Here is a 57,671-nt window from a genome sequence, read left to right as displayed (position 1 = left end):
CGGCGGCGTGATCATCCCGATTTCCATGTTGACCACCATGATGATGCCGAGATGGATCGGATCGACGCCGAGTTCCATCGCAATCGGAAACACCACCGGGGCCACGATCAGCAAAAGGCCGGACGGCTCCATGAACTGGCCGCCGATCAGAAGCAGAATGTTGACCGCGATCAGGAAGGTGAACCAGTTGAACCCGGCATCGACCATGACCGAGGTGATCGCCTGCGGAATGCGCTCCGCCGTCAGCACATGGGCAAAGAGCAGTGCGTTGACGATGATGAACATCAGCATCACCGTGGTCTTGGCAGCTCCCACGGTCGTCCGGCGGGTATCCTCATGCGACAGGCAGAACGGTGTCCTGAGAATATTGGCCTTCAGGTTACGGTACCATATCGGCACGCCGGAGATGAGATAGGCCGGAACCTGGTTCACCCGCGCATTCTCGCCGCGCCAGAGCGTGTAGGCAATAACGACGGCGATGGACAAGACAATGCCGGCAATCAGCCGCGCCGTCGGGCTGGCCCAGGCCGCGTCGACGCCGTCCGTGGCGAAGAAGGCGAGGATCAGGAACACGAACAGGAAGGAAATGCCGTAGACCGACGCCAGAAATCCGGTTTTCGAACGTCTTCCGTCGCTTTCCTCAATCCAGCGCATGCCCTTGAGCGGCCCCATGTCGCGGTAGATATAGATCGACACCAGAAAGGCATAGACGGCCGCCACGGCCGCTGCTTCCGTGGGGGTGAAGACGCCGCCATAGATGCCGCCGAGAATGATGACGATAAGAAACAGGCCCCAGCCGGCATCCTTGCCCGCCTCGACGATTTCGAGAAACCCTTTCCACGGTTCGGCGGGCAATTGCTTGATCCGCGCCATCACATAAATGGCGGCCATCAGCATGAAACCGGCAATCGTGCCGGGAATGATACCGGCGAGGAACATGCGCCCGACGGACACATCGGTCGCCGCCGCATAAACCACCATGACGATGGATGGCGGGATGAGAATGCCGAGCGTGCCCGCATTGGCGATGATGCCGGCGGCGAATTCCTTGGTGTAGCCGACCTGACGCATGCCGGCGATGGCAATCGTGCCGATGGCGACAACGGTTGCCGGCGACGAGCCGGAAAGGGCGGCAAACAGCATGCACGACATGACCGACGCCATGGCCAGACCGCCGCGAAAATGCCCGACGGAGGCAATGGCAAAGCGCACCAGCCGGTGCGCGACGCCCCCCGTCGACATGAATGCGGACGCCAGCACGAAGAAGGGAATGGCAAGCAGCGTGTAGTTCTGCGAGGCGGTGAACAGCTGCAACGCCACCGACGACATGGAATCGCGCGAGAAAAACGCGATGAACAGCACCGATGACAGGCCGAGCGAAATGGCAACCGGCGCGCCGGCAAACAGAAGGCCGAAGACCAGCAGAAACAGAATGGCGATTTCCATGGGCCTAGTCCTTCAGCACATCTTTGTTTTCAGCCACCAGCTCTTCGGCTTCATGGCTGGCGATGACGAGTTCACGCTTGCCGGTCCAGATCTGGATGAATGCCTCAAGCGAGCGATAGGCGAGGAGCGCCAGACCGACGGGCAGAATGATGTAGGCGACCCAGCGCTGAACGCGCTCCTGAAGCCCGAACCAGTCTTGCATGAAAAGCGGGTAACGCAGATCATCGAGGCCGATCCCGGCCCTGAAGAAGCGATGCCAGTAGAACACCGCGCCGCCCTTGGCGTTGGCGCCGAAAATCTGCAGCCAGTCGGACGACAGCAGGATGACGGCATAGAGCAGGCCGGTCAGTGCGCCGAACAGGGCAACGACGCGGAAAGCGCGGTGGGGCAGAGTGCGGATCAGGGCATCGACACCCAGGTGCAGGCCGGTCTTCAGGCCATAGCTCATGCCGAACAGGATCATCCATGCAAACAGAATGCGCGTCAGTTCCAGCGCACCGCCCCAGCCGCTGTTGAAGCCGTAGCGCATGACGACCTGCGCAAACGAGATCACGGTGATGGCGGCAAGCAGTATCGCCAGCACGTTTTCTTCCAGCCGGGTCACGAAAGCGCGGTGGCGACGTTCGACCAGGTAAAGCAGAACAAGAATCGCGATCAGGGCAAAATAGGGCCAGTAGGCGGCCATGGCGGGTCCCCTCCCAATACATCCATCAGGCAGTCATGGGCGGCACAGTTGATACCGCGCCGCCCCGGTCCGCCGCTTAGTTGTTGGATTCAACAGCCGCCTGAATGAGGTCGGCGCCGATGTCATTTTCGAACTCGGCCCAGACCGGCTTCATCACATCCACCCAGGCCTGGCGCTCTTCGGGAGAAAGTTCCCGCACTTCGCTGCCGGCGTCGATGATGTTGGCGCGATTGGCCTGTTCCTTGGCTGCCACGGAGGCATTGGCCTCGGCCGTTACCTCCTCGACAATCGTGAGGAAACGGTCCCGGAAATCCGGGTCGAGGCCATCGAGCCAGTCGGTGGAGGTCACCAGCAGGTAGGCAAGAAGCTGATGGTTGGTCTCGGTAATGCCGTCCTGAACCTCGAAGAACTTCTGGGTATAGATATTCGACCAGGTGTTTTCCTGCCCGTCGACAACGCCGGTCTGCAGCGCGCCATAGACTTCCTTGAAGGCAAGCTTCTGGGCGGAGGCATCAAGCGCGTTGATCATGGCGACCGCCACATCCGAGGTCTGTACCCGGAATTTCAGGCCGGCCGCGTCCGTTGGCAGGATCAGCGGCTTGTTGGCGGAAAACTGTTTCAGGCCCGAAGACCAGTAGCCAAGGCCCATATAGCCCTTGTCTTCCATCGCCGTCAGCATGCCCTTGCCGGCGTCGCTGGTGGTGAAGCGTTCCACCGCATCGAGACTCGAGAACAGGAACGGCAGGTCATAAAGCCGGTATTTCAGCGTATAGGCCTCGAACTTGGCCAGCGAGGGGGCTGCCAGCTGAACATCGCCGAGCAACAGCGCCTCAAGCACCTTGTCGTCGTCAAACAGCGTCGAGTTCGGGAAAACCTCCATGCAGGCTTCGCCATCGAGCTCCTCGTTGACGCGGTCGGCCAGCATGCGCGCGGCATCCCCCTTGGGATGGCCCTGATCGGCGACCACATGGCTGAACTTGATGACCATCTCGTCATCGCTGCAGGCATCATCAGCAGCGGAAACGGCGGAAGCCGCGGCGAAAAGCGCAGCGGCGGAAACAGCTGCAGTCAGAAATGTCTTCATGGTTTACGTCCTCCCGTTAAAACCAGGTCGTGTTGAACTGGGGTCTGGCCCCGGCAGGCCGCTGTCGATTGAGCGAACCGCGGCGCCACCCTCGTCATCAAGGCAGCGACATCTACAAATGTCGGGATATGTTCATCTGAAGCCCTCCCGCGACGTCACCTCTCCGCCGCTGCCTGATATTTTATCTGCAAGCCGCGTGCCAGTTTTTGAGAAACATCAATAAAGACGTCAAAACAAAGACTTATCAATTTTCAAATTTTGGCCGGAAAAGCTTTGGGGCATCAATGTGTCAGCGGTGACACGTCGTCTTGCGCTGCAATGGGTAGGGAATGACACATTGCGATGATCACTCGGCATCGTCGACATAATCGATCCTGAGCCGTTTCATCTTGTCGTAGAGCCCTTTCCGCGAAATCTGCAAGGCTTCATAGGTAGGCTTCAAGGCTCCGTCATTGCGGGCAAGCTCGCCGGCGATCACCTGCCGCTCGAAAGCCTGCATCTGGTCTGCAAGCGGCAGACCGGCGGACGGTGCCAGTGCAGCACCACCTTGCCCGTTGTCCTCAAACCCACGCCAGAGACCGAGCACGAAACGGTCGGCATAATTTCTCAACTCCCGCACATTGCCGGGCCAGTCATGCGCCATCAGATCAGCCTGCAGCATCGGCGAAATCTCCGGTATTTCCCGGCGAAACCGCGCGCGCGCATCACGGGCCAGAAAGAAGAACAGAAGCGGGATATCGTCCCGGCGCTCACGCAGCGACGGGATGTCGAGGGTTACGACATTCAGCCGATAATAAAGATCGGCCCTGAAACGCCCGGCATCGCTTTCGACCTTGAGATCGGATTTGGATGCCGCAACGATGCGGATATTCAGTGCAATCTGTTTGTTCGAGCCGAGCCGCTCGACCGTGCGGGTTTCAATGGCGCGCAGGATCTTGGCCTGAAGATCGAGCGGCATGGATTCGATCTCGTCGAGAAACACTGTGCCGCCATCGGCGTGCTCCAGCTTGCCGATGCGCTGTTTCTGGGCGCCGGTGAACGCGCCGGCTTCATGGCCGAACAGCTCCGCCTCCATCATGTCGGCAGGCAGCGCTGCGCAGTTGATCGCCACGAAATTGCCTGTCGCCCGGTTGCCGGTGTCATGCAGCGCGCGGGCGACGACCTCCTTGCCGGTGCCGGTTTCCCCACGCACCAGAACATCGACATCGGTATCGGCCAGCATGGCAATCTGTTCGCGCAGCCGGACAATTCCCTTCGTGCGGCCGACCAGCCGCAGAGACAGGGCGTCGTGGCCGTCAAGTTCCGACCTCAACGTCCGGTTTTCCAGAACGAGCCGCCGCTTTTCCAGCGCCCTGTCGATCACGGTGTAGAGGCGGGAGGCCTGAAACGGCTTTTCGATGAAATCATAGGCACCGGCCCGCATGGCATCGACCGCCATTTGCACATCGCCGTGCCCGGTAATCAGGATCACCGGAAAGGTCGGGTCTATAGCCAGCGCGGCCTTCAGCAGCGCCATGCCATCCATTTCGGGCATGCGGATATCGGAGACAAGAACGGCATAGGCCTCATGCGTGATCCGCTCCACAGCGCTTGCGGCATTGTCATGCACGGCGACATTGACGCCTTCGAGTTCAAGCCCCTGCGCCAGTGCGTGGCGCAGGTCGTCGTCGTCATCGACAAGATGAACGAGAGGCGTTGCCGTCTGCATTTCCATGATGTGCCCCTATTCCTCCGCAGTTATGGCAGCGCGGATTTCAGCCGCAGTTCGAAAACCGCGCCGCCGTCACCCGGCAGAAGCGTAACGCTGCCGCCAAAATCCTGCATGATGTTGTAGACGATAGATAGTCCGATGCCGTTGCCCTGTCCGGTTCGCGTCGTGAAAAACGGTTCGAACACCTCATTTGCAAGCTCCGGCGCAATTCCCGGCCCGTTGTCGGAAACATGAAGACAGACGGTTTCGCCGGCACTTTTCAGGTCCACCGCTATGCGCCCGTCCGGCCTTCCCGAAAGCGCATCGATGGCATTGCTGAAGAGGTTGACGAACACCTGCGAAAGACGGATGCGGCCGGCATCGACCACCACGCTCTCAAGGGCCGGATCGACATCGATGGCCACGCCGGCCCGGTCGGCTTTCGGCCGGATCAGGATCAGCGCCTCGTGCAGAGCCACCTTCACCGGCACGGGCTCCGTCTTCGTTTCCGGCCTGCGCGAAAAAGCCAGCAGGGTTCCCGAAAGTTCGGATATCCGGGCGACCATGGCCGTGATGCGGTTCAGGTTATCGTCGGCAATCTCGTCTTTCTTGAGCGCCAGCGCCCGTTTGGTGTTGGCGGCATAGGTCTCGATGGCAGCCAGCGGCTGGTTGATCTCATGGCTGAGCGTTGCCGCCATCTGGCCGACGCCGGCCAGCTTTGCCGTCTGGATCAGCTCGCGCTGAACGCGCTTCAGTTCGCGCTCCGCCTCGATCCGCTCGTCGATTTCATGCGACAGGCTTTGGTTTGCAAGGCTGAGTTCTTTCGTCCGGTCGCGCACGGCGCGCTCCAGGCGCAGCGCCAGCGCCCGGTCCCGCCGCCTGAGCATGACACGGCCCTCGATGCGCCCGATCTGGAAAAACACGATCACGGCGACGAGCAGGAAGATCAGCAGCGAAAACCCGATTGCCGCCGATTGCGCGGAAACGACGCGGCTGCGGTCGCCCAGAACGTGAAGCTGCCAGCCCATCAGCGGCAGGTCACGCATCACGTCGATATGTGTCAGCGCATCGGCTGTTTCGGGATTGAATTTGGCGTCGATTTCGGAAACCGGCTTCAAAAGCCAGTCTTGGCGATTGGAGAGGAAGATGATGCCGTCACTGTCGGTTACGAAAATGGGATCGGCCGAAAGTGCCCAGGCGCGCTCGACTGCATCGAAACCGACATAGACAGCAACAACGCCCATCAGCCGGCCATTGCGGCGCACGCCTGCGCCGAAGGCATAAACCCGGTTTTCGCCCTTCAGCAGGGCGACCGTCCGGCCCAGCCGGTTTTCTTTCGCCGCCTTGAGCAGCTCTGCACGGCCTGCGGGTTCGTCACCGAAAATATCGCGTGCGGCGGAAAGCAGTTTCCCGTCGGCAGCAAAGAAAGCCACGTCGCGTGCACCGGAAAGACCGGTAATCTCTTCTGCCAGCGTGCGCGCCCTGTTTTCTATGTAGGCGTCGGATGCAAGGCTTGCGAACAGCAGCGCGATTTCATCCTGCCGGGCGAGAAGGGGCGGAATGAGCCGGTATTTTTCCAGCACTCCGTTTAGAACTTCGGCCTGAACCGCAAGCGTTTCGGCAGCCTGATCCTGCACATATTCGCGGGTGCGGCTGGTTGTCAGCGACCACGCCGCATAAGTGCCGGCAGATGCCAGCACGAGCAGAACCAGCGCTGCGCCTGCGCGCAATCTGACGAAGCGCCGTCTGACGCTCCTTCCGCTAAGCCAGCTATCCATCTCCTCCCCCCGAGAGAAACGTTCTGCCGATGATCCCTGATTCTGTTAAACAGCCAGAGCCGCGAGAAAGCAAACAAACAGGCACGGAAACGCTCATTCGGCTGAAACGTATCGTCGGGAAAGCTGTCTTGCCAATGCGCTTTTTTCGATGAGGGCCTTCGTTTCGGCTTCAAGCTTCGCGTTGCGTTTTCAACGGGCTGCGTGCATGCTCCTGTGATCATTCCTCCAGTAGCGGGCATGCCTCATGACGCAATCCATCGGACCCTTTGTTGAACGTTTCGAACCTCCCATCACGCTCGCAGCGCCGGTTTCCGACCGTCTGGCAGGGTTGACCGTTGCCGTCAAAGACAATTTCGACATCAAGGGCACCGTCACCGGCGGCGGCAATCCCGAATGGGCCGAAGACCAGTCGCCGGCCTATCACAATGCAGCTGCCGTCCAGACCCTTCTCGACAATGGTGCGGCCCTTGTCGGCAAGGTCCATATGGATGAGCTGGCCTATAGTCTGATGGGGATGAATGCCCGTTTCGGCACGCCGGAAAATCCGGCGGCGCCCTCGCGCGTGCCCGGTGGATCGTCTTCGGGCTCGGCCTCTGCCGTTGCATCGGGGCTTGTCGATATCGGTCTGGGTTCGGATACCGGCGGTTCGGTGCGTCTGCCGGCTTCGTTCTGCGGGCTTTTCGGCTGGCGGCCGACCCATGGTCTGGTGTCGGGCGAGGGGCTGCTGCCGCTTGCCGAAAGCTATGACGTGCCGGGGTTTTTGACCCGCGATCTGGAAACGCTCTCGCTGCTCGGTGAAATCTTTGCGGAAGAGCAGACCGCAGATGGCGACGTCCGGCTGGTCTATCCTTCCGATGTCTGGCGGCTGTGCGAGGATGAAGCGGCGGCGGCTTTGAAATCGGCCCTGCCGAAGGGCGACCGCAATGACAGTCCGCTTCTGCCGGGCGGCGACCTGAAGGCGCTCTTGCCGGTCTTTCGCAACCATCAGGGCTATGAGGCCTGGCAGCATTTCGGCGGCTGGATCGAAAAGCGCGCGCCCGAATTCGGTTCCGACGTCGGCAATCGGTTCTCCATCGCCGCGAAGATAACACCGGCCGAATTCGAGGAGGCCCAAGCCAGGCGCGAGGCCTTCCGCACGCATCTGAAACGGGTGCTGCTCCCCGGAACCGTCATGGTCTACCCGACCTCTCCGGGACCCGCGCCGCTGCTGACGGCCGGTGACGATATTTTCGAGACGTTTCGCAGCCATGCCCTGACCATGCTTGCCATTGCCGGTCACGGCGGGTTGCCGCAATTGTCCGTGCCGCTGGTGGCAAGCCAGGGGTCGCCGCTCGGGCTTTCGCTTGTCGGCGCGCCCGGCAGCGACCGGTTGCTGATCGAGGTGGCGAAACGTTTCATCTGAGGGCATCATGCTGCATTCCGCGACAGGTTTTGACGGAGCATTTTCCGCTCCGCACCGTGCAGCCGCGCTGACGGGGCGGGACATTCTGCAGGCCGGCGGCACGGCCATCGAGGCCATGGTGGCCGCCGCTGCGACGATTGCGGTCACCTATCCGCACATGAACGGGATCGGCGGCGACGGTTTCTGGCTGATCCACCGCCCCGGCGAAAAAGTGACCGGGATTTCCGCCTGCGGGCAGGCCGCGCGTCTGGCAACGCCCGAATGGTATGAGGCGCGCGGGTTTTCCACGACCATGCCGACGCGTGGAGGCCTTGCCGTGCTAACGGTGCCGGGCACAATCGGCGGCTGGGAAAAGGCGCTGTCGCTGGTGCCCGCCGACAAGCGCCTGCCACTTGAAACGCTGCTCGCCGCAGCCATCAACTATGCCGAAAACGGGATCGCTGTCACCGGAAACCAGGCGCAGTGCACGGCGGACAAGTTCGACGGGCTCTGCGATGTCCCCGGTTTTGCCGGAACGTTTCTGATCGATGGCAAGGCGCCCGAAGCCGGCGCGCGGCTTTGCCAGAAACCGCTGGCATCGACGTTGCGGCAACTCGTGGCTGAAGGATTATCGTCCTATTATTCGGGCGCGCTGGCGCGCATCCATGCGGGGTTACTGGAAGACAACGGCTCGCCGCTGCGCTTTGATGACTTTGCAGCTTACGAGGCGCGCATGGTTGCCCCGCTTGAGGTCGATACATCGCATGGCAGGCTGATGAACATGACCGCGCCGACGCAGGGCGTGGCGTCGCTGATGATCCTGGCGCTGTTCGACCGGCTCGGGGTCGGGGAGGGGGAGGGATTTGCGCACCTCCACGGACTGGTCGAAGCCACGAAACAGGCCTTCATCCTGCGTAATGCCGGGCTTGGCGATCCCGATTTCATGGCCGAACCGGCTGAGAACTGGCTTTCCGCAGATCGTCTCGATGCGCTTGCGGAAAAGATCGACAGGAAGACCGCTCTGCCATGGCCTTATGAGCCGGCAGAAGGCGATACGATCTGGATGGGCGCGGCGGATCGCTATGGCAATGTCGTGTCTTTCATCCAGAGTGTTTACTGGGAGTTCGGCTCGGGGCTGACCTGTCCCGAGACCGGTGTCTTCTTTCAAAACCGCGGCGCCGGGTTTTCGCTTGTGCCCGGGCCCAACCAGCTTGCGCCGGGCAAGCGCCCGTTCCACACGCTTAACCCCGCTCTGGCTCATCTGAAGGATGGCCGTGTGATGGCGTACGGCACGATGGGCGGCGAGGGGCAGCCGCAGACGCAGGCTGCGGTGTTCTCGCGTTACGTCCAGTTTGGCCAGGAGCTTCAGGCCGCAGTGACCGCGCCGCGCTGGCTGCTTGGACGCACGTGGGGAGAGGAAACCACGACGCTGAAGCTTGAGGACCGGTTCGATCCGGCGTTGGTCTCAGCGTTGAAGGCGGCCGGGCACGACGTCGAAATGCTGCCTGCATTCTCCGACGCGGCGGGCCATGCCGGCGCTGTCGTGCTGCATGAGAGCGGGTTAATGGAGGCGGCATCCGATCCGCGTGCCGACGGCCTCACGCTGGCCGACTGAAAGGCTGAGGCCGGAAAGCGGTTTCGCAAAAAAAAACGCCGACAAAATCAACCTTTATCCTGACGTCGTTGTGGCGGGTGCCTTTCGGAAATCCGCCACAACGACAGGTCCGTTGCCTATCCGGCCAGCAGGCTGGCATTGCCGCCGGATGCCGTTGTGTCGACGCAGAGGTGGCGTTCATGCAGAACATGGGCCTTGTCCGGCATGGCAGTGATCAGCGGCAGAACGGGGCCGGACCGTCGGGCAAGCGCGCCGGCGAAAGCCCGCGCGATCGTCTTGTCGCCCCACCACAAGGCACCGGAAAAGCCCTCGAGTTTCGTCAGGGTCTCCGGTTCGACATGGCCGTCAACGGCAATCGCGCGTCCGCCAAGGGCTTCGACGGCCGCCTTCTGGGCAGCGGCGATTTCCTTGCCGGGGCCGAGGCAGAGAAGCGGCGGACGGGTGTAGAAGGCGAGCCGGTTCAGCTCGCCGGTGACCCCCGGCATTAGTTCCTCATCGCGCTTGATTTCCGCCAGCGCCGAAAGCATCGCCTCGACCGGCTTGATATCGGCATTGCCGCTCCAGTCCTCGCCGCCGTCCTGCCCGGAGGCGGGGGTGAGGAAACGCGGCAGATAATGCGGTCCGCCGGCCTTCGGCCCCGTGCCGGAAAGGCCCTCGCCGCCGAAGGGCTGGGAGCCGACGACGGCGCCGATCTGGTTGCGGTTCACATAGATATTGCCGACATGGATGCTTTCCGACACCGCCTGCACCCGGTCGTCGATGCGGGTGTGCAGGCCGAAGGTCAGGCCGTAGCCGCGGGCGTTGACCGTTTCGACAACCTTTTCCAGATCGCGGGCCTTGTAGGTGGCCACGTGGAGAACCGGGCCGAAAATTTCGCGCTCCAGATCATCGATGCCGTTCACCTTGAGCATGGTCGGCGCAATGAAGGTGCCGGTTTCCGGTGTCTTCAACTGATGCAGGATGCTGCCGGATTTTTCCTTCAGATAGGCGGCGATGCCATCGCGGGCCTCGGCATCGATCACCGGGCCGACATCGGTGGAAAACAGCCACGGATCGCCCACAGCAAGCTCGTCCATCGCGCCCTTGATCATCTTAATCAGGTGGTCGGCGGTATCCTCCTGAATATAGAGGCAGCGCAGGGCCGAGCAGCGCTGGCCGGCCGACTGGAAGGCGGAGGCGACGATGTCGCGCACGGCCTGTTCGGGAAGCGCGGTACTGTCGACGATCATGGCGTTGAGGCCGCCGGTTTCGGCAATCAGCGGCGTGCCGGGCGCAAGGTTTTCGGCAATCGATTTTTCGATCAGCTTGGCCGTGTCGATCGAGCCGGTGAAGACGGCGCCGGAAACGCGTTTGTCGGCTGTCAGCGCCGCGCCGACCGTGGGGCCGTCGCCGGTCAGCAGTTGAAGCGCTGAACGCGGCACGCCAGCCTCATGCAGAAGTTCAACGGCCTTGTGGGCAATCATCTGCGTCTGTTCGGCGGGTTTGCACAGCACCGCATTGCCGGCCATGAGTGCTGCGGAAATCTGGCCGGTGAAGATCGCCAGTGGAAAATTCCACGGGCTGATGGCAGCGATGATGCCGCGCGGGCCCCGCACCGTGTTCTCGCCCTCGCGGGCATAGTAGCGCAGGAAGTCGACGGCCTCGCGCACCTCGCCGATGGCGTCGGCAATGGTCTTGCCTGCTTCCTTCGCCAAAAGCGCGAACAGCACGCCGTAATTTTCCTCGTAGAGGTCGGCGGCCTTGCGCAGCACGGCGGCGCGTTCGCTCGGCGGGGCATCCCAGATTGCGGCATCGTCAAAGGCGCGGGCGACGGTCGCCTCGTCGGCCTCCAGCACAGTGCCGACAGTCTCGCCCGTCGCGGGGTTTTTAACGGTGACGGATGTGCCCGTCGGCTCGGAAACCGTCAGCGGCTTGCCGTCGGGAAGCGGCGTGTTGCGCGCGTTCTCGATCGCCGCCAGCACGTCATCGGCGGTCGTGTCCCATCCGCGCGCCGCAATGCGACCCTCGCCGAAGATATCGGCCGGACGCTTCAGTGCGGCCGGTGGCGTTGCGGTTTTCACCGCCTCGAAGGGGTCGCTGGCAACGGTTTCCGGTGCAATATTGTTGTCGACGATCTGGTGGACGAAGGAGGAGTTTGCGCCGTTTTCCAGCAGGCGGCGCACCAGATAGGCCAGAAGATCGCGGTGGGCGCCGACGGGCGCGTAAATGCGGCAATGGCCGCCGGTTTCCTTCTTCACAATGTCATGCAGGCGCTCGCCCATGCCGTGGAGGCGCTGCAGCTCGTAGGGGCGGCCATCGGCCAGTTCCAGAACGGCGGCAATCGTGTGGGCGTTGTGCGAGGCGAATTGCGGGAAGATGCGGTCGCCCATGGTAAACAGCTTCCGCGCCAGGCAGAGATAGGCGACATCGGTCGCGGCCTTGGTGGAAAACAGCGGAAAATCCGGCATGCCGTTGACCTGGGCAAGCTTCATTTCCGTATCCCAGTAGGCGCCCTTGACGAGGCGGACATTGATCTTGCGGTCATAGCGCGTCGCCATGTCGTAAAGCGCATCGATGGCCGCATCGGCGCGCTTGCCATAGGCCTGCACGACAACGCCGAACCCATCCCAGCCGTCCAGCGCCGGATCGGCCATCACCGCGTCGATGACCTTGAAGGACAGCGCCAGACGGGCCTGCTCCTCCGCATCGATATGCAGCGCGATCCCGGCTTCCCGGGCCTGTGCGGAAAGGCGCTTGACGATCGGCACCAGCTCTTCCATCACGCGCTCTTCCTTGGCCACCTCGTAGCGCGGGTGAAGGGCGGAAAGCTTGATGGATATACCGGGATTGTCGACGATATTCTCGTGAATGGCGGCCTTGCCGATGGCCTTGATCGCGTTTTCATAATGGCGGTCATAGCGCGCGGCGTCATCCGCCGTCATCGCCGCTTCGCCGAGCATGTCGAAGGAATAGGTGAAGCCCTGCTTCATCCGGCCGTCGCCGCGCCTCAGCGCATCCTCGATGGTTTCACCCAGCACGAACTGGCGGCCCATCTCCTTCATGGCGCGGGTCACGGCGGTGCGGATCACCGGTTCGCCCATGCGCTTGACCAGACCGTGGAGCGTGTTGGCGATGCCGGGGTCGGAGCGTTCATCCAGCACCTTGCCGGTCAGCATCAGCGCCCAGGTGGAGGCATTGACCAGCGAGGAGGCGGCGGTGCCGAGATGGCTGTTCCATTCCGATGGCGCGATCTTGTCTTCGATCAGCGCGTCGATGGTGAACCGGTCAGGCACCCGCAACATGGCTTCGGCCAGACACATCAGCGCCACGCCCTCGCGCGTGGAAAGCCCGTATTCGGCCAGAAAATGCTCCATCAGCGTCGGCTTGCTTTCGGAACGGATGCGACGGACGAGGTCGGCCGCGCGTTTGCTGATCGCCGCGCGTTCGTCCGGCGCGATTGCCGCGTTTTCGGCAAGGGCTGCCAGAAGCGGTGCGTCAGGGGCGAATTTCTGCTCGAAACCGAGCGCTGGGAAGGGGATGTCGGCCAAAGTCTGCTCCTCATTTTTTGTCAGACTAACGTCAATTGCGTAGGCGATGCGACTAGCTTTGTTCGTTTATTTGGTCATAAGTAACAAAGAAGAACCGAAAAAACGGATGTTGCAATGGAAATCGATGCCATCAATCGCAAAATTCTCGAAGAACTGGTCGTCGATGCACGCATTTCCATGACCGAACTGGCGCGCAAGGTCGGTCTCTCCAAGACGCCGGTCACGCTGAGAGTCCGGCAGCTGGAGGAAATGGGGCTGATCAAAGGGTACCGCGCGATGCTGTCTCCGATCAAGCTCGGGCTGACCCATGTCACCTATGTCACGGTGAAGGTGAGCGACACCCGGCAGAAAGCGCTGCAGCAATTCAACGACGCGGTGCGGCAGATCCCGGAAGTGGAGGAATGCTATCTGATCGCCGGCGGGTTCGACTATCAGATCAAGGTGCGCACGCGCGACATGGAGCACTTCCGCCGGATCATGGCGGAGAAGATTTCCGAACTGCCCTATGTCAGCTGGACAACAAGCTATGTGGCGATGGAAGCGGTCATCGATCAGAGCTGGGTGGCGCTGTAGCCTACCATTTGGCCGTTAGATTGTCGTCAACACGCTGGAAACGGCCCAGACGACCACGCCGAGGGGAACCAGTGCGAAAAGCGCGAACAGCCCGTCACGGGTCAGCATCGAAAAGGCGATCAGCGTCACCGCCACGCCGATCAGCGATGACGAGAACGGAACGATTTCCATCAGCGGCATCACTGCGCCGAAGATCGTGCAGGCAAGCGGCAGCAGCAGCACCAGCGGCGGGCGGAACAGGAAGGTCATCCGCTTGCGGCTGACACGGTCGACAAGGCGGGTAAAGGGCAGGATCTTTTCCAGCCCCGCATGCAGTTTCGGGGTCTTGATCGTGCGGTGGCGGATCCAGCCGGGCAACCATATCTGCTTGTGGCCAACGAGCCTCTGGGCGGCGATCAGCATGATGATCAGGCCGCAGACGGTCGAAAGGCCCGGCACGCCGCTCAGCGGAGTGATCAGGATCAGTGCGGGCAGGATCAGCAGCGGAATGAAGGAGGCATGGCCGAAGGAGCGCATCAGATGTTCGACGGAAGCCTCGCCGTTTCCGGTTTCCGCAATCGTGCGCTCGACGATTGCAGTCAGCGAACTGAATTCCTGTTCGGCCGTGTTGGTCTGGTCCAAGAAGGGCTCCTGCCGTCATTGATGGATATTCTGTTGCAAACGCCTTGAACCGCCGTCCGGTTCCGGATCGCCAACCGATCATTGATGCTGCCATTGATTTATCATGCGGCCTGTGTCCTGTTTATGAAAACCAAAATTGTGAGGAACGCATGTCGGATGAACGTCTCGAGAGGCTTGAAGCGCAGATGGCGGCGCATCAGGAAGTGTTGATTGCGCTGGCGGCGGCGCTCGGGGAGGGGGAAAGCCAGACGGTGTTCCGCGCCGCACTCGACGGTCTGCTGACCGTCAAGGGGCAGGAGGAGGATCCGGGCCTGGATCCCGATGCATCCTTTGCCTTCCAGTACCGCGTTGCCGATACCATCCGCGCCATCGTCGACGGCGCCGAAGCCCGCGCCAAGAAATAGGCCCAACGCCTGAGCCAAAGCTCTGCCTTACGGAACTTTCCGGCCATTTTCGACGTTTTCAAAAAAAACTTCGAATGGAAGGGCAGGGTTATGGCCACGACGACAGAAAACAATCGTTCATCCATCAAGGATGAGGAGACCTACGAGGCTTTGCGCGCCGACGGCGCCTCGAAAGAGAAGGCCGCGCGCATTGCCAACGCGCAGGCCAATGACCGCATGAACCCCTCGAGAAAGGGCGGAAAATCCGCCTCTTACGTGGCGTGGACGCGCGAAGACCTTTACCGCAAGGCGCAGGAGGTCGGCATCGAGGGCCGCTCGAAGATGGACAAGGGCGAATTGATCGACGCTCTGCGCAACCATTAGGGCGCTACGTTTCAGCGTTTGAGGAAGCCATTCTCCGGCTTTGCCGTTTCTTCCGGATCGAGGAGATCGGCGACCCGCCTGAAAGAGGTGACGATGGAAAACTGCTCGGGCCCGGTGAAGGCGGAAAATTCCGCGGCAAACCCGTCGGCGAAAAGCGATGGCGCGCCGGCAAGGGTTTGCGATCCCGCCCGTGTCAGAACGGCCTGCACCTTGCGCCTGTCGGAAACCGAACGCTTGCGTTCAATCAGCCCCTTGGCTTCCAGCTTGTCGAGAATGGTCACCGTGGTGGCCGGGCTGAGGTCGGCCTGTTTCGAGATTGCCGCCGTGGTCAGCGCGCCCTGGTCGCTCACGGCCTGCAATACGACAATCTGCGGAATGGTCAGCCCGGTCTCCCGGCCGATGCGTTTCGAGCGAATGTCGATGGCATGCGCGATGCGCCGGATGGCCTTCATCACGGCTTCGGCATTTTTCGATGTCAGGTCTTCATCGGCGTCCTTCATGAGTCGAGTCAATTACAGTAGAAATTATTTGAACTCAAACGATTTCTGTTGTAACCAAAAAGCAACCCATAAGCGCGGGCCACGGCCCGCAACGCAATCAAGCCGCGCGGTCTTATCGCAAGCGGCAGAGTGACATTTGAATATGCGCCTTGCTTGTCGGGAGACCTCCCTTTCCTGTCGTCCGGGCGCCAAAGACAGGAGCGATCGTCCAGAACATGTGTGGTATTGCCGGAGAAATCAGATTTGACGGAACCCTTGCGGACGCCGAAGCCGTTGCCCGCATCACCGAGGCACTGGCCCCGCGCGGGCCGGATGGCAGCGGCATTCTCGGTCGGGGCAATTATGCCTTCGGCCATCGCCGCCTGAAGATCATCGACCTCTCCGAGAAAGCCGCACAGCCGATGACCGATCCCGAACTCGGTCTGACGATCGTGTTCAACGGGTGCATCTATAATTACCCGGAACTGCGTAAAAAGCTTGAGGAAAAGGGCTACCGGTTCTTCTCCACCGGCGATACCGAAGTGATCCTCAAGGCCTATCACGCCTGGGGACGGGACTGTGTGCAGCACTTCCACGGCATGTTCGCCTTCGCCATCATCGAGCGTGACAGCGGCAAGGCGATGCTGGCGCGTGACCGTTTCGGCATCAAACCGCTTTATTATGCGACCAGCGGCAAGAATATCCGCTTTGCTTCAACGCTGCCTGCGCTTCTGCGCGGCGGCGGTATCGACAAGACGGTCGATCCGGTGGCGCTGCACCACTACATGTCGTTTCATGCGGTGGTGCCGCCGCCCTATACGATCCTCAAGGGCGTGCGCAAGCTGCCGCCGGCGACGACCCGCTGTTATGAGCCGGATGGCTCTTTCGAGGATATCCGCTACTGGGCGCCGCCGCATCAGCGCGACCCGGCATCGGCGGGGCTGTCGCGCGAGGAATGGCGCGACCGGGTGCTGGATGCGCTGCGCACGGCTGTCCGCCGCCGCATGGTGGCCGATGTTCCCGTCGGCGTGCTGCTGTCGGGCGGCGTCGATTCCTCGATCATTACCGGGCTTCTTGCCGAAGAAGGTCAGAAGGACCTGATGACCTTTTCCATCGGGTTTGAGGAGGCCAACGGCGAAAAGGGCGACGAATTCGGCTATTCTGATCTGATCGCCGAACGGTTCGGCACGGACCACCACAAGATTTTCGTGCCGTCCTCTGACCTGATGAGCGCCTTGCCCGACACCATCAACGCCATGTCGGAGCCGATGGTGTCCTACGACAATATCGGTTTCTTCCTGCTGTCGCGCGAAGTGTCCAAGCACATCAAGGTGGTGCAGTCGGGGCAGGGGGCGGACGAAATCTTTGCCGGTTACCACTGGTATCCGCCGCTTGAAAATTCCAACGATGTCGTCGGCGATTATGCCAAGGGCTTCTTCGACCGCGACCACGCCAAGCTGTCGCGTCACCTCTCGCCGGAATGGCTGGCGGAGGAGGATGTCAGCCGCGCCTTCGTCGAAAGCCACCTGATGGCGCCGGGCGCCGAAGGGCCTGTGGACCGGGCGCTCCGGCTCGACAGCCAGGTCATGCTGGTCGACGATCCGGTCAAGCGGGTGGACAACATGACCATGGCATGGGGGCTTGAGGCCCGCGTGCCCTTCCTCGACCACGAACTGGCCGAGCTTGCAGCCACCATCCCGCCGGAATTCAAGCTCAATGACGGCGGCAAGGGCGTGCTGAAGGACGCCGCACGGCTTGTCGTGCCGCATGAGGTGATCGACCGCAAGAAGGGCTATTTCCCGGTTCCGCAGCTGAAATACATCTCCGGCGAATATCTCGACATGGTTCGTGATACACTGACAAGCCAGGTCTCCAGCGAGCGTGGGCTGTTCAACAAATCCTATCTCGATGACCTGTTCATCGATCCGATCGGCCACATCACGCCGTTGCGCGGATCGGAACTCTGGCAGGTTGCGCTTCTGGAAATGTGGTTGCAGGCTCACGAGATTTGAGGAAAAGCCGATGAACGCGGAAAAGGGTCCGAAGGATCAACCGGAGCACCGCGGCCGCGATGCCTATTCCCATCGCCTGAAGAAGATGCGGACCCAGGGCATGAAGCCACCGATCAATAATGGTGACGACAGCGGCGCCATGAAAGCGGATGTTTCGATCGATTGCGGCTGGGGCCGGATCGTGTTCGGCCAGACCTTTTCCGATACCAAGCTGCTGATCGAGACGCTGCGGGCCGAAGTGCCGGATCACCGCGACATCGCGATCTATGTGCGCGATCCGCATGTGGTGCTCGCCAATGCGCCGCAGGAAGTGTTCCTCGATCCCTCGCACACCTACCGGCTCGATCTTTCGACCTATCATACGGCGGCGTCGAAGCCGCCGCAGGGCTTTTTCATCCGCCGGCTGACATCGGAAATCGATGCCCAGGCCATCAACCGCATCTATGCCGCCCGCGGCATGGTGGTGGTGCGCCCGGACTTCTTCTGGCGTCAGCGCGATGCCCGCTCGATTGTCTATTTCGTCGCCGAAGACGAGCATACCGGCAAGATCCTGGGCACCGTGACCGGCATCGACCATGGCCGTGTGTTCAACGATCCGGAAAAGGGGGCATCGCTTTGGTGTCTGGCCAGCGATCCGCAGGCTCGTCAGCGCGGCATTGGCGAAGCGCTGGTGCGCCGGCTGGCCGAGCATTTCCTTGCCCGCGGCGCCTCGCATCTCGATCTCTCGGTGCTGCACGACAATGTGCCGGCGATCAAGCTTTATGAAAAGCTCGGTTTCAAACGGGTTCCGTATTTTACCGTCAAACGCAAGAACCAGATCAACGAGAAGCTTTTCACCGGCCCCGAGCAGGAGGATTATGAGGCGCTGAACCCCTATGCGCGACTGATCGTCGGGGAGGCGCGCCGGCGCGGCATTTCGGCGGAAGTGACTGACGCCAAGGGCGGCTTTTTCCGGCTGTCCTATGGGGGGCGCTCGATCCACTGTCGCGAAAGCCTCTCTGAACTGACGACATCGGTCGCGATGTCGATCTGCGACGACAAGTCGGTGACCCGCCGCTTCGTCGAGGAGGCGGGCGTCAGGGTGCCGCGGCAGATGACTTCGGATGCCGGGGACGATGCGATCGCCGGTTTTCTGGAAGATGCCGGCAAGCTTGTCGTCAAACCGGCGCGCGGCGAACAGGGGCGGGGGATTTCCGTCGGGGTCACGACGCTTGAGGAAGTGCGCGAAGCCGTGGATGCGGCCAAGGCCTATTGCGATACGGTGCTGATCGAGGAAATGGTCGAAGGCGAAGACCTGCGGCTGATCGTCATCAATTACCGTCTGGTCGCGGCCGCCGTGCGCCGTCCGGCGCATATAATCGGGGACGGACGCTCCACCATCGAACAGCTGATTTCCACCCAGAGCGAGCGCAGAAGTGCGGCCACCGGCGGCGAATCCTCCATTCCGCTTGATGCCGAAACCGAGCGGACGGTGCGCAGCGCCGGCTACACCTTTGCCGATGTGCCGCAGGACGGTGAGGAAATCCGTGTTAGGCGCACCGCAAATCTGCACACCGGCGGAACCATCCATGATGTCACCGATATCGTCCATCCAAAGCTTGTGGATGCCGCGATTTCCGCTGCCCGTGCGATCAATATTCCGGTCGTGGGGATTGATTTGATGATCAAGTCACCCCAAAACCCGGAATACGCTTTTATTGAGGCCAACGAGCGTCCGGGGCTTGCCAACCACGAGCCGCAGCCGACGGCCGAACGGTTCGTCGATCTGCTGTTCCCGCTGTCCATGCCGGCAGGGGCGAGGGCTTCAGCCCGCGAGACGCAGAAAAATGAGTGAGTGATGCAACGACTGACGATTGATTCCGAGTACCTGTCCGACATGCTGAAATCGCTGCTCGCGATTCCCTCGCCGACAGGTTACACCGATCCGATCGTCCGGTTCGTGACGGGAGAGCTGGAAAAGCTCGGCCTTTCCGTCGAACTGACCCGGCGCGGCGCGATCAGGGCCGTGCGCAGGGGCGTTGACAGTCGCGGTGCGCGCGCCGTCGTCTCCCATGTCGACACACTCGGCGCCCAGGTGAAATTCCTGAAGGACAATGGCCGTCTCAAGCTTGTGCCGATCGGCACATGGTCGGCGCGTTTTGCCGAAGGGGCGCGGGCAACGGTTTTCACCGAAAAGGGCGCTTATCGCGGCACCATCCTGCCGCTGAAGGCCTCCGGTCACACCTATAACAATGAAATCGACGAAATGCCGGTCGGCTGGGATTATGTCGAACTGCGCGTCGATGCGCTGACCCGCGACGAGGAGGACCTCGACCGGCTGGGCATCGAGATTGGCGATATCGTTGCCATCGACCCGCAGCCGGAATTCCTCGACAACGGCTTCATCGTCTCCCGTCACCTCGACAACAAGGCCGGTGTGGCGCTGATGCTGGCCGCGCTGAAGGCGATGCAGGACGCCAATATCGAAACCCCGGTGGCCAGCCACTGGCTGTTCACCATTGCCGAGGAAGTCGGCGTCGGCGCTTCGTCAATCGTTTCGCCCGAGGTCGCTTCGCTGGTCTCCATCGACAACGGCACGTCCGCCCCCGGGCAGAATTCCTCCGAATTCGGCGTCACCATTGCCATGGCCGACCAGACCGGGCCCTTCGACTGGCACCTGACGAAAAAGCTGGTCGATGTCTGCAAGTTCAACGATATCCGCTACCAGAAGGATGTCTTCCGCTATTACCGTTCGGATTCGGCAAGCGCGGTGGAAGCGGGCGCTGATGTGCGCACCGCGTTGGTTGCCTTCGGCGTCGACGCATCGCACGGTTATGAGCGTATCCATATGCATGCGCTGCGCTCGATTGCCGAACTGGTCACCGCCTATCTGACCTCCGATGTCGAGATCAAACGCGACTTCCAGCAGTCCGGCCCGATGACCGGCTTTACCCGCCAGCCGACCGGCAAGGCCCGCCAGGAGCTTTCCGCCGATGTCGAGACCGAAAAGATCGACGATCCCAGTCATCCCCATCATGCCGGTCATGCGTGAACCTTTGCTGCAGTGCACGCGCTTGCCAAGCGATACAATCTTGCTATGAATACTGATCACCCTGGATTGTTTCAGGCGTGAGCGAAGGGGAAACAATGCAACGCGTTACCACTTATATTCCGGCAGGGGAGGACAATGGCCCGCTTGCCGGACGTGTCGAGTTGACACATGACGGGCGCCATTTGCGGCGCAAGGCGCTGAAGCTGGCCAATGGCGGCTCGGTCATGCTCGATTTGAAGGATGCCGTGCTTTTTGCAAGCGGCGACCGGCTGGTGCTGGAAGACGGGTCGAAGATCGAGATCGTCGCAGCCCCCGAAGAACTCTACGAAATCCGCCCGCGCGACGGCCTTCACATCATCGAACTTGCATGGCATCTCGGCAACCGGCACCTGCCGGCGCAGATCGAGACCGAACGTATCCTGATCCTGCGCGACCATGTCATCCGGCAGATGCTCATCGGTCTCGGCGCGACGGTCAGCGAAATTGTCGAACCGTTCCAGCCGGTGCGCGGCGCCTATCACAGCCATGGCGGCCACGATCATCATCACGGTGATCATCACCACCACGATCATGATCACGGAGATCACGACCATCACGGCCATCACCACCACCACGATTGACGAGACCGCCGTTTCAGGGACATCGCTGCTTCGGCTGCTGTCCTGGCTTTCTCCCGCCTTTCCGCTTGGCGGCTTTGCCTATTCCGGCGGGTTGGAACGGGCCGTCCATGACCGGCTGCTGGAAGATGCCGAAGGGCTGAAAGCCTGGCTTTCATCGGGGCTTGCGCAGGGCTTCCTGAGGAACGATGCGCTGCTTTTGTGCGAGAGCCACAAGGCGGGCGGCGATGTTGCGCGCATTGGCGAAACGGCTGCCCTTGCGACAGCCCTTGCCGGCGCGCGCGAGCGCCATGCCGAAACGCTGGCGCTTGGCGCTGCCTTTGTGACGGCGGCGCGCGCATGGCCGGCGCCGGTGCTTGATGAATTGCCCGAGACGATTGCCTTGCCGGTTGCCTTCGGCGCGGTCGCCTCTGCCCATGGTATCGGTCTGACGGCCGCCTGTCAGGGCTATCTCCATGCCCAGATCGCACAATCGGTTTCGGCCGCCATACGGCTTTCGCTGTGCGGTCAGGTAGCAGGCCTTGAAGTGTTGTCCGGGCTGGAAAAGACCATTCTGGAAACGGCTTCGCGCGCTGCGCAGTCAGGACTCGATGATCTTGGCGGCTGTACGTTCCGGGCCGATATTTCCACACTTCGGCACGAAACCCAGCATTCGCGCCTGTTTCGTAGCTGAACTCTGTAACTGACGAGGTTAGACATGAAGTCTGAAAACGGTCCTTTGCGCGTCGGCATCGGCGGCCCGGTGGGCTCCGGCAAGACGGCACTGACGGAAAAGCTGTGCAAGGCGATGGGCCGGGATTATTCCGTCGCCGTCGTCACCAACGACATTTACACGCGTGAGGATGCCGAGGCGCTGGTGCGCATGCAGGCGCTCACCTCCGACCGGATCGTCGGCGTGGAAACGGGCGGCTGCCCGCACACCGCCATCCGCGAGGATGCGACGATCAACCTTCAGGCGATTGCCGAAATCAACAGCCGGATCCCCGATCTCGACATCATCTTCATCGAATCGGGCGGCGACAATCTGGCGGCAACCTTCTCGCCGGATCTTGCCGACATCACCATTTACGTGATCTCGGTGGCCCAAGGCGAGGAAATCCCGCGCAAGGGCGGGCCCGGCATCACCCGCTCCGACCTGCTGATCATCAACAAGAAGGACCTCGCGCCCTATGTCGAGGTCGATCTCGATGTCATGGCCGGCGATGCAGAGCGCATGCGTTCTGGCGCGCCGACGGTGTTCACCGACCTGAAGCGCGGCGACGGCGTCGAGGCGATCGTGTCTTTCCTGAAGGAAAACGGCGGTCTTTGAGACGCGCCGCTCATAAACGGAAAAACCGGCAGGGGATGCCTGCCGGTTTTCAGGTCGGTCGCATGATCGGTGCGCAGATCAGAGAGCCCGCAGCGCGTCCATATCCTCAATTTCGATGATGCGACCGTGTACGTGAACGCCGAGACCTTTCAGCGTTGCGAAGGCGCGGGAAAGCGCTTCGGGGGCAAGCCCCAGCTTTCCGGCAAGAAGGCTCTTCTGGAAGGAAAGGCGGAAGGATGCCGGCGATTCCTGGCCATCGGCCTGTTCCAGAAGATAGAGCGCCACCCGCTGAACCGCTGTGTTGAGCCGGTCATTGGCGATGCAGTCCATGGTTTCCTGAAGCTGGTCGGCGAGGGAACCGGCAATGGCGCGTGCCAGCATGCCGTCATCGGCTTGAGCCGCATTGCGCACCCGGTTGATATCGTAGCGCGCCAGCATCGCCTTGTCGGCGGCCTGGGCGTGATATTCATAGGTATCGCCGCCGAAGATCAGGTCATCGGCAAAGCTGTCGCCAGGGCCGCATACGCGGATATCGGCTTCACGGCCTTCGCTGTTTTGCCGGTAGAGGCGCACATAGCCGGAAAGCACGCTGTAAAAATGGGTCGCCGGATCACCTTCGCGGAATACCACGTCCCGGGGATAGCAATTGGCGAAGGTTGCACATTCCATCAATTTGTTCATGGTCGCCATGTCCATGTTAGCCGTCAGCTTGGTTTCGACAAAAAGCGTTTTTTTGCGCTCGTTCAGCAAGAGGGTCCTGTTCACTGTCCGTCTCCCGTCCCGGCCCCGCGGCGACCGGGCTTTTGCCTATCCAAATCTGCAACTCGACCGGTGCACGCCGCAATGTCGCCGGTTGCTGGCATCCGGCCTGTTCCCCGTTTCGGGATGCATGGGCCTGACGCTTCAAAATCGACATTTCCCAGACAATCCGGCAATCCGCCGGTATTGTCCGTCTGTGGCAAAAGCCGGCTTTCCAAGGTTGGGAGGGAAGAGGCCGGTCTTTCGCCTGTCTGAAAACTAGAAGCAGAGGGCGGCCGGGGTATTGATTTCAATCAACCGGGAGGCGGATTTTTTGACGTTTGCGGTACGGGGCTGCAAACAGTGTTGCAAATGGCAAAAAGGCCGGCTTTGCACCGGCCCCTGAGCGAAACGATTTAAACAAAATCGCGTTTTCGGCTAGCGGAATGTTTCCGCTTACCAATCCGACGCCATCAGGCCATGCCGTGCCTGCCATATTCGTCGCGCTTGTTCTCGATAGTGTCGAGTCGTTCTTCGAGTTTGGCAATTTTGGCACGATTGGCCTCGCCGAGCATGCCGGTTTCCTCGGTCGTATAGACATGATCGTCGGGGTCGCGCCGGCCGATGAAACGGCCAAACACCAATCTCAGCAGTCCGGCAATATCATCCATGATCATGAAGAAGGCAGGCACCACCAGCAGGCTCAAAACGGTGGAGACGATGATGCCGCCGATCACCGCCGTTGCCATCGGCGCGCGGAAAGATGCCCCTTCACCCACGCCAAGGGCGGCCGGCAGCATGCCCGCCGACATGGCAATCGAGGTCATGATGATCGGTCGCGCGCGCTTGCGCCCGGCCTCCACCAGTGCGGCGCGCCGTTCCAGACCGTGCCAGATTGCCTCCTTGGCAAAATCCACCAGCAGGATCGCGTTCTTGGTGACGATACCCATCAGCATCAGCAATCCGATCATCACCGGCATCGACACCGGTTCGTCCGTCAGGATCAGCGCGATGGCGACCCCGCCCAGCGCCAGCGGCAGCGAAAACAGGATGGTAAAGGGCTGGATCACGTCCTTGAACAGCAGGATCAGCACCGCCAGCACCAGAAACAGGCCCAGCAGCATGGCATTGACGAAACTTTGCTGCATTTCGGCGAGGATCTTGGCATCGCCGCTTTCGACAAGCGTCACTGTCTCCGGGATCTCGGTGTTGTCGACAATTTCGCGGAAGCGCGTGGTCGCCGGATCGAGCGCCACGCCCGGCGGCAGGTTGGCGCCGATGGTGACCACGCGGTGGCGGTCGTAACGGTCGACGGTGGCCACGCCCTCGGTGTAATTGACGTCGGCAACCACGGACAGCGGCACCATTTCGCCGCTTGCCGTCTGGACCTTCAGGTTGCGAATCGCCGAGAGGTCGCGGCGCAGTTCCAGATCGGTGCGCACCCTTATCGGGATCAGCCGGTTGTCGAGCGAGATCTTCGGCAGTTTGGCGTCGATATCGCCGACGGTCGCGACACGAACGGTGTTGGCGATCTGGGTCGGCGTCACGCCGAGACGGGCCGCAATCTCCTTTTTCGGATGGATCTGCAGTTCGGGCCGGGGGAGCGCGCCTTCCGAGGAGACCTTGTCCAGCATCGGGTCGGCGCGCAGCTTCGATTCCAGAATGGCGACGGCCTGTTGCAGGTCTTCCTCATTGTCGGAGAGGAAATTGAACTGGATGTCGCGCTGGCCACGGTCGTTCAGCTTCGTCACGCGCAGGTCCGGGATGTCGGAAAGGGCGGCCAGCACTTCCTGCTCGATCTGCCATTGCGGAATTTCGCGGCCCTGCGGCTCGAGCTTGGGCAGGTATTTGCCGATCAGCGGAAGCCCGCCGATAATGTCATTGACGATGGCCTCGGGCAGGGAGTGCGCGAGATTTTCAAGAGTCACCGTGACGGTGGCGCGCCGATATTCGAGGTCGCCGAGCGGCGACGAGCCGCCGAGGACGGTGACGCTCTCCACGCCCTCAAAGCCCTCGATCCGCTCGGTGACAATCCGTGTCATGGCTTCCGTATCGGAAAGCTGGGCATTGGGCGGCAGCTCGACGGAAAGTACGATGCGGGACGCATCTTCCGGCGGCATGAAGCTGCCGGGAATGCGTGACATGAAATAGCCGGAGACGATCAGGACCACAATCGCAAGGCCGAGCGTCGGATAGCGCCATCGCGTGGTCCAGCGCACGGCGGCCGTGTAGCCCCGCATCGCCCTTCCGTCATTGGTCTCGCTGTCTTCCTTCGCCTTGTGCTTTGCCGGCTTCAGGATATAGGCGGCCATCACCGGCGTGATCAGGCGGGCGACCACCAGCGAGAAGAACACGGCAAAGGCGACCGTCAGGCCGAACTGGATGAAATACTGGCCCGGGATGCCCGGCATGAAGGAAACCGGCGCGAACACGGCGATGATGGTGAAGCTCGTGGCAATCACGGCAAGACCGATCTCGTCGGCGGCATCGAGTGCTGCGCGATAGGGCGTCTTGCCCATGCCGATATGCCGCTCGATATTCTCCACTTCCACGATCGCGTCATCGACCAGAATGCCGGTCGCCAGCGTCAGCGAAATCAGGCTCACCAGATTGAGCGAGAAGCCGAGCAGGTCCATGACCCAGAAGGTCGGGATCACCGAGAAGGGCAGCGCCACGGCGGCAATCAGCGTTGCCCGCCAGTTATGCAGGAACAGGAACACCACGATGATGGCGAGGATCGCGCCTTCGTAAAGCGTATCCAGCGCCGCGGTGTAATTGCCCTTGGTGAAATAGACCGCGTCGTCGATCAGGCTGATGGAAACATCCGGGTGTTCGGCGCGGACCGTGTCGAGCGCTTCGGCGACCGCATCGGCGACCGTCACTTCGCTGGCGCCCTTGGAGCGGAACACGCCGAAGGAGACGACGGGGTTACCGTCATGACGGGCGAAGGTGCGCGGTTCCTCATAGGTGTCGGTCACCGTGCCGAGGTCCGAGAGCCGGGCAAACCGGCCATTGCCGAGCGCGATCATGGTATCGGCGAGATCGGATACGCTGCGCGCATCGCCCAGCGTGCGGATCGCCTGTTCTGCACCCGCCACCTGACCGCGTCCGGAACCGGTGTCGGCATTGGTCTGGCGCAGCTGTGCGTTGACATCGGACGCCGTGATGCCGTAGCTCGCCAGCTTGTTTTCATCGAGCGAGACCTGGATTTCGCGATCCGCGCCGCCATAGCGATCGACGCGACCGACGCCGCGGATGCCCTGCAGCGCCCGTTCGATGGTGTCGTCGACAAACCATGACAGCTCTTCCAGCGACATGTTGGGCGAGGAGACGGCAAAGGTCTGTATCGCCTGACCCTCGACATCGATCTTGCGCACCACCGGCTCATCGGCATTGGCGGGCAGGTCGGAGCGGATATTGTCGATCGCGTCCTTGACGTCGCGCAGCGCCTCGTCGGGCTTGACCTCCATGCGGAACAGCACCGAGGTGGTGGAAACGCCGTCCGTGACCGTGGAATTCAGCTCATCGACGCCGGAGACGCTGGCAATCGCGTCCTCGATCTTCTTGGTCACCTGCATTTCCAGTTCCGCCGGCGCCGCACCGCTCTGGGTGACGGTAACGGCGACGACGGGCACGTCGATATTGGGAAAGCGGGTGATCGGCAGGTCGCGGAACGCCTGCAGGCCCATGAACAGGAGCAGGCCCAAAAGCAGAAGCGGTGCGACCGGATTGCGGATGGCCCAGGCTGAGAAATTCATTGTTCAGACCTCAGTTGAGCGGCGCTTCGGCTGCCGGTACGGGGGTGATCCGGTCGCCGGCGCGCACATAGGCGCCGGCCTTGGCCACCACCTGGTCGCCTTCGGCAAGCCCTTCGACAATCTCGATGGTGTCGCCGTCCTGAATGCCGGTTTTGACCGTGACGATCTCGACCGTGTCGTCCTTGACCCGGCGCACGGTGGCGCCCTGGCGGCCAATGTTGACGGCGGTCATCGGCAAGGCAAGGTTTTCGGTTTCCTCGACGATGATCTCGGCGCTGGCATACATGCCGGGACGCGCTCGGCCGGGCTCATCGATGGAGATGAACACATCGCCGAGCCGGGTGACATTGTCGACCACGGGCGAGACCAGCCGCACGGTGCCGCTAAGCGCTGGGGCATCGCCGACGAGCGAAATCTTCGCTGTCTGGCCTTCTTCCACCTTCATCATGTTATCCTCCGGCACTTCGGCGACCAGCTCGATCGCGCCGTCCCGGATCATGGTGAACATCGGCGTCGAGGCACCGGTGGCGATGGCGCCGATACGCGCGTTCCTGCCGGAGATGATGCCGGAGACCGGGGCCTTGATTTTGGTGCGTTCCAGCCGAAGGTCGATATCGTCAATCTGCGCCTGCTGGACGTTGATATCGGCCTTGGCCACGCTGACGGCCTCGCGCGCGGCGGCTGTCGAGGCATCCGCCCTCAGTGCTGCCGTCTCGGCCTGTTCCAGCGCAGAGGTGGAGACTGATCCACTGTCGGCAAGCCGCCTGGTGCGCTCGAACTGTCGGCGGGCATCGGTCTGGGCGGCCTCGTTTGCGGTCAGCTGCGCGTTGAGCTGGGCCAGGCTGGCCTCGGCCTTGGCCTTGCTGGCCTGCAGGCTGCTTTTTTGCAGAAGAAGAGAATCGGTGCGCAATGTTGCCAGCACGTCGCCTTCGTCGACCCGGTCGCCGATTTCCGCATTGATGGTTTCGACCGACAGGCCCTCGACCAGTGGCTGCACGTACACCTCCTCGACCGGTTTGATCGTGCCGGTGGCGCGCACGATCTCGGTCAGCGGCATCACTTTCACATCGGTGACAATGATGGACGGCGGGGTTGTGCCGTTTGTCGCCGGGGCGCTCGCTTCCGCGCCGAGTGCCGGCGAAAATGCCATTGCAAGAAGCATCGACGACAATGCAGCGACACGGGCTTTTCTGAGCATGACGGTTTTCCTCTATCGGCCGGGAGGAGGCCACAACATGATTGCAGATCGTCTTGCGCTTGCCGGGCGCGGTGATCGGCAGGTCTCTCGCCGGTCGTCTTCAGCCTTCTCTACGTTGTCAGGCGGGCGCCGGTTGAAGTCGTGAGGCAGTTCGTCACAACTGGGCTCTATTTCAAGTCGCATTTCGGCAAAATACGCCAAAATTGAACCAATCGGTTCGATTATAGTGTTTACTGGTGCAAAAATGCAATACGCGCAGCCTCGGGATGAGGCCGCGCGTATCATGATTTAATCAAGTGATTGAAATTTATTTGGAAAGCGCCGCGTCGGTGATTTCCAGCGTATAGGCGCCTTCCGGTTGCTTGGTGATGACCGGGTCCGATCCGCCGCCCAGCAGAACGTCGACCGTGCGCTGATAGTCAGCCGGGTCGAGCGCGCCGTTGGAGCCGGCCGTCAGCTTGGCTACTTCACTCATCATCCGCTTCTGGTGCTTTTCGGTCTGGGCGCCGGTGTCGTCATATTCGAGCACGATCTCGGCGGCCTCGTCCGGGTTTTCCTCGGCCCACTTCCAGCCCTTCATCGAGGCGCGGACGAATTTGACCATGTCTTCCTTGAAGGCCGGATCGGCAAGGTCATCCTCGAGCACGTAGAGGCCGTCTTCCAGAGTGGCCACACCTTCGTCTTCATACTTGAAGGTGTTGAGCGCGTCTTCGGGAATGCCGGCATCGATCACCTGCCAGTATTCATTATAGGTCATCGTCGAGATACAGGCCGCCTGTTTCTGCAGCAGCGGATCGACATTGAAGCCCTGTTTCAGCACGGTCACGCCGTCCTCGCCGCCATCGGTGGGAATACCGAGATGCGCCATCCACGACAGGAACGGATATTCATTGCCGTAGAACCAGACGCCGAGCGTCTTGCCGGGGAAATCCTCCGGGCTCATGACGTTGTTTTCCTTCAGGCAGGTCAGCATCATGCCGGAGGATTTGAACGGCTGGGCGATGTTGACGAGCGGGACGCCCTTTTCGCGCGTGGCGAGCGCCGACGGCATCCAGTCGACGATCACATCGGCGCCGCCGCCGGCCAGAACCTGTGCCGGCGCGATATCCGGGCCACCCGGCTTGATGGTGACGTCGAGGCCTTCTTCCTCGTAGAAGCCTTTTTCCAGCGCCACGTAATAGCCCGCAAACTGGGCCTGCGTGACCCATTTGAGCTGAAGCGTGATTTCGTCTGCCGAAAGGGCCTGGCCCGCGCCAAGCGCCAGACCGCCGGCGGTCAATGCCGCAAGAAATGTCGATTTCATGTTTTCGTTCCCCTTTGTTTCGATTGGTTCATCACGACCGCCCGGACCGGACGGAGGGATGCCAGAACGTGACGACGCGCTGAATGAGCGCCACCACGCCATAAAAGGCGGAGCCGGCAAGTGCCGCCACCGCTATTTCGGCCCAGACCATGTCGATATTGGCCCGGCCCACTTCCGTGGAGATCCGGAAACCCATGCCGACGGTGGGTGTGCCGAAAAATTCTGCCACAATGGCGCCGATCAGCGCCAGCGTGGAATTGATCTTCAACGCATTGAAAATGAACGGCCATGCCGCTGGAAGCCGGAGCTTGACCATGGTCTGGCCCCAGCTTGCCGCATAGGTGCGCATCAGGTCGCGCTCCATGCTGGAGGATGCCGAAAGCCCCTGAATGGTGTTGACCAGCATCGGAAAGAAGGTCGAGACCACCACTACGGCGGCCTTTGACGGCCAGTCGAAGCCGAACCACATCACCATGATCGGCGCGATGCCGACAATCGGCAGCGCGGAGACGAAATTGCCGAAAGGCAGGAGGCCGTTCTTCAGGAAAGGCGAGCGGTCGATCAGGATGGCGACGATAAAGCCCGAACCGCAGCCAATGGCATAGCCGATCAGCACCGCCTTCAGGAAGGTCTGGCGGAAATCGGCCCACAGGATCGGCAGCGAATGCGTCAGCCGCACCCAGACATCGCTCGGCGCGGGCAGCAGGATCGGCGGAATATCGAAAGCGACGACAACGCCTTCCCAGATGATGATCAGCGAGACACCGAAGATCACCGGCACGGCAAACCATGCGAGCCGATTGACAACCGGGTTCGAGAATTTCTGCCGCACCAGCCATTCGTTGAAGGCCCAACCGCCGATCCAGAAGGCGAATGCAAACCAGACGAAACCGTTGCTCATGGCCTGACCCCCATGCGTTTGAGGACCGCGGCCTGGGCCACGCCGACAAGGGCGACCAGAATGGAGGCCAGGATTGCGGCCATGAACAGCGCCGACCAGATCTGCACCGTCTGCCCGTAATAGGAGCCGGAGAGAAGTCGCGCGCCAAGGCCGGCGACCGCCCCCGTCGGCAGTTCGGCAATGATCGCGCCGACCAGCGAGATCGCAATCGCGATCTTCAGCGAGGTGAACAGATAGGGCATGGCCGATGGCAAGCGCAGCTTCCACAGGATCTGCCGGTCATTGGCATTATAGGTGCGCATCAGGTCAAGCTGCAGCGCGTCGGGCGAGCGCAGCCCCGAGACCATGCCGACGGCGACGGGGAAGAACGACAGATAGGTCGAGATCAGCGCCTTGGGCAGAAGCCCGGTAATGCCGATGGCATTCAGCACCACGATCAGCATCGGCGCAATCGCGATGATGGGGATGGTCTGGCTGGCGATGATCCACGGCATCATCGAGCGTTCCATCGTGCGGTTATGAACGATGGCGATCGCCAGAATGATGCCGAAACCCGAGCCGATGGCAAAGCCGAGCAGCGTGGAGGACAGCGTGATCCATGCGTGATAGACGAGGCTGCGCTTCGACGTGATCTTCTTGTCGACGGTGGTGTTCCAAAGCTCCACCGCCACCTGATGCGGCGAGGGCAGCACCGGCCGGTCCAGCGTATAGGACTGGGCCACGATCTCGGTGAAGCTGATGTTCTGCCCCGCCCGCCGCGCCTGATCCTCGACAAACTGCCGGTTCATCACCACCACGAACACGCACCATATGGCAAGGATGGCAAAGACGACGGTGGCAACGGGAAGGACGCGCTCACGCAGCATGGCGGTGCCCTTCCCGTTGGTCGAACCGCGCGCGCGCAGTTCGATCCGCTGCGGCGGCCAAGCCCACCCGCCAATCTTTGTCCTTGAAGGCAAGGTGACCGCACATGGCTTTGCCGCACAGCCCCCAAGTCTTCTCGCCCCGGAGGGGAGAGATGTCGCGAAAGCGACAGTGAGGGGGGAGACTTTCCACACGGACGCCGTCACGATTTCGAAACGCTGCTTCACCCTCACTGCCCCTTTCGGGGCATCTCTCCCGCAAGCGGGAGAGAGTATTGGGAGCAAGCCGCAAGGGTAGATGCGACTGTCTTGCATCGATGGGGAAAGTTGAGGGGAGATCGCCGGCATTCTCTCCCTTATGCTGTCCTCTCCCGTCACCCCGGACTTGATCCGGGGTCCAGGGCAACATGTTCTGCCCTGTCGATTTCGACATGCTCTCGATGCCCGATCGCAGCCATCCGTCGGATGGCCCTGGATCCCGGCTCAAGGCCGGGATGACGGCATAGAGGGCGCTTGGAAACCTTCTGTCACTCATAACTATGCCCCGCCCTCAACCCCTCGCGCACGCGATGGGCGATCTTCAGAAATTCCGGGCTTTCGCGAATGTCGAGCGGGCGTTCCTTCGGCAGGGTGGAATCGATCACGTCGGTCACCCGGCCGGGGCGCGGGCTCATCACCACGATCTTGGTGGACAGGTAGACCGCCTCGGGGATCGAGTGGGTGACGAAACAGATGGTCTTGTTGGTCGCGGCCCACAGCTTCAGCAATTGCTCGTTCAGATGATCGCGAACGATCTCGTCCAGCGCGCCGAAGGGTTCGTCCATCAAAAGAAGATCGGCATCGAAGGCGAGCGCGCGGGCAATCGAGGCGCGCTGCTGCATCCCGCCGGAAAGCTGCCATGGGAATTTTTTCTCAAACCCGGAAAGCTCGACCAGTTCCAGCACCCGTTCAATGCGCCGGTTCTGATCGGCTCTGGTGTAGCCCATGATTTCCAGCGGCAGCGCGATGTTCTTTTCAATCGTGCGCCAGGGATAAAGGGCGGCCGCCTGAAACACATAACCATAGGCGCGGTCGAGCCGGGCATTTTCCGGCGTGGTGCCGTTGACGGTGATTTCGCCGGCGGTCTTTTTCTCAAGATCGGCAATCACGCGCAGAAAGGTGGTCTTGCCGCAGCCGGACGGGCCGATGAAGGAGACGAAATCGCCCTTCTTTACCTCCAGATTGACATCCTTCAGGGCGTGCACCGGACCATCATTGGTCTCGAAAGTGAGACAGAGTTCCCTGGCGGAGACGACGGAAAGGGGCGTGGTCATGAAACGGTCTCCAGAAGGCCGGCGGCGGTGAAGGCCTTCTCGGCCTCGTTTCGCGCTTCGGGGGAAAGCGGCAAAAGGGGCGGGACCGGCGTTGCCGGGCCGAAACCCAGAATTTCGGCAGCAGCGTGGACGACGCGGAAGCTGGAATGCCGGGCAAAGACCTGCCAGACCGGCGCAAGCTGCTCATTGACGGCCGCAAGCCGCGCCGGATCGCCGGCAGCGCGCCACATATCGAGACAGATCGCGGGGAAGATGCCGCCCAACACGGAATACCAGGCATCCGCACCGGCAGAAAGCGCGCCGGAAACGGTCCAGTCGCCGGAATAGCCGATTGAAAAAGCCTCCGGCACTTTATTGCGCAGCCGCGCCAGCTGACCGGCGAAGTCGCCGTCTTGCGGTGCCGGGTTTTTGACGGCGGCAATGGTCGGGATGGCGGAAAGGCGGATGATGAGGTCTTCGGAAAAGGTGAATTTCGTCGTCGTCGGGTTGTTGTAAAGGCATATCGGCAGGTCCGTGGCGGCTGCGACCGTCTTGACCAGCCCCTCCACCTCGGCATCGCTCAGCGGAAGATAGGACATCGGCGCCAGCAGAAGTCCGGATGCGCCCGCCGCTTTTGCCGCCTTCGCGTTCGAGACGGCATCGGCCGTTGTCAGCGCGCCGACGCCTGCGATGACCGGGGTGTTGCCGGCCGCCTCAACGGCTGCTTCCAGCGCCCGGGCACGCTCTGCGCCCGAAAGATAGGCATAGCTGCCGGTTGAACCCAGCGCGCCGATGGAAGGCACGCCAGCCTTTGCCAGATACGCGACGAGCCTTCCGAAGCGGTCGGCGGCGACATGGCCATTTTCGTCGGCGGGCGTGACGGGAAAGGCGGAGAGGCCGGAAAAAAGCGTTTTGGCGGAACTCATGACGACACCCTGTTTCTGTCAGCGCTCAACCGTGCCGCTATCGGAAACAGATGTTTTTCGGTCAGCGCCGCGCGCTTGACGCCGACGTCGCCCTCGACCGGCAGCCATCTCAGCTCCTCGATTTCGGCCTGCGGCGTGACCTCGGGGGCCGCGAAGCAGGAAAACGCCTCGGCCTCGACAATCATGCCGGGTTCGTTGGCCGCCAACTCGCTGAACTTGCCTTGATAACAAAAATCATCGGCTGAAAATGTCAGCGCCAGTTCCTCATTCAGCTCGCGGATCAACGCTTCAAGCGGCGTCTCACCGGCATCGATCTTGCCGCCGGGCTGCATGAAGGCCTCCGTGCCGCGTTTGCGCACGGTCAGCATCTCGCCCTTTTCATTGATGATCAGCGCGACGGCGATGCGGATGATGTTTTCGCTCTTCATCGGCTCAGATCCTTTTCTGCAGGGCGAGGGCCGCGCCCAGCATGATCAGAATGCCGCCGGCAGAGGCCTCAAGCCAGGCAACCAGACGCTCCGTTATCACGCGCGCAAGGGCGGAGAAGGCGAGCGCATAGATGATCAGGATCGGCAGTTCGAGCAGCACCGAAATGCCGCCGAACACCATCATCTGCATGGCCACATCACCGGTCGGATTGACGAATTGCGGCAGGATGGCAACGAAGAAGGCAAGGTTCTTCGGGTTCGCCGCCTGCACGCTGAAACCGCGGAAGAACAGCCGGAACGGGGCCTCGGGGGCCGCGCGCCGCATGTCGGCAGCGCGGGCAAGCACGGCATCGCTTTCGCCTTTGCGCCGCGAGAACAGCGGCGCAATCATCTTGATGCCGAGCCAGGCAAGATAGGCCGCGCCGACGATCTTCACCACATTGAACAGCGTGGCGCTCATCAGGATCAGCGAGGCGACGCCGGCCGCCGACAGCGCGAAATAAAGCGCGTTGGTTGCCAGAATACCGGCGGCGGCCGCCTGCGAGCGCCAGAAACCCTGCCGCATGGAAAGCCCGACCACCAGAAGCACGGCGGGGCCGGGCGAAAGGCACAGCAGAAATTCGGTCGCGGCAAAGGCCGCCACACTTGACCAGTCCATATATTATACTCCCGAAGGTGGAATGCCGGCGCGCTCTATCTTGCGCGGGGCGACAAGGTCCTTCCAGGTGGAAAGCGCCTTGTTGACGGCCGGATAGGGTGCGCGCTTGACGAATTTGCCGTGTCCTTCCTCGGTCTTCAAGGTGGTTTCTTCCAGCACGACCTTGCCGCGTGACAGGGTGAAGCGCGGCAGGCCCTTCACATGCTTGCCCTCGAAGACATTGTAGTCGATGGCCGAAACCTGGGTGTCGGCGGCAATCGTTTTTTCCAGGGTCGGATCCCAGACGATGAGATCGGCATCGGCGCCCACCAGAACAGCGCCCTTTTTCGGATACAGATTGAGGATCTTGGCAATGTTGGTGGAGGTGACGGCGACGAATTCGTTCATCGTCAGCCGGCCGGTGGAAACGCCATAGGTCCACAAAAGCGGCAGCCGGTCTTCAAGGCCGCCCGTGCCGTTGGGGATCTTGGTGAAGTCGTTGACGCCGTAGCGCTTCTGTTCGGTGGTGAAGGCGCAGTGGTCGGTGGCCACGCACGACAGCGTGCCCGCCTGCAGGCCGGCCCACAGCGAATCCTGATGCTGCCTGTTGCGGAACGGCGGCGACATCACCCGGCGGGCGGAATGGTCCCAGTCCTTGTCGAAATATTCGCTTTCATCGAGCATGAGATGCTGGATCAGCGGTTCGCCATAAACCCGCATGCCCTTCTGCTTGGCGCGGCGGATGGCCTCATGGCTCTGCTCGCAGGAGGTGTGAACCACATAAAGCGGCACGCCGGCCATGTCGGCGATCATGATGGCGCGGTTGGTGGCCTCGCCTTCGACTTCCGGCGGGCGCGAATAGGCATGGCCTTCCGGCCCGTTATTGCCTTCTGCCATCAGTTTTGCCTGCATGCTGGCAACGACATCACCGTTTTCGGCATGAACCAGCGGCATGGCGCCAAGTTCCGCACAGCGCTGGAACGAGGCGAACATCTCGTCGTCATTCACCATCAGCGCGCCCTTGTAGGCCATGAAATGCTTGAAGGTGTTGATGCCCTTTTCCTTGACGACGGTTTCCATCTCGTCGAACACCTGCTTGTCCCACCAGGTGATCGCCATGTGGAAGGAATAGTCGCAGGCTGCACTGGTCGACTTGTTGTCCCAGCGCTTGATGGCATCAAGCAGCGACTGGCCGGGATCGGGGAGGCAGAAATCGACGACCATGGTGGTGCCGCCGGCAACGGCCGCACGCGTGCCGCTGGCAAAGTCATCGGTGGAATAGGTGCCCATGAAAGGCATTTCGAGGTGGACATGCGGATCAATGCCGCCGGGCATGACGAAACAGTCGGTCGCGTCCAGTGTCTCGTCGCCGGAAAGATCGGGGCCGATCTCGATGATCTTGCCGTCTTCGATCTTGACGTCGGATTTGTAGGTCAGGTCGGCGGTCACAATGGTGCCGCCCTTGATAACGGTGCTCATAATGCTGTTCCCTTGCGTTTCAAACGGGCGGTTTTCCGCTTCTCGTTCTGGTGTTGTCTATTTCAGCCGATATTTTCCCCGCGGATAGGTGTTCATATTCATGTCCGAAGGCGCAGCCCCCGTGTCGGGGCTGATACTGCCCCGGCTTCTGGCTGCTCCGCCTGCCTGCGGCGCAACCGCCGCCCCGCCGCTGACGGTCGAGGCCGGTTTCGCGCCGATGAAGCCGCGTGAGCGAAGCGTGGGCTTTTGCTTTGACTTCATTGGACTTGCTCCGTGGCGGGCGAGAAGCGCGTGGTGTTGCAGGCTTCGGTCAGGCGATTTTCGAGAATGGCGACAATGGTTTCAAGCACGTCGTTTCTTTCTCGAAGCACTTCTTCGTTCCAAAAGCGGATGACCGAAAAGCCTGCATTGTTGATATAGCGTGTTCTCTCTGCGTCTCTCATGTTTTCAGCATGTTGTGCGCCATCCAGTTCGACAACAAGCGTTTTTTCGCGGCAAGCGAAATCGGCGAAATAGGGGCCGACTGGATATTGCCGCACGAATTTGAAGCCGTTGAGATTGCGGTTCCTGATCTCGCGCCAAAGTACCTTCTCGGCATCCGTTTCGTTGCGGCGCAGGGAGCGTGCGAACTGGGTGTGTGTGCTTGGCATGAGCCCCCTCATCCGGCCTTTGGCCACCTTCTCCCCTCAGGGGAGAAGGGAGGGCGCTTCGCGTTTGACGATGGTGCTTGTCGGAAATGCCGAGCATGCCGCAGGCTCCCCCTCTCCCCGTGGGGAGAGGGTGGCGCGCAGGCGCCGGGTGAGGGCGCAGCGCCTGCCGTCATTCCACAATCTCCGCCGTCTTCAGAACCGCCCTCAGCAGCACGTCCGCGCCGGCGGTTGCCCATTCCTTGGAGATGTCTTCGGCCTCGTTGTGCGACAGACCGTCGACGCAGGGGCACATGACCATGGTTGCCGGCGCCATTTTCGCCGCCCAGCAGGCATCGTGGCCGGCGCCGGAGACGATGTCCATGTGGCTGTAGCCGAGTTCTTCGGCGGCATCGCGGACATTGGCCACAAGTTCCGGCGCGAAGGTGACCGGATCGAAATGACCGACGGCTTCGACCGAACAGCCGACGCCGAGTTCGGCACAGATTTCCGCAGCCTGTGTTTCGATCTTTGCGCGCATGCTGTCGAGCTTGTTCTGGTCAGCCGTGCGGATGTCGACGGAGAAGGTCACCTTGCCCGGCAGCACATTGCGGGAATTGGGAGAAAAGAACATCTGGCCGACGCCGCCGACGGCATTCGGCTGGGCGTCCATCGCCACCGCCTGCACCATTTCCAGAATACGGGCCATGGCAAGGCCGGCATTGACGCGCATCGCCATCGGGGTCGAGCCGGTATGGGCTTCCTTGCCGGTCAGCGTGAATTCCAGCCACCACAGGCCCTGACAATGGGTGACAACGCCGATTTCCTTGTTTTCGGCTTCGAGGATCGGCCCCTGTTCGATGTGGTATTCGTAATAGGCGTGCATCTTGCGCGCGCCGACCTCTTCCTCGCCGACCCAGCCGATGCGCTTCAGCTCGTCGCCATAGGAAAGGCCCTCGGGATCCTTGCGGCCATAGGCATATTCAAGCGTGTGGACACCGGCGAAGACACCGGAGGCCAGCATAGCGGGCGCAAACCGCGCGCCTTCCTCATTGGCCCAGTTGGTGACCACGATCGGATGTCTGGTCTTGATATTGAGGTCGTTGAGCGTGCGCGCCAGTTCCAGCGCCGAAAGCACGCCGAGCACGCCGTCATATTTGCCGCCGGTCGGCTGGGTGTCGAGATGGCTGCCGACATAGACAGGCAGGGCATCCGGGTCGGTGCCCGGCCGGGTCATGAACATCGTGCCCATCTTATCGACGCCCATGGTCAGGCCCGCGTCCTCGCACCATTTCTGAAACAGTGCACGGCCTTCCGCGTCCGCGTCGGTCAGGGTCTGGCGGTTATTGCCGCCTGCAATGCCGGGGCCGACCTTGGCCATTTCCATGAGTGTGTCCCAAAGGCGGTCACCGTTGATCCGCATGTTTTCGCCGGCAAAGGCTGCCATCACTGTTCCTCGTTTTTATCTGAGGCCTTGCCCGACAGCCGATATTGCACGCTGCAAAAGGGCATTGCCTTTCCTGTCTGGATCGGTCACGTTTTTGACCGGTTGGTAAACTTTACAACTTCCGCGCCAAGGCTCAAGTGATCAAAATCAAATTCGCTCATCATTTGATGAAAAAATAGCCTAAAGTTTAGGCGAGATTCGAATTTGTGCAAAAATGGCCGCGGGGAGCGGTGCGGAACAAAGGGCGGTTGAAGTGGAAATGACACCACGGGCGGGCAGAACACAAAGACGGACACGCATACAGGAAGTCAAGGAGGAGGTGATTCTCGAGGCCGCGCTTGATGTGTTTTCCGCAAACGGGTTCAGGGGCGCGACGGTTGACCAGATTGCAGAGACCGCCGGTATGTCGAAGCCGAACGTTCTTTACTATTTCCGTTCGAAAGAGGCGGTTTTCACAGCATTGATTGCGCGCGTGATGGAGGTCTGGCTCGATCCGCTGCGCCTTTTCGATGCCGAGAAGGACCCCGAAAGCGAGATCCGCTCCTATATTCGCCGCAAGCTTGAAATGGCGCGTGATTTTCCGCGTGAGAGCCGGCTTTTTGCCAATGAGGTGATCCAGGGAGCGCCCAATACCGGGGTTTTCCTGCAAGGGGAGCTGAAGGATCTGGTCGATGAAAAGGCAAAGGTCATTCGCGCCTGGCAGCGGGCCGGAAAGCTGCGCCAGGTCGATCCCTATCACCTGTTCTTTTCGATCTGGGCGACAACGCAGCATTATGCGGATTTCGATGTGCAGGTCCGTGCCGTGCTGGGCGACGGGCTTTCCGGCGAAGGGCGGTTCGAGGATGCGGCCCGCTATCTCGAGACATTGTTCGTGAAAGGGCTGATTATCGACCGGGATCAGCCTTGAGCCCGGCGCTGCTTTCATGCGCAAGCCACGCCTTCTTTCGGGCAAAACGTGAAAGCGCGTCGGCTGATAGCGGCGGCGCAAAGAAATAGCCCTGAAACGTGTCGACACCGAGATCGCGCAATATGCGCACATGTTCGGCCGTTTCGACGCCCTCGGCGATGACCTTGATACCCAGAGCCCTGCCGATTTCCACGATCGAGGCGACAAGCCGCCTCTGGCTCTGGCCGGTGGTGATGGGGAATACGAGCTGCCGGTCGATCTTGAGCCTTTTCGGCGAAAGGGCAAGCAGGCTGAGGATCGAGGCATAACCGGTGCCGAAGTCATCGATCTCCACATCCACGCCGTGGGCCTTGATGGCCGCAACGCTTGTCTCCAGGCTGGTGTCCTGATCATCGAACGAGATGGATTCCAGCAATTCCAGGCAAAGTTGCCCCGGTTCCAGCCGGCTTTCGGCAATCCCCTTGATGAGCGCCGGGTCGATCAGCCGCTGCGCTGAGACGTTGACCGAGATGTGCGGAACATGGAGCCCGCTTTGCTGCCAGGCTCTGAACTGCGCACTGGCCTTGCTGAGAACCAGTGCATCGATCCGGGCAATCGAGCCGGTGGTCTCGGCCGTTCCGATGAAATGGCTCGGCGCCAGCTGTCCGCGCGTGGGGTGGTGCCAGCGCACCAGCGCCTCCACACCGTCGAGTTCCATCGTGTGCGCGGAAATCTGCGGCTGATAGAACACTTCGAACTGGTCATCTTCAATGGCCGCCAGCAATTCATCGGCCACCTTCTTGTTGGTGACTGCGATGTTGCGCAGTGTGGCATCGAAAATCACGAACTGGTTGCGGCCCATGCGCTTTGCTTCATAGAGCGCGATACCGGCATTGACGAGAAGGTCACGCATGGTGGTGGTGTCTTCATCGATCCAGGCGATGCCGACACTGGCGCTGATGCGCACCTGATGTTCGCCGTATTGAAGCGGTTTTCCGAGCGCGCGGATGATCTCCTGCGCCATGCGGGTCAGCCGCTCGATATCGCCGTCCCAATGGGTGATCAGCGTGAATTCGTCTCCGCCGACACGGGCCAGGAAGTCATTCGTGCCGGCGATGCTTTTCAGCATGTTCGAACAGTGCCGAAGCATTGCGTCACCGGCAGCATGGCCAAGCGTGTCGTTGATCTCCTTGAAGCGGTCGAGGTCGATATGCAGCACCGCATGGGGCGGGGCCGTCGGCGTCTTCCGGTTTCCGTATGGGCTGTCGACAAAGGCTTCGCCCAGTTGTCGGCGGTTTGCAAGGCCGGTCAGCGCATCGTGAAGCGCATTGTGGCGAAGCACTTTCTGCGCCTCTTCCAGCGCGGCATTCTTCCGTCGCATTTCGGCGCTGGCCTGTTTGAGGTTTTCGTGAAGTTCCACGTCTTCGGTGATATCCCGATTGACGCCAACCAGATAGGTATGGCCATCGGGGTTGGTGTGGATATCACCGAAGACCTGGAGGTGGCGGAGGGAGCCGTCGTCCAGCACGATCCTGAAACGGCTTTGAAAGTTCTTTTCCTCCGCAATCGTGACCTCAAGTCTGGCTCTTTCCTTTTGAACGTCATCCGGGTGAAGCCGTTCAAACCAGATCTGCATGGGGCTTTGCCCGCAATCGGGAGGTTTGCCGTAAAGCGCATACATCCGCTCGTCCCAGATCGCTTCGCCGGTTTCCACATCCATTTCCCATACGCCGATTTTCGAGGCGTCGAGGGCAAGGTCCATGCGCTGTGAAAGGCGGCGCACGGTCATGAGGTTGCGGTGGCGCACGCGCATCAGATGTGCGATGCCGGTAACGGCGGCAATGATGATCAGGCCTATGGTTCCGATCATGACCTGTCGCCGCATCGAGTCAACGAAAGGCTCCTGGCAGCCGGCTTTCGGAATGGCGGCAATTGTCCACTGTGTATTTGCCAGATCGATGGTCTGTGTGACCGGGTTACCGTCGAAAATGCCGGGTGGGCCGAACAGTGTCTCGCCGATCATGCCCCCGGCGGTATTCTTGCCGACTGCCATAATGAGGTCGGGATGCGTTTCGGTGATCGCGCGGTCGGAAAGCAGGCGCTTGAGGTTGATGACGGCCGACAATATGCCCCATGCATCACGTCCTTCGCTGTCATAAAGGGGATAATAGGCCAGCAGCGCAGAGCCCCCCTGAACCAGCGAGACCGGGCCGTCGACGACCGGGCCGCGTTTGAGCAGGGCCTGACGGATGGCGGCCATCTGTTCGGGATGGTCACGATAGTTGAGGCCAAGCGCCTCGCGGTTTTCCTCCGGAGGAAAGACCATGGTGATGATCAGGTCGCGCGCCAGTGCCATGCTGACGATAGAATCCTGGCTGCTCAGGAGCCTTCGTGCCAGCCGCTGGAAACGGTCGGCCTCGATTTCAGGCTCAAGCGATAGGGCAAAGCCCAGCCCCTCGACCAGTTTGAGATTTTCCTCAAGGTCGGCCTCAAGCCGTGAGGTGGACACCGCCATGCGCTCCGACGTCTTCAGGCGCAGGTTCTGCGTGTAGTTTTCCGAAGCCTGCCGGTTGGCGACATAGACAGACCCCAGCACCAGCACGATCACGGCCAGAGCGAGAAAATCGCTCGGGATGAACCCGAAACGTTTTTTCCTTATCCAGGCTGCCGGCTTCAGCATACCCCCATCCGCCTCCGCATAATTTCGCGTACCGGAGGATATGCTGCGGGATGTTCAATATAAAAAGCAATTTAAAAATGATATTATATTGAATTATACATAAAAACTGGAATTTAGTATTTATATTATATTTTTCTTTTTGATTGTGTTTTTGAATATGAATGGCTGAAATGAAAAAGCCACGGTTCCGAAACTAGGCCGTGGCTCAGACTGCTGACAAGCCTCTCCGTTTAGGAGGCGTCATCAACTCTGTTGTTGTTGATAGTCCCTTATCCTTGCGTTGATGGTTATGATGATTTTTCGCATTGTCGCAGCGATTGCGACGATGGGTGGTTTTCCATTTTGGATGAGGCGTTTGTAGAAGGGGCCGAATTGTCCCTTTCCCTGTGCGGCGCACATGGCGGGCATGAACAAGGTTGTCTTGACCTGGGGCCTTCCGCCCCGTTGTCGTCGGCGTCCGTTTGCGTTGCCGCTTTCGCTGGGGTAGGGCGCTGTTCCCGCCAGGGCCGCTGCCTGTCGGCGATCTATTGAGCCCAGCTCGGGAATTTGAGCCAGAAGGCTTGCCGCGCCCAGGAAGCCGACGCCGCTGACCGTCATGCAGATATCGATGCGCCGGCGAAGCCTCGCGCTGTTTTCCACCAGAGCGGCAATTTTTCTTTCGAGCCCGTCGATCTGCCGCTGGATGACGCCGAGCACCGCCTTGAACGACGCGGCCAACGCTTTGGCGCCGCCGGCTTTGGAGCGGTTCTGCTCGGCAACCTTAAGCGCCACGAGATCGGCCCGGCGGCGCACGAAGGCCTGCAACCGCACCTCATCGGGGTCCGGTTCGCGCCACAAGGGCAGGCTTGCCCACCGTTCGCGGCCGTAGACAGCCATGTGGTGCCTGGCATCGATGGCGTCGCTCTTGCCCAGCGTTCCCATGGAACGAATATAGGCTTTGAGCTTCATGACGTCAGCCCGGTGGCAGGCAAGGCCGGCGCTGAGGCATTCCTCCAGAAGGATGAGTTCGTAGCCGCCGGTCGGTTCACAGATGATGAAGTCGGGTTGTCTTTCCTTGAGAAAGGCCCGGATGCCGCGGCGATTGTTGGGAATGGTCACGCAGGCGCCGCCGTCACTGACGACGAGATTGTCCTTGGCGACATCGATGCCGAAGCATCGATGCGGTGCAGTGTGCAAAATGTCCATTGTCCTGCTATCCTTTGCGGGCTTAGGATTGTTTGCGGGCGTCTTGTGCCCAATCAACTCTCCAAGCGGTGAAGCAAAAGGCGGCAGGGAGCCTTGATGACCTGGGGTGCTGTCCCAATCCTCGGACGGTCGCCTGTCGCCGGGACTGCGGGGGAAGCCCGCAGTCCCGCTTTAACAATAGACCGTTTTGAACAAACAATCCTCGGGCTTGTCCCGAGGATCTAACCACCGTTCCGCACGAGCGGCGTTGGCGTTTCGTAGTATATTGTATTTAAACAGATTTTCATTCGAAACGCTTGTCGCATTGATGCGTGTTTGGATGCTCGGGACAAGCCCGAGCATGACGAATGTGGGGGAAGCAACCTTTGTCAATAATCTGAGCCACGCCCCGAAGCCGGGCCGTGGCTTTGCATCCGTGTTGAGCGCGTTGGCCTGCTATTCGGCAGCCTTGGCCGCCATCGGGTTGTTGGGATGCGATGTCCAGTTGGCGTAGTCGGAAGAAACCGTCTTGCCGGTGCGCTGATCCTTTTCGCCCGGGGCAAGCGCGACCATATCGATGCAGTTTTCCACGGGACAGACATTGACGCAGAGATTGCAGCCGACGCAGTCTTCCTCCTTCACCATGAAATGCCGCTCGCCATCGACCATGGCCGTGATCGCCTGATGCGAGGTGTCCTCGCAGGCGATGTGACAGCGGCCGCACTTGATGCAGGCGTCCTGATCGATACGGGCCTTGGTGATGTGGTTGAGGTTCAGGTACTGCCAGTCGGTGACGTTGGGCACGGCGCGACCGGAGATTTCATCGAGCGTGCTGAACCCCTTGCTGTCCATCCAGGCCGAAAGCCCCGAAATCATTTCCTGCACGATCTTGAAGCCATAGGTCATCGCCGCGGTGCAGACCTGCACGTTTCCCGCCCCCAGCACCAGAAATTCGGCCGCATCGCGCCATGTGGTCACGCCGCCGATGCCGGAAATCGGCATGCCGGCCGTTTCCGGATCACGGGCAATCTCGGCCACCATGTTGAGCGCGATCGGCTTGACCGCCGGGCCGCAATAGCCGCCATGCGTGCCCTTGCCGCCGACCGTCGGGTTGGGCGCGAAGGTGTCGAGATCGACCGAAACGATGGAGTTGATGGTGTTGATCAGCGAGACGGCATCGGTGCCGCCGCGATGTGCGGCACGAGCGGAATGGCGGATGTCGGTGATGTTGGGCGTCAGCTTGGTGATCACCGGCATGCGGGTATACTGCTTGCACCAGCGCACCACCATCTCGACATATTCCGGCACCTGGCCGACGGCGGACCCCATGCCGCGCTCGGACATGCCGTGAGGACAGCCGAAATTCAGTTCGATCCCGTCCGCGCCGGTTTCCTCCACCAGCGGCAGGATTGCCTTCCAGCTTTCCTCGTCGCACGGCACCATGATCGAAACCACGATGGCGCGGTCCGGCCAGCGGCTCTTGACCTCCTTGATCTCACGCAGGTTGAGATAGAGGTCGCGGTCGGTAATCAGCTCGATATTGTTGAGGCCGAGCAGCCGGCGGTCGGCGCCCCAGATCGCGCCGTAACGCGGGCCGTTGACGTTGACGACCGGCGGGCCTTCCTCGCCGAGCGTCTTCCACACAACGCCGCCCCAGCCATCGCGAAAGGCGCGCTCGACATTATAGGCCTTGTCCGTCGGCGGCGCGGAGGCGAGCCAGAACGGATTGGGCGATTTGATACCGACGAAATTATTGGAAAGATCAGCCATCTTGTTTCTCCTTAGGCTACAGCGCTTGCAAGCGGCGCTTCGCCCGCCAGAACATGGTTTATGGCAATGGCGGCATCGCGTCCCTGCTGGACCGATGTAACGGTCAGGTCCTCGCCGCGCTTGATGCAGTCGCCGCCTGCCCAGACATCGGGAAGCGAGGTGTGGCCTTCCGCGTCGACGGCAATGCGGCCGTTGACCAGCTTCAGCCCGTCCAGATGGTCGGTGATGAAGGTCTGGCCGATCGCCGTCAGCACATGGTCGGCGGCAATCACGCCGGTTTCGCCGGTGCCGACAAGCTTTCCGTCACGGATTTCGGTGTGTTCGAACAACACGCCGGAGACGCGGCCGTCCTCGCCGATGATTTCCTTGGGCGCGAGGTAATGGCGGATGAAGACGCCGTGCGAGGCCGCAAGCTCCTGCTCGAATTTGGAGGCGCCCATGGCCGCAGGCCCGCGACGATAGCACAATGTCACCTCGTCGGCGCCGAGCAGCTTCGACTGGACGGCTGCATCGATGGCGGTCATGCCGCCGCCGAGGACCACGACGTGAGAGCCGACGGAAACGGTGGAGAGGTCGTCCGCCTGGCGCAGGTTTTCGATGAAATCGACGGCGTCTTCGCATCCTGCAAGGTCTTCGCCGGCAACGCCGAGCTCGTTGACGCCGCCAAGGCCGAGGCCGAGGAACACCGCATCATAGTCGCGGCGCAGTTCATCGAGCGTGAAATCGCGGCCAAGCATCTGCCCGCCGCGAATTTCGATACCGCCGATTTCCAGCAGGTAGGCGATTTCCTTCTGGGCAAAATCATCAACCGTCTTGTAGGCGGCAAGGCCGTATTCGTTGAGGCCGCCGGGCTTTTCCTTGGCTTCCAGAACGATGACATCGTGACCGGTCTTGGCCAGGCGATGCGCGCAGGCAAGGCCGGCAGGGCCGGCGCCGACCACGGCGACGCGCTTTCCGGTCTCTGCGGCGCGGGTATAGAACTGCTTGTTCTCGGCCATCGCCTTGTCGGTGGCGTAGCGCTGGAGGAGGCCGATCTCAACCGGCTTTTCTTCCGCCGTGTTGCGCACGCAGGCGTCCTCGCACAGCGTTTCGGTGGGACAGACGCGCGCGCACATGCCGCCGAAAATGTTCTGGTCGAAGATTGTCTTGGCCGCACCCAGCGGGTTGTCGGTCGATATCTGCCGGATGAACAGCGGAATATCGATTTCGGTCGGACAGGCCGTCATGCAGGGCGCGTCATAGCAGAAGTAGCAACGGTCTGCTTCCACGGCCGCCTCGTGCCGGTCCATGGGCGGGTGCAGGTCCGAAAAGTTTCGGTGATAGTCGTCGGGCGCCAGGCGCCCGCCCTTGAGGGCAGGTTCCAGATTTCGCATCGCAATGTTCCCCGTTTTTAAGGTTATTGGGGGAATGCTACCGCGAAATAAAAAATTTATCAAACGGTAAAATTTTTTATCGATTCAGACCGCAAGGCCATGCGGGAAAGGGTTTGGAAGAGCGGAGACTTTTGAAAATCGAGGCTTTGGAACAGGCCCGCGGGCTGGTGACACGGACCATGGCCGGTATCGGGATGGAGACCGGTACCGGCCATGGTCCGTGGGGAGGATCGGGTGATCGCTCCCTTTGTTACGCGACCGGCCGAAGGGGGGGCTGTTTACCGCATGCGCGATCAGAAGATATCAAGCGCCTTGCGTTTCTTGCTGTCGGCGTCGGCCCGCAGATGATTGACGTTTTCACGCCAGAGATAGGACGCGCCCACCACCATTGCGACAGCGATGGCCAGCATCAGCCCGATCATGAGGTCGCGGGCGACCACATGGTTGAAGATGTCCTGAAAGCTGTTGGTGCCGGACCCCGAAAACGGCAGGTATTCGGCAAAGAAGTCGGACGCCGGATCAACGGCCACCAGGGGCGCGGTGTCGAGCGAATTCTGTGCAGCCGCCTGCGTGGGCGCCATTGCCATCAGTGCCGGCATGCCGAGCGCTGCGATGGCATAAAGCCCGCGTTTCCACGATTGTGATCGTGCCGAGATCGCTTTCAGCACTCTCTTGGTCGTCAACATTGACCTACTCCTTCTGCGGTCGTTCTGCGCTGCCTAAAAGGCCACCTGAATGCGACGGCTTCTGGACCAAAGGTGGTTTAACGGGACCCATTTTGGGGCCGATTCAAGGCATGGTTACCGGCGCCGGATGCCGGGCTGCCGGCGCGAATATCCGCAAAGGCGGCCCGTGCGGCGTTTCCCGAAGGGCACAGGGCGCCCTCAATTGACGATTGAGCGAGGATTGCGCTTGAAACGGTGGGCAAATTCGGCTTAGACCAAGCACTTGGAAAACGTGCCGCGCTCCGGCGGCTTTCCAAGGTTCAATCTAGACATCAGGACATTGAAAATGGCCCTTCTTGCTGACGCTCTTTCTCGTGTGAAGCCCTCCGCCACCATCGCCGTGGCCCAGAAAGCACGCGACCTCAAAGCGAAAGGGCGCGATGTCATCAGTCTCGGCGCCGGCGAGCCCGACTTCGATACACCGGACAACATCAAGCAGGCCGCCATCGAGGCGATCAACCGCGGCGAGACAAAGTACACGCCGGTGCCCGGCATTCCGCCGCTGCGCGATGCAATCGTTGCCAAGTTCAAGCGCGAGAACAATCTCGACTACAAGCCTTCGCAGACGATTGTCGGCACGGGCGGCAAGCAGATCCTGTTCAACGCCTTCATGGCGACGCTGAACCCGGGCGACGAAGTCATCATCCCGGCACCTTACTGGGTCTCCTATCCGGAAATGGTGGCGCTTTGCGGCGGCACCCCGGTGTTCGTTTCCGCCACCAAGGAAAACAATTACAAGCTGCAGGCCGAAGATCTGGAAAAGGCGATCACGCCAAAGACCAAATGGTTCATCTTCAACTCGCCGTCCAACCCCTCGGGTGCTGCCTATTCGCATGATGAACTGAAGGCCCTGACCGATGTGCTGATGAAGCATGAAAACGTCTGGGTGCTGACCGACGACATGTACGAGCATCTGACCTATGGCGATTTCAAATTCGCGACACCGGCCGAAGTCGAGCCCGGCCTCTATGACCGCACGCTGACCATGAACGGCGTTTCGAAAGCCTATGCCATGACCGGCTGGCGCATCGGCTATGCTGCGGGTCCGGAAGAGCTGATCAAGGCGATGACGACGATCCAGAGCCAGCAGACTTCCGGCGCCTGCTCGATTGCGCAATGGGCTTCGGTCGAGGCGCTGAACGGCACCCAGGACTTCATCCCCGAGCGCAAAGCCGCCTTTGAAAAGCGCCGTGACCTGGTGGTCTCGATGCTTAATCAGGCAACCGGTCTCGAGTGCCCGGTTCCCGAAGGCGCGTTTTATGTCTATCCCTCCTGCGCAGGGCTGATGGGCAAGACCGCACCGACAGGCAAGGTCATGAACAATGACGAGGATTTCGTCACCGAGCTTCTGGAATCCGAAGGGGTCGCCGTGGTGCACGGTTCGGCCTTCGGACTTGGCCCCAACTTCCGCATCTCCTATGCCACATCGGAAGAGGCCCTTGAGGAATCCTGCAAGCGCATCCAGCGTTTCTGCGCGGCCTGCCGCTAAGGGCCCGTTTGAAACAGACATGTTTGAAAGGCGCGCTTCGGGCGCGCCTTTTTTATGGGTGGCTCTTGCAAGCAGTCACGGCTTTGCGCGCAAAGTCTCTTTCCGGAAGCGCACAACAAGCGGCCCTGGATACCGGCTCAAGGCCGGTATGACGAAAGAGCGCGGGGCGATCTTTTTCAGAAGCCTGAAGGTGTGCATCGGGCGCGTCTTTTTTGGGGGGGGCTTGCCATACCCTCGGGCGAGCGTGTTGCCGGTTTTTCGCAAACAGCCACCACTTAATGTGGCATTTGTGATAAATGCTCGGCTAAAGCAGCAATTAAAGAGTCGGATGGGCTGACTTTTGTTGTTCGCAACCGCGATAGAGCTGTCCGATGACAAAGCGCCGTTCCACCTTGTGGGCCGTCTTGATGCTGTTTGCGGCCGAGGCGGTCATCACCAGTCTGATTTATGCCCGTATTCCCGATATCAAGGCCGGTAACGGTTTGTCCGATGCCGCTTTGGGCCTCGTGCTGATTGGCATGCCGATCGGCAATATTTTCGGTTTCATGCTGGCGCCGTATATGGTCGGCCGCGTGGGACTGACAAAGGCAAGCTGGCTTTCAGTCGCCGTTCTCGGTGCTTTGTCGCTCGGTGTCGGATTTGCCGAAACACGCTTCACCTTGATTGTCGTATTTGCCCTTCTGGGGCTCTGCCTGTCGCATACCGAGGTTACGCAGAACGCGATGGCGGGGCATATCGAACGGACCGCGGGCAGGCGGGTCATGTCGCGTTGCCACGGCGGATGGAGCATTGGTTCAATCGCCGGGCTTCTGGCTGGCGGTGCATTTTCACAAATGTCCATTCCCGTTTCGATACAGGGCGGTGTTGCGGCGGTGGCCGGTGTCGCGGCGGCAGCCGTTCTGGCGCGGGGCCTGCCGGATGTGCCCCGTCGTGCCGCTGTTTCCGGAAACGCACGGATCCCGATTAAGGAACGCATACCAAAGTTTGCGCTGCTGTTGCTCTGCATTCTCCCGCTTGGCACGCTTGCGCTGGAGGGCATCGTGCGTGACTGGGGCGCGATCTTCATGCGCAGCGATCTCGGTGCGGCTCCGTTTTCATCAACGCTTCTGCTGGTGGTTCTCTCGACCTCCATGGCGGTCGTCCGCCTGTCGGGCGATTCCCTTCTCGAACGGCTGGGAGAGCGTTTGGTCGTGGCGGGATCGATCATCTGCGCCAGCGCGGGGCTTCTTGCTATTGCCCTGGCGCCATCAATGATCGCCGCACTCGTCGGAGCCGCTGTCACGGGCGTCGGCGTCGCGGTGGTGTATCCGGTGGCGCTGTCGATTGCCGCGCGCCGCTCCGATGCGCCCGAGCGGGATGTCGCAACCATGTCTTTCATCTGCTTTGTGACGTTGATGGCGAGCCCGGCAGCCGTTGGTTTTCTCAGCGAAGCCGTGGGTTTGCGTATTACATTTGCCGCCTTTGCCCTGCTGTCGCTTCTTGCCCTCTTGCTGCTCCCCGTAACGGGAAAACGGCAATAGCGTGCTCTGTTTCGAGCGCGATACGCGCTTAACATGCGGCGTCAATGCGGCTATAGCCGTGGTTGTTCAAGCTTGAGCCGGGGTATCATGCGACGCAGTTTTTTCCATTCGACCGGCATGTCCGGCAGCGGGCGTGTCTTTTGTTTCGTTGCTCTTTTCCTGTTTGCGCTGTTTGCTGTTCAGGCGCGGGCACAGGATGCAGGTGATACCGCCGCCGCTCCGGCATCCGAGAAGACCGCAATGACGGTCGGTATCCACAGCGTGCCGCCCTTTGTGATGAAGGATCGGGACGGTTCGTGGTACGGGCTCGGGGTCGACATGATGACCATGCTCGGCCGTGCGCTACATCGGGACTATCGTTTTGTTGAAACCGCGCCCGGCGACATGATTTCCCAAGTTGCGGACGGGACGCTGGATATTGCGATCGGCGCCGTGCCGGTCAATGCCGCCGACGAGGCGGTGATCGATTTTTCCCAGCCCTATTACAGCAGCAGCGTCGGTGTGGCGCTGCGGATCGTTGACCGCCTCGGGCCGCGCTTCATGCTGGAATTGCTGACGTCCCGGGCCTTTCTCTACATGCTTGGCCTGCTGACCGGCCCGGTGTTCGTCATCGGTGCGCTGATCTGGCTTTTGGAGCGGCGCGCCAATCCGGAGCAGTTCGAGCCACGCCCGGCGCGCGGGGTTTTCTCCGGGTTCTGGTGGGCGACGGTGACCATGACCACGGTCGGGTATGGTGACAAGGCGCCGATGACCTTTCTTGGCCGGCTTCTGGCCATGTTCTGGATGTTTGCGGCCCTGATCCTGACGGCGATCACCACCGCCCAGCTTGCCGCCGGGCTGACATCCTCCATCAGCACCAGCGCCATCGAGGGCGTCGGCGATCTCGCCGGTCTTAAGGTCGGCACGGTCGGCAACTCGGCCGCTGCCTATGAGCTTGACGTCCTGCAGGTTACGGCAAGCGATTATACCGATATAGCCGCCGGTCTGGATGCGCTCGAAAGGGGCGAGATCGACGCGTTCGTCTACGACCGCGCCGCGCTACAATGGGGCTTGCGCAATTATTCGGGACTGTATCTGACCGCGCTTTCGTTTTCGCAGCAGAATTACGGTCTGATCATGCCGGAAAACGATCCGGAGCGCGAGGCGCTCAATATCGCGATCCTGTCGACGCTTTCCAGCGAACAATGGCACCTTCTGGTGGAGCGTTACCTGCCGTCCGACGGGCGTTAGAGCGTTTCAGTCTGAAACGCTCTAGGCAGTGGCGATATAGGCTTTGAGGCCCGTCACCAATGCATCGAAAACCACCCGGCAGCGCGGCGAGTGGCGCAAATCCTCGTGCATGACCACCCAGAGCGGCAGGCTGAGCGGGATCTGCCCCCTGACCACTTCGACAAGACGCGGATCGCGGCGGCCGAGCGGCACCTGGCAGAAGCCGAAGCCGCAGCCGGAGCGGATCGCGGACAATTGGGCAAGATTGCTGTCGGAGCGGAAATCGAATGCCGGCAGCGGCATGTCGCCAAGGGCTTTCGTCGCTTCGCGGATATAGATCAGCTCGCGGTCGTAGCCGATGGTGGGCAGGTTTGTGATGTCCTCCGGTTTTTGCGGCGTGCCGTGGCGGGCAATCACATCATCACGGGCAAAACAGCCGATCGGGATCTCGCCGATATGGCGCACCAGAAGCGCGTCCTGTGTCGGCTTGACCATGCGAAGCGCGATATCGGCCTGCCGGTTCAGGAGGTCTTCCACCGCATCGGAGACGGAAACCTCGATATCTAGGGCGGCGTGTCCGGCCATCACCGGAGCGAGAATTTCCGGTAACACTTCGACAGCGATGACATCGCTGGCGCTGATCCGCACACTGCCGGAAACGGCCGTGCGGCTTTCCGATGCGGTGCGCCGGATGGCATCGGCCGTAGCGGCCATGGCTTCGGCCAGATGCCGCATCGAAAGCGCCGTGTCGGTCGGCTCCAGCCCGCGCTGCGAGCGGGTGAACAATTGCTGGCCGGCCTCCGCCTCAAGCGCTTCGATATGCCGGCCGACGGTCGGCTGGGTCAGGCCAAGATGCCGCGCGGCAGCCGAAAGCGAGCCGGTATCGAGCACGGCCAGCAGGGTGCGGTAATAGTCCCAATTCGTTCTTTCCATAAATAAATGTATATCAAGGATACATATTTATACAATTCCGTTTGGGTCACTCTTTTCCGATACTGCCGGCAGGTTTCAGGCAAAGGACAAAGATGATGACCGAGACAAACACAGGAAATGCGCTGACAATACGCCCGCTCGCTCTCATTCTGGGGGCTAGCGGCGGCGTTGGCGGTGCTGTTGCCCGCTCGCTTCATGCGCGCGGCTACCGCATCCGCGCCATGCACCGCCATCCGGAAAAGCAGCGCGAAAAGTATCCGGCCTATGAATGGGTCAGCGGCGATGCCATGTCGCTGAAGGATGTGATGGCGGCCGCAGAAGGCGCGACCCTGATCTTTCATGGCGTCAATCCGCCGGGCTATCAGAACTGGCAAAAGCTGGTGCTGCCCATGCTTGACAATACCATCCTGGCGGCAAACGCCAATCACGCGCGCATCCTGTTTCCGGGCACCGTCTATAATTTCGGCCCCGATGTGCTGCCGGAACCGGTCGAGGAAAGCCCGCAGAACCCGACCACCCGCAAGGGGCAGATCCGTGTCGCGGTGGAGGAGCGGCTGCGCGAGGCGGCTTGGAACGGCACGCAGGTCATTCTCGTCAGGGCAGGGGACTTTTTCGGCGGGGCCAATGTTGCCAACAGCTGGTTCGGGCAGATGGTGAAACCGGGCAAGCCGCTCAAATCGGTGACGCGGCTGGGCACCCCCGGCGTCGGCCATCAATGGGCCTACCTGCCGGATCTTGGCGAAACCTTCGCCGCGCTTGATGCGCGCGCCGGCAGCCTGCCGGCTTTTGCAAGCTTTCAGTTCGAAGGCTATTGGGACGCGGACGGATCAGGCCTGATTGACGCCATTCGCAAGGTATCCGGCAATCCGAAACTGCCTGTGCGGCCGTTTCCCTGGTTCATGGTGCCGCTGCTTGCACCCTTCATGCCGCTGATGCGGGAGGTCGCCGAAGTGCGCTATCTGTGGCGGACACCGCTGCACATGAAGAATGACAGGCTGGTAGCGGTGCTGGGGCATGAACCGCGCACGCCGATCGACGAAGCTGTTGCCGCAGCGCTCGATGATCTGGGCGTTATCGCACCTGCCGGGCATTCCGAGAGAGAGCCGGAAGCCGCCTGAACCGGTCAAAGTCCGAGAAAGGAGAGCATGATGAAGGTTGCAAACAGCACGAAATGGGTCATGCCCTCGATGGCATTGGTCTCGCCGTCACTGACATTGATGGCAGCGGCGACCAGTGTGATCGCGACCATGGTGATCTGAACCGGGGTCATGGCCATGGTGAAGGGCTGGCCGGTGAAAAGCGCAATCGCTTCGACCACCGGCACGGTCAGGATCACAGTCGACAGCGAGGCGCCGAGTGCGATGTTGACCACGGCCTGCATCCGGTTCTTCAGTGCGGCCCTTAGCGCCGTCAGGATTTCCGGACCGGCGGCGATGCTGGCGACCAGAATGGCCGTCAATGCCAGCGGCGCGCCGGTGCCCTCAAGCCCGTCGGACAGAAATGCGGACATGAATTCCGCCAGAAGGCCGATCAGTGCCACGCCGGCAAGGATCACGCCGACCGAAAGTGCCGTCGGTCCGTGCTCTTCTTCTTCCGCGCTCTTTTCGGCGCCCGCCCGCATCTTCGGGTAGCGGTAGGAGAAGAAATAGCTGTGCTGACCGACCTGCATCTTCAAAAACACCGCGTAGAGCGCCAGCATGGCGATGATGGTGAAGGCGGAATAATAGTGCCAGCTTGCCTGGGGCACGAAATCGGGCACGATCATCGATATGCCCATGGCCGTCAGGATCATCACCGCATAGGTGCGGCCTGAATCGTCATTATAGGGCTGCTCGCCATGCTTCAGCCCGCCCAGCAGCGCTGCCAGGCCGAGAATGCCGTTGATATCGAGCATCACGGCGGAATAGATCGTATCGCGCACCAGCGTCGGCTGCTGGCTCTGCTGCATCATGACCACCAGAATCAGGACCTCGACCACGACAGCCGAGAGCGTCAGGATCATCGTGCCATAGGGCTCGCCCGCCTTGGCGGCGAGGATTTCGGCATGGTGGGCAACCCGCATCGAGGCGCAGGCAATCGAGACGATCAGCGCGGCAGCGGCCAGCAGCGCGAAAGCCTGTCCAGCTTCCATGATCGCGTGTTCGAACAGATAGGCAAGCAGGGCAACCGGGACAGCCTGCAGAAGCAGGGTTTCACCGCGCAGAAATTTCAGCATTGTCAAAGCGATCCCGTTTTACAGCGTCGAGGCGTCAGCTGCCGAGCGCGGGGTAATCGGTGTACCCTTTCGCATCGCCGCCGAACAGTGTCCTTTGATCCAACGCATTAAGCTGCGCATTGATCCGCAGGCGGCGCACAAGATCGGGATTGGCGACGAAGGGGCGGCCGAAACAGATCAGGTCGGCGCGCTCCTTTTCCAGTGCGTCGATGGCCAGTTGCCGGTCGTAGCCGTTATTGACCATCCATGCGCCGGAACCGTCGGTCCGGTAATAGGTCTCGCGCATTTCCTCGTAGTTGAATGGCTCCGGGCCCTGCTGGTAATTGCGGTCCCCGCCTGTCGCTCCCTCTACGATGTGAACGTAGGCGAGGTCATAGGCGCTCAGCTGGCTTGCGATATAATTGAACAGCGCCTGCGGCCGGTCATCGTGCATGTCGTTGGACGGTGCCACCGGCGACAACCGGATGGCCGTGCGTCCGGGCCCGATCTCGCGCGAGATACAGCCGACGATATCGAACATGAAGCGGGCGCGGTTTTCCAGCGGCCCGCCGTAAAGATCGGTGCGCTGATTGCTGCTTGAGCGCAGAAACTGGTCGACCAGATAGCCGTTGGCGCCGTGGATCTCGATACCGTCAAAGCCGGCCTCCATGGCGCGGGCGGCGGCTCTTCGATAGTCCTCGATGATGCCGGAGATCTCATAGGGCTTGAGTTGACGCGGCATAGAGGTTTCGATGAAATCGGTGGTGCCGTCGGAATAGACGACGAAGGATTTTGCCCGGGCCTGTATGGCCGACGGCGCGACGGGCGGATCACCGAACGGCTGCAAGGATTTGTGGGAAACCCGGCCGACATGCACGAGCTGACAGAAGATCTTGCCGCCGGTTTCGTGGACCGCCGTTGTCACATGGCGCCAGCCCTCTATGGCGGCATCGCTGTAGATGCCCGGCGCGTTTGAGTAGCCCTGACCCTGTTCGGTAACCGCCGTGGCCTCGGAAATGATCAGGCCTGCCGTGGCGCGCTGCCGGTAGTATTCGACATTCAGTTCGTTGGGAACGGCTTCCGGGGACCGGTTGCGCATCAGCGGCGCCATGATGATCCGGTTTTCGAGTGTGACGTCGCCGATCGTGATGGGGTCAAAAAGATTGGCCATGCAATTCCTCTTCGTCTCGGGCCACGAAACCTCGAACCTGTCTGTGTGTAACCTGCGCCGGATATTTACGCAATTTCGCAATTGCGCCGGAACGGCCCGCCAAACCCTCCGCAGTCCTCGCCGGAAGGTCTCTGAGTTCTAAAGTACAAAACGACAAGAAAACGTATACGAAGAGCAATGCCTGTCGCATGCTGCCGGTTCCCGGCCTGATGCAAGGCAAAAAAAAGGGCCTCCAAAAAAGGGGCCCTGTTAGGTGTGAAGGTAAAACCTCCAGAGGGGAACAGCTGCTGCAGCGAGACTCAACAGTCACGCCGTACGCATCAGCTAATTCTGGATATGGTTCTTTTTTGTGCGCGTTGCAATAGTTTTCATCGCCGAATGCGAAAAAAAAGATCAAAGATCTGCAGGCAAAAAAAGAGGGCCACCGAAAAACGGGGCCCTTTGAGTTAGAAGGTCTCTCAAAACCTCCAGAGGGGAACAGCTGTTGCGGTGCACCAGGGAGAAATTGGGCACCAACTGCATCAGCTGTGTGCGATATGCCCCTGAATTAGGCATTTCACAAGGCGATTTTCTGCATGGCTGCCATGCAGGAAGTGAAATTTGCAGCCAAAATTGACTAATACAAAGCAATTTCAAAAACGGCATAAAAAATAGGCTTGTTTTGGCTATTTCTACGCGGTGCCTGAAGGTTGTGCACGCGAAGGACGCATCCGTCACGGCCGACCGACGCAGCTATGGCTGATCGGAAGTGGAGAAAGTTTCGGCTGTCGGAGACGAATCGCTTGGTCCCGGAGCAGGGCTCTAGAAGCTCCAGTTGCGCGACTTGGTAACGATGAAGTCGCGGAACACTTTCAGCTTGGCCGAGTTTTTCAGCTCGTCGGGATAGCAGAAATAGGTGTCGAAGCTGGGAACGTCCGCGTGGGTGACGAGCTGCAGCAGGCCGGGATCGCGCCCGACGATATAGTCCGGCAGCATGACAATGCCGATTCCCAGCAGGGCGGCCCGCTTGATCGAGGTCAGCGAATTGATCTGCAGATGCGCCGGACGCGGATTATCCGACGAACGCCCGGCGATTTCCAGCCAGTTCACATCGAGAAGATAGGCCGGCGCCGGTTCACCGAAGGTAATGATTCGGTGATTGTCGAGGTCCTCGATCGATTGCGGTTCGCCATGGCGGTTGATGTAGGACGGCGAGGCATAGACATGCATGTGCACCGTAAACAGCTTGCGTTGGATCAGGTCCGGCTGTTGCGGTTGGCGCAGGCGGATCGCGCAATCGGCATGGCGCATGTTCACGTCCAGCTCCTCATTGTCGAGGATCAGCTGGATTTGCATGTCGGGATAAAGCTGCAGGAATTCCTGGACCTTGTCGGTCAGCCAGCCCTGGCCAAGACCGACAGTGGTCGTCACCCTGAGCTTGCCGGACGGCTTTTCCTTGGTTTCCGTCAGCCGCGAGCGCACGCCCTCCAGCTTCAGCAGCACGTCATGGGCCGTGCGGTAAAGCAGTTCGCCCTGTTCGGTCAGAATCAGGCCACGGGCATGACGATGAAACAGCTTCACCCCGACATCCTGTTCAAGGGCGCTGACCTGACGGCTGATGGCCGACTGGGACAGATGGAGCTTGTCTGCCGCATGGGTGAACGAGCCCGCCTCTGCTGCCGCATGGAAGATGCGCAGCTTGTCCCAATCCAGAGGCATGCTCGTGCTTTTCATTAACTTTACTCCGCGGCAGCCAGTGTACCGGTTTTCTGCTCGGTCAGGAAGCGTTCCGCTTCAAGTGCGGCCATACATCCCATGCCCGCCGCTGTCACGGCCTGCCGGTAATTGTCATCCGTCACATCGCCTGCGCCGTAAACGCCCTCGATGCTGGTTTTCGTCGTGCCCGGCTCGGTCCAAAGATAACCGTTCGGTTTCAGCTTGAGCTGATCGCGGATCAGATCGACCTGCGGCGCGTGCCCGATGGCGATGAAAACGCCGTCGGCGTCAACCGTGGTCTTTTCGCCGGACCTGACGTCTTTCAGGCGCACGCCGGTGACGGACGGCGGCAGCGGCGGTACGGCGCTGGTGCCGACAATTTCCTCGACAGCGTGGTTCCAGATGACCTTGACGTTATCCAGCGCGAACAGCCGCTGCTGCAGGATCTTTTCCGCGCGGAATTCGTCGCGCCGGTGCACCAGGGTCACGGTCTTGGCGATATTGGCAAGGTAGAGCGCCTCTTCGACAGCGGAGTTGCCGCCGCCGACCACGATCACATCCTTGCCCCGGTAGAAGAAGCCGTCGCAGGTGGCGCAGGCGGAAACGCCGCCGCCGTTGAAAGTCTGTTCGCTTTCAAGGCCGAGCCACTTG

The 57,671-nt window shown here is 60.9% G+C and carries 48 protein-coding genes (2 of these 48 cut by a window edge); 16 read left to right on the top strand and 32 right to left on the bottom strand.

Annotation, left to right across the window (positions count from 1 at the left end; genetic code table 11):
* The 5 genes from ABID12_RS03155 to ABID12_RS03135 form a co-directional block, all read right to left on the bottom strand.
* On the bottom strand, positions 1 to 1,446 hold the 5' portion of the coding sequence (locus tag ABID12_RS03155; protein ID WP_354433070.1) for a TRAP transporter large permease. The gene continues 180 nt to the left of window position 1, outside the view; only the first 1,446 of its 1,626 coding nucleotides appear in the window; the start codon lies at positions 1,444 to 1,446; its stop codon lies beyond the left edge, outside the window.
* A 4-nt stretch (positions 1,447 to 1,450) separates the two neighbouring features.
* On the bottom strand, positions 1,451 to 2,131 hold the full coding sequence (locus tag ABID12_RS03150; protein ID WP_354433069.1) for a TRAP transporter small permease: 681 nt from the start codon (positions 2,129 to 2,131) through the stop codon (positions 1,451 to 1,453).
* Between the two features lie 76 nt (positions 2,132 to 2,207).
* Complete coding sequence (locus ABID12_RS03145) at positions 2,208 to 3,215, bottom strand: DctP family TRAP transporter solute-binding subunit (protein ID WP_354433068.1); 1,008 nt, start codon at positions 3,213 to 3,215, stop codon at positions 2,208 to 2,210.
* Positions 3,216 to 3,561: 346 nt separating this feature from the next.
* Positions 3,562 to 4,929: a sigma-54-dependent transcriptional regulator gene (locus ABID12_RS03140; protein ID WP_354433067.1), complete on the bottom strand. Its 1,368-nt coding sequence runs from the start codon at positions 4,927 to 4,929 to the stop codon at positions 3,562 to 3,564.
* 23 nt (positions 4,930 to 4,952) lie between these two features.
* Positions 4,953 to 6,683, bottom strand: coding sequence for a sensor histidine kinase (locus ABID12_RS03135; RefSeq protein ID WP_354433066.1), 1,731 nt, complete (start codon positions 6,681 to 6,683; stop codon positions 4,953 to 4,955).
* Between the two features lie 244 nt (positions 6,684 to 6,927).
* Between ABID12_RS03135 and ABID12_RS03130 the strand changes: the two genes are divergently transcribed.
* Both ABID12_RS03130 and ABID12_RS03125 read left to right on the top strand, forming a co-directional pair.
* Positions 6,928 to 8,085 (top strand): amidase, encoded by a 1,158-nt coding sequence (locus ABID12_RS03130; protein ID WP_354433065.1) that lies wholly within the window; start codon positions 6,928 to 6,930, stop codon positions 8,083 to 8,085.
* Between the two features lie 7 nt (positions 8,086 to 8,092).
* The gene (locus tag ABID12_RS03125) at positions 8,093 to 9,679 is read left to right on the top strand and encodes a gamma-glutamyltransferase family protein (protein ID WP_354433064.1); all 1,587 of its coding nucleotides are present in this window, start codon (positions 8,093 to 8,095) and stop codon (positions 9,677 to 9,679) included.
* A 116-nt stretch (positions 9,680 to 9,795) separates the two neighbouring features.
* Here the strand turns inward: ABID12_RS03125 and putA are convergent, their stop codons facing one another.
* Positions 9,796 to 13,197, bottom strand: coding sequence for a bifunctional proline dehydrogenase/L-glutamate gamma-semialdehyde dehydrogenase PutA (putA, locus tag ABID12_RS03120; RefSeq protein WP_435528163.1), 3,402 nt, complete (start codon positions 13,195 to 13,197; stop codon positions 9,796 to 9,798).
* Positions 13,198 to 13,320: 123 nt separating this feature from the next.
* On the opposite strand from putA, the gene ABID12_RS03115 reads away from it, so the two are divergent.
* On the top strand, positions 13,321 to 13,779 hold the full coding sequence (locus tag ABID12_RS03115; RefSeq protein WP_106302027.1) for an Lrp/AsnC family transcriptional regulator: 459 nt from the start codon (positions 13,321 to 13,323) through the stop codon (positions 13,777 to 13,779).
* Between the two features lie 15 nt (positions 13,780 to 13,794).
* Here the strand turns inward: ABID12_RS03115 and ABID12_RS03110 are convergent, their stop codons facing one another.
* The gene (locus ABID12_RS03110; RefSeq protein WP_354433062.1) at positions 13,795 to 14,400 is read right to left on the bottom strand and encodes an exopolysaccharide biosynthesis protein; all 606 of its coding nucleotides are present in this window, start codon (positions 14,398 to 14,400) and stop codon (positions 13,795 to 13,797) included.
* A gap of 149 nt (positions 14,401 to 14,549) precedes the next feature.
* Between ABID12_RS03110 and ABID12_RS03105 the strand changes: the two genes are divergently transcribed.
* Positions 14,550 to 14,804, top strand: coding sequence for a hypothetical protein (locus ABID12_RS03105; protein ID WP_354433061.1), 255 nt, complete (start codon positions 14,550 to 14,552; stop codon positions 14,802 to 14,804).
* Between the two features lie 90 nt (positions 14,805 to 14,894).
* Positions 14,895 to 15,167 (top strand): DUF7218 family protein, encoded by a 273-nt coding sequence (locus tag ABID12_RS03100; RefSeq protein WP_319519387.1) that lies wholly within the window; start codon positions 14,895 to 14,897, stop codon positions 15,165 to 15,167.
* Positions 15,168 to 15,178: 11 nt separating this feature from the next.
* On the opposite strand, the gene ABID12_RS03095 is transcribed toward ABID12_RS03100, so the two are convergent.
* Positions 15,179 to 15,667 (bottom strand): MarR family winged helix-turn-helix transcriptional regulator, encoded by a 489-nt coding sequence (locus ABID12_RS03095; RefSeq protein ID WP_354433060.1) that lies wholly within the window; start codon positions 15,665 to 15,667, stop codon positions 15,179 to 15,181.
* Between the two features lie 215 nt (positions 15,668 to 15,882).
* On the opposite strand from ABID12_RS03095, the gene ABID12_RS03090 reads away from it, so the two are divergent.
* The 6 genes from ABID12_RS03090 (at position 15,883) to ureG (ending at position 22,615) form a co-directional block, all read left to right on the top strand.
* Entirely contained in the window at positions 15,883 to 17,658 is a 1,776-nt protein-coding gene (locus tag ABID12_RS03090; protein WP_354433059.1) for an N-acetylglutaminylglutamine amidotransferase, read from the top strand.
* Between the two features lie 10 nt (positions 17,659 to 17,668).
* Positions 17,669 to 19,492, top strand: a complete 1,824-nt coding sequence (ngg, locus tag ABID12_RS03085) for an N-acetylglutaminylglutamine synthetase (RefSeq protein ID WP_354433058.1) — start codon at positions 17,669 to 17,671, stop codon at positions 19,490 to 19,492.
* 3 nt (positions 19,493 to 19,495) lie between these two features.
* Positions 19,496 to 20,689: an osmoprotectant NAGGN system M42 family peptidase gene (locus ABID12_RS03080; RefSeq protein ID WP_106302007.1), complete on the top strand. Its 1,194-nt coding sequence runs from the start codon at positions 19,496 to 19,498 to the stop codon at positions 20,687 to 20,689.
* 95 nt (positions 20,690 to 20,784) lie between these two features.
* A complete protein-coding gene (gene ureE / locus ABID12_RS03075; protein ID WP_354433057.1) occupies positions 20,785 to 21,309 on the top strand; it encodes an urease accessory protein UreE in 525 nt (174 codons plus the stop codon).
* Complete coding sequence (locus ABID12_RS03070) at positions 21,215 to 21,979, top strand: urease accessory protein UreF (protein ID WP_354433056.1); 765 nt, start codon at positions 21,215 to 21,217, stop codon at positions 21,977 to 21,979. The genes ureE and ABID12_RS03070 overlap by 95 nt, the downstream gene beginning before the upstream one ends.
* A gap of 24 nt (positions 21,980 to 22,003) precedes the next feature.
* Positions 22,004 to 22,615: an urease accessory protein UreG gene (gene ureG, locus ABID12_RS03065; RefSeq protein ID WP_354433055.1), complete on the top strand. Its 612-nt coding sequence runs from the start codon at positions 22,004 to 22,006 to the stop codon at positions 22,613 to 22,615.
* A 78-nt stretch (positions 22,616 to 22,693) separates the two neighbouring features.
* Here ureG and ABID12_RS03060 read toward each other — a convergent pair whose 3' ends face one another.
* The 14 genes from ABID12_RS03060 to ABID12_RS02995 all read right to left on the bottom strand — a co-directional run bounded on the left by ABID12_RS03060 (position 22,694) and on the right by ABID12_RS02995 (position 38,211).
* Complete coding sequence (locus ABID12_RS03060; protein ID WP_227023531.1) at positions 22,694 to 23,380, bottom strand: Crp/Fnr family transcriptional regulator; 687 nt, start codon at positions 23,378 to 23,380, stop codon at positions 22,694 to 22,696.
* A gap of 446 nt (positions 23,381 to 23,826) precedes the next feature.
* The gene (locus ABID12_RS03055) at positions 23,827 to 27,111 is read right to left on the bottom strand and encodes an efflux RND transporter permease subunit (protein WP_354433054.1); all 3,285 of its coding nucleotides are present in this window, start codon (positions 27,109 to 27,111) and stop codon (positions 23,827 to 23,829) included.
* A gap of 10 nt (positions 27,112 to 27,121) precedes the next feature.
* Complete coding sequence (locus ABID12_RS03050) at positions 27,122 to 28,309, bottom strand: efflux RND transporter periplasmic adaptor subunit (protein WP_354433053.1); 1,188 nt, start codon at positions 28,307 to 28,309, stop codon at positions 27,122 to 27,124.
* 307 nt (positions 28,310 to 28,616) lie between these two features.
* Positions 28,617 to 29,612, bottom strand: coding sequence for an ABC transporter substrate-binding protein (locus ABID12_RS03045; protein WP_354433052.1), 996 nt, complete (start codon positions 29,610 to 29,612; stop codon positions 28,617 to 28,619).
* A 31-nt stretch (positions 29,613 to 29,643) separates the two neighbouring features.
* Complete coding sequence (locus ABID12_RS03040; protein ID WP_354433051.1) at positions 29,644 to 30,513, bottom strand: ABC transporter permease; 870 nt, start codon at positions 30,511 to 30,513, stop codon at positions 29,644 to 29,646.
* Positions 30,510 to 31,022 (bottom strand): ABC transporter permease, encoded by a 513-nt coding sequence (locus ABID12_RS20845; protein WP_406539893.1) that lies wholly within the window; start codon positions 31,020 to 31,022, stop codon positions 30,510 to 30,512. Before ABID12_RS20845 ends, ABID12_RS03040 begins: the two co-directional genes overlap by 4 nt.
* An 881-nt stretch (positions 31,023 to 31,903) precedes the next feature.
* On the bottom strand, positions 31,904 to 32,689 hold the full coding sequence (locus tag ABID12_RS03030; protein WP_354433049.1) for an ABC transporter ATP-binding protein: 786 nt from the start codon (positions 32,687 to 32,689) through the stop codon (positions 31,904 to 31,906).
* Positions 32,686 to 33,594, bottom strand: coding sequence for a dihydrodipicolinate synthase family protein (locus ABID12_RS03025; RefSeq protein WP_354433048.1), 909 nt, complete (start codon positions 33,592 to 33,594; stop codon positions 32,686 to 32,688). The genes ABID12_RS03030 and ABID12_RS03025 overlap by 4 nt, the downstream gene beginning before the upstream one ends.
* Positions 33,591 to 34,022: an NUDIX hydrolase gene (locus tag ABID12_RS03020; RefSeq protein WP_354433047.1), complete on the bottom strand. Its 432-nt coding sequence runs from the start codon at positions 34,020 to 34,022 to the stop codon at positions 33,591 to 33,593. The genes ABID12_RS03025 and ABID12_RS03020 overlap by 4 nt, the downstream gene beginning before the upstream one ends.
* 4 nt (positions 34,023 to 34,026) lie before the next feature.
* On the bottom strand, positions 34,027 to 34,680 hold the full coding sequence (locus tag ABID12_RS03015; RefSeq protein ID WP_354433046.1) for a LysE family translocator: 654 nt from the start codon (positions 34,678 to 34,680) through the stop codon (positions 34,027 to 34,029).
* 3 nt (positions 34,681 to 34,683) lie between these two features.
* A complete protein-coding gene (gene hydA, locus ABID12_RS03010) occupies positions 34,684 to 36,138 on the bottom strand; it encodes a dihydropyrimidinase (RefSeq protein WP_354433045.1) in 1,455 nt (484 codons plus the stop codon).
* 57 nt (positions 36,139 to 36,195) lie between these two features.
* Entirely contained in the window at positions 36,196 to 36,399 is a 204-nt protein-coding gene (locus ABID12_RS03005) for a hypothetical protein (protein WP_354433044.1), read from the bottom strand.
* On the bottom strand, positions 36,396 to 36,800 hold the full coding sequence (locus ABID12_RS03000) for an endonuclease domain-containing protein (protein ID WP_354433289.1): 405 nt from the start codon (positions 36,798 to 36,800) through the stop codon (positions 36,396 to 36,398). Before ABID12_RS03000 ends, ABID12_RS03005 begins: the two co-directional genes overlap by 4 nt.
* Before the next feature lie 157 nt (positions 36,801 to 36,957).
* Positions 36,958 to 38,211: a Zn-dependent hydrolase gene (locus ABID12_RS02995; RefSeq protein ID WP_354433043.1), complete on the bottom strand. Its 1,254-nt coding sequence runs from the start codon at positions 38,209 to 38,211 to the stop codon at positions 36,958 to 36,960.
* Between the two features lie 259 nt (positions 38,212 to 38,470).
* On the opposite strand from ABID12_RS02995, the gene ABID12_RS02990 reads away from it, so the two are divergent.
* Complete coding sequence (locus ABID12_RS02990) at positions 38,471 to 39,118, top strand: TetR family transcriptional regulator C-terminal domain-containing protein (RefSeq protein WP_106301960.1); 648 nt, start codon at positions 38,471 to 38,473, stop codon at positions 39,116 to 39,118.
* On the opposite strand, the gene ABID12_RS02985 is transcribed toward ABID12_RS02990, so the two are convergent.
* From ABID12_RS02985 to ABID12_RS02965, 5 genes are all read right to left on the bottom strand, one after another.
* Positions 39,096 to 41,777, bottom strand: a complete 2,682-nt coding sequence (locus ABID12_RS02985; protein WP_354433042.1) for a bifunctional diguanylate cyclase/phosphodiesterase — start codon at positions 41,775 to 41,777, stop codon at positions 39,096 to 39,098. The two genes, ABID12_RS02990 and ABID12_RS02985, sit on opposite strands and share 23 nt — an antisense overlap.
* A gap of 243 nt (positions 41,778 to 42,020) precedes the next feature.
* Positions 42,021 to 42,962 carry a transposase gene (locus tag ABID12_RS02980; RefSeq protein WP_354433041.1) on the bottom strand — a complete coding sequence of 314 codons (942 nt, stop codon included), beginning with the start codon at positions 42,960 to 42,962 and terminating at the stop codon, positions 42,021 to 42,023.
* Positions 42,963 to 43,397: 435 nt separating this feature from the next.
* Positions 43,398 to 44,711 (bottom strand): NAD-dependent dihydropyrimidine dehydrogenase subunit PreA, encoded by a 1,314-nt coding sequence (gene preA, locus ABID12_RS02975; RefSeq protein ID WP_319519408.1) that lies wholly within the window; start codon positions 44,709 to 44,711, stop codon positions 43,398 to 43,400.
* An 11-nt stretch (positions 44,712 to 44,722) separates the two neighbouring features.
* Entirely contained in the window at positions 44,723 to 46,084 is a 1,362-nt protein-coding gene (locus ABID12_RS02970) for an NAD(P)-dependent oxidoreductase (RefSeq protein ID WP_354433040.1), read from the bottom strand.
* Between the two features lie 293 nt (positions 46,085 to 46,377).
* Positions 46,378 to 46,770 carry a hypothetical protein gene (locus ABID12_RS02965; protein ID WP_106301948.1) on the bottom strand — a complete coding sequence of 131 codons (393 nt, stop codon included), beginning with the start codon at positions 46,768 to 46,770 and terminating at the stop codon, positions 46,378 to 46,380.
* 325 nt (positions 46,771 to 47,095) lie between these two features.
* On the opposite strand from ABID12_RS02965, the gene ABID12_RS02960 reads away from it, so the two are divergent.
* The 3 genes from ABID12_RS02960 (at position 47,096) to ABID12_RS02950 (ending at position 51,048) form a co-directional block, all read left to right on the top strand.
* Entirely contained in the window at positions 47,096 to 48,298 is a 1,203-nt protein-coding gene (locus ABID12_RS02960; protein WP_319519410.1) for a pyridoxal phosphate-dependent aminotransferase, read from the top strand.
* Positions 48,299 to 48,669: 371 nt separating this feature from the next.
* Positions 48,670 to 49,818 (top strand): MFS transporter, encoded by a 1,149-nt coding sequence (locus tag ABID12_RS02955; RefSeq protein WP_354433039.1) that lies wholly within the window; start codon positions 48,670 to 48,672, stop codon positions 49,816 to 49,818.
* Between the two features lie 87 nt (positions 49,819 to 49,905).
* Entirely contained in the window at positions 49,906 to 51,048 is a 1,143-nt protein-coding gene (locus ABID12_RS02950; RefSeq protein ID WP_354433038.1) for a transporter substrate-binding domain-containing protein, read from the top strand.
* A 21-nt stretch (positions 51,049 to 51,069) separates the two neighbouring features.
* Here ABID12_RS02950 and ABID12_RS02945 read toward each other — a convergent pair whose 3' ends face one another.
* Positions 51,070 to 51,960: a LysR family transcriptional regulator gene (locus ABID12_RS02945; RefSeq protein ID WP_354433037.1), complete on the bottom strand. Its 891-nt coding sequence runs from the start codon at positions 51,958 to 51,960 to the stop codon at positions 51,070 to 51,072.
* A gap of 95 nt (positions 51,961 to 52,055) precedes the next feature.
* Here ABID12_RS02945 and ABID12_RS02940 point away from each other — a divergent pair, with 95 nt between their 5' ends.
* A complete protein-coding gene (locus ABID12_RS02940; protein WP_354433036.1) occupies positions 52,056 to 53,078 on the top strand; it encodes an NAD(P)H-binding protein in 1,023 nt (340 codons plus the stop codon).
* Positions 53,079 to 53,083: 5 nt separating this feature from the next.
* Here the strand turns inward: ABID12_RS02940 and ABID12_RS02935 are convergent, their stop codons facing one another.
* The 4 genes from ABID12_RS02935 to trxB form a co-directional block, all read right to left on the bottom strand.
* Complete coding sequence (locus ABID12_RS02935) at positions 53,084 to 54,175, bottom strand: calcium:cation antiporter (RefSeq protein ID WP_354433035.1); 1,092 nt, start codon at positions 54,173 to 54,175, stop codon at positions 53,084 to 53,086.
* Between the two features lie 34 nt (positions 54,176 to 54,209).
* Positions 54,210 to 55,325, bottom strand: coding sequence for an alkene reductase (locus ABID12_RS02930; protein ID WP_354433034.1), 1,116 nt, complete (start codon positions 55,323 to 55,325; stop codon positions 54,210 to 54,212).
* 801 nt (positions 55,326 to 56,126) lie between these two features.
* On the bottom strand, positions 56,127 to 57,023 hold the full coding sequence (locus ABID12_RS02925) for a LysR family transcriptional regulator VtlR (protein WP_106301925.1): 897 nt from the start codon (positions 57,021 to 57,023) through the stop codon (positions 56,127 to 56,129).
* A 20-nt stretch (positions 57,024 to 57,043) separates the two neighbouring features.
* Positions 57,044 to 57,671, bottom strand: partial view of a thioredoxin-disulfide reductase gene (trxB, locus tag ABID12_RS02920; protein WP_354433033.1) — the 3' portion only. Its footprint extends 350 nt past the window's final position; only the last 628 of its 978 coding nucleotides appear in the window; its start codon lies beyond the right edge, outside the window; the stop codon is at positions 57,044 to 57,046.

It is taken from the genome of Martelella mangrovi, from assembly GCF_040545495.1.
GTDB classification, from domain to species: Bacteria; Pseudomonadota; Alphaproteobacteria; order Rhizobiales; family Rhizobiaceae; genus Martelella; species Martelella mangrovi.
This window is presented reverse-complemented; position numbering and strand designations above follow the sequence as displayed.

Coding starts and splice junctions, on each gene's coding strand:
- ABID12_RS03015 (WP_354433046.1), bottom strand. CDS start 34,680: ATGGACTGGTCAAGTGTGGCGGCCTTTGCCGCGACCGAATTTCTGCTG.
- ABID12_RS03140 (WP_354433067.1), bottom strand. CDS start 4,929: ATGGAAATGCAGACGGCAACGCCTCTCGTTCATCTTGTCGATGACGAC.
- ABID12_RS03055 (WP_354433054.1), bottom strand. CDS start 27,111: ATGAATTTCTCAGCCTGGGCCATCCGCAATCCGGTCGCACCGCTTCTG.
- ABID12_RS02955 (WP_354433039.1), top strand. CDS start 48,670: ATGACAAAGCGCCGTTCCACCTTGTGGGCCGTCTTGATGCTGTTTGCG.
- ABID12_RS03045 (WP_354433052.1), bottom strand. CDS start 29,612: ATGAAATCGACATTTCTTGCGGCATTGACCGCCGGCGGTCTGGCGCTT.
- ABID12_RS02940 (WP_354433036.1), top strand. CDS start 52,056: ATGACCGAGACAAACACAGGAAATGCGCTGACAATACGCCCGCTCGCT.
- ABID12_RS03095 (WP_354433060.1), bottom strand. CDS start 15,667: ATGAAGGACGCCGATGAAGACCTGACATCGAAAAATGCCGAAGCCGTG.
- ABID12_RS03115 (WP_106302027.1), top strand. CDS start 13,321: ATGGAAATCGATGCCATCAATCGCAAAATTCTCGAAGAACTGGTCGTC.
- ABID12_RS03080 (WP_106302007.1), top strand. CDS start 19,496: ATGCAACGACTGACGATTGATTCCGAGTACCTGTCCGACATGCTGAAA.
- ABID12_RS02965 (WP_106301948.1), bottom strand. CDS start 46,770: ATGTTGACGACCAAGAGAGTGCTGAAAGCGATCTCGGCACGATCACAA.
- ABID12_RS03130 (WP_354433065.1), top strand. CDS start 6,928: ATGACGCAATCCATCGGACCCTTTGTTGAACGTTTCGAACCTCCCATC.
- ABID12_RS02985 (WP_354433042.1), bottom strand. CDS start 41,777: ATGCTGAAGCCGGCAGCCTGGATAAGGAAAAAACGTTTCGGGTTCATC.
- ABID12_RS02950 (WP_354433038.1), top strand. CDS start 49,906: ATGCGACGCAGTTTTTTCCATTCGACCGGCATGTCCGGCAGCGGGCGT.
- ureE (WP_354433057.1), top strand. CDS start 20,785: ATGCAACGCGTTACCACTTATATTCCGGCAGGGGAGGACAATGGCCCG.
- ABID12_RS02930 (WP_354433034.1), bottom strand. CDS start 55,325: ATGGCCAATCTTTTTGACCCCATCACGATCGGCGACGTCACACTCGAA.
- ABID12_RS03000 (WP_354433289.1), bottom strand. CDS start 36,800: ATGAGGGGGCTCATGCCAAGCACACACACCCAGTTCGCACGCTCCCTG.
- ABID12_RS20845 (WP_406539893.1), bottom strand. CDS start 31,022: ATGGAACGCTCGATGATGCCGTGGATCATCGCCAGCCAGACCATCCCC.
- ABID12_RS03020 (WP_354433047.1), bottom strand. CDS start 34,022: ATGAAGAGCGAAAACATCATCCGCATCGCCGTCGCGCTGATCATCAAT.
- ABID12_RS02945 (WP_354433037.1), bottom strand. CDS start 51,960: ATGGAAAGAACGAATTGGGACTATTACCGCACCCTGCTGGCCGTGCTC.
- ABID12_RS02980 (WP_354433041.1), bottom strand. CDS start 42,962: ATGGACATTTTGCACACTGCACCGCATCGATGCTTCGGCATCGATGTC.
- hydA (WP_354433045.1), bottom strand. CDS start 36,138: ATGAGCACCGTTATCAAGGGCGGCACCATTGTGACCGCCGACCTGACC.
- ABID12_RS03005 (WP_354433044.1), bottom strand. CDS start 36,399: ATGAAGTCAAAGCAAAAGCCCACGCTTCGCTCACGCGGCTTCATCGGC.
- ABID12_RS03030 (WP_354433049.1), bottom strand. CDS start 32,689: ATGACCACGCCCCTTTCCGTCGTCTCCGCCAGGGAACTCTGTCTCACT.
- ABID12_RS03135 (WP_354433066.1), bottom strand. CDS start 6,683: ATGGATAGCTGGCTTAGCGGAAGGAGCGTCAGACGGCGCTTCGTCAGA.
- ABID12_RS02925 (WP_106301925.1), bottom strand. CDS start 57,023: ATGCCTCTGGATTGGGACAAGCTGCGCATCTTCCATGCGGCAGCAGAG.
- ABID12_RS02960 (WP_319519410.1), top strand. CDS start 47,096: ATGGCCCTTCTTGCTGACGCTCTTTCTCGTGTGAAGCCCTCCGCCACC.
- ABID12_RS03145 (WP_354433068.1), bottom strand. CDS start 3,215: ATGAAGACATTTCTGACTGCAGCTGTTTCCGCCGCTGCGCTTTTCGCC.
- ABID12_RS03125 (WP_354433064.1), top strand. CDS start 8,093: ATGCTGCATTCCGCGACAGGTTTTGACGGAGCATTTTCCGCTCCGCAC.
- ABID12_RS03150 (WP_354433069.1), bottom strand. CDS start 2,131: ATGGCCGCCTACTGGCCCTATTTTGCCCTGATCGCGATTCTTGTTCTG.
- ABID12_RS02990 (WP_106301960.1), top strand. CDS start 38,471: ATGACACCACGGGCGGGCAGAACACAAAGACGGACACGCATACAGGAA.
- ABID12_RS03100 (WP_319519387.1), top strand. CDS start 14,895: ATGGCCACGACGACAGAAAACAATCGTTCATCCATCAAGGATGAGGAG.
- ABID12_RS02935 (WP_354433035.1), bottom strand. CDS start 54,175: ATGCTGAAATTTCTGCGCGGTGAAACCCTGCTTCTGCAGGCTGTCCCG.
- ABID12_RS03040 (WP_354433051.1), bottom strand. CDS start 30,513: ATGAGCAACGGTTTCGTCTGGTTTGCATTCGCCTTCTGGATCGGCGGT.
- ABID12_RS03090 (WP_354433059.1), top strand. CDS start 15,883: ATGTGTGGTATTGCCGGAGAAATCAGATTTGACGGAACCCTTGCGGAC.
- ureG (WP_354433055.1), top strand. CDS start 22,004: ATGAAGTCTGAAAACGGTCCTTTGCGCGTCGGCATCGGCGGCCCGGTG.
- ngg (WP_354433058.1), top strand. CDS start 17,669: ATGAACGCGGAAAAGGGTCCGAAGGATCAACCGGAGCACCGCGGCCGC.
- ABID12_RS03070 (WP_354433056.1), top strand. CDS start 21,215: ATGGCGGCCACGATCATCATCACGGTGATCATCACCACCACGATCATG.
- preA (WP_319519408.1), bottom strand. CDS start 44,711: ATGGCTGATCTTTCCAATAATTTCGTCGGTATCAAATCGCCCAATCCG.
- ABID12_RS03105 (WP_354433061.1), top strand. CDS start 14,550: ATGTCGGATGAACGTCTCGAGAGGCTTGAAGCGCAGATGGCGGCGCAT.
- ABID12_RS03050 (WP_354433053.1), bottom strand. CDS start 28,309: ATGCTCAGAAAAGCCCGTGTCGCTGCATTGTCGTCGATGCTTCTTGCA.
- ABID12_RS02995 (WP_354433043.1), bottom strand. CDS start 38,211: ATGGCAGCCTTTGCCGGCGAAAACATGCGGATCAACGGTGACCGCCTT.
- ABID12_RS02970 (WP_354433040.1), bottom strand. CDS start 46,084: ATGCGAAATCTGGAACCTGCCCTCAAGGGCGGGCGCCTGGCGCCCGAC.
- ABID12_RS03025 (WP_354433048.1), bottom strand. CDS start 33,594: ATGAGTTCCGCCAAAACGCTTTTTTCCGGCCTCTCCGCCTTTCCCGTC.